We start from the raw sequence: 57,671 nt of genomic DNA on the forward strand, positions 1-57,671 counted from the left end.
CTAAAGTTGAATCAACTAAGTTAATCTTTTTAAAACTCGTTTGATTAATAGTTCTTATAATTGAAAAAGGAGTATTTAAAACCACATCAGCATGTTGAGGCTGTTTTACATGACGATTAGCATCTACTAAATTAATTGGCCTAGTACTCTTCTTAAAATCACCTCTTATTCCACCAACAGCTAAAGTTGCAATTATTAACAGTCCAATTATTGAAGATAGGAAATAACTTACTCTATTTGAAGGCAATACCTTTGTAACTTTCACTTTTTTGTATAAATAAAACCAAGAAAAAGCCATTACGAAGAATAAAAGATAAACGTGCCAATAAGTAAACATAAATCTTGTAAACATGCTTGCTTTGTTTTCTTCATGTTCTAAAACAGCTAAAACAGCAATACTTGTTCGAGAAAAAATGTACTTATAGTATATAAAATCAATGAAGTTCGTTGAGTAGGCTAATAGATTAAATATAAAATAAACATACATTAAAAATTTTTGATACTTCTTACTTGTGTTATACCAAAAAGGTAAAATTGAAAGTAAAATAAATAAACCATTTGCATATAATATTGCAGTTGTATCAAAAGTTAATCCATAAAAAGCTAATTCAAAAAATTGTCCAATTGAATCAACCTTCAATAAGTTATAATTGTATATTAAGAAAAGTAATCTTGCAAAAAAATAAAATAGATAAGCTAATAATAATCTATAAGCTAAAACTTTATATTCTTGAATTCGAAAAAAAGACTTCATAAAAACCTCAAAAATTTGTTCAAAAGTACAAAAACAAATTATTTCATCTTTTTAAATACCAACTTTTTAAGAAACTTTTAATCAATTAAAATAAATTATGCATGCATAACATTTTGCTTTTCAATCTCTTATAAATTCTTCATTAACATATTCATAAATAATTGGTTAATTTATTTTATTTTCATAATTTGCAATCATAAATTTTGATAAAACATGAATAATATTACTCGTTTATTTGATTTTCCATATTATCAGTTAGAAAAGTATAATCTTAAAGATGCTTTAGTTACAAAAATTGGAAATGAATGGGTTAAAACATCAACTCAAGAATATATCGATAAAGCAAATGCTATTTCAAGAGGTTTATTGAGACTTGGTGTTCAAAAAAACAATAAAATTGCTATTATCTCATCAAATAATAGAACTGAATGGCATATTTGTGACATTGGTATTCTTCAAACTGGAGCACAGACTGTTCCAATCTATCCAACTATTTCTGAAGACGATTACGAATATATATTAAATCATTCCGAATCAACTTATTGTATTGTTTCTGATCAAGAAGTTTATGATAAAATTAATGCAATAAAAAGCAAAGTTGGTTCTTTAAAAGAAGTCTATTCTTTTGAAAAAATTAATGGTTGTAAAAATTGGTCTGAATTATTAGAATTAGGCTCAGATACTTCAAATCAAAATGAAGTTGAAACCATAAAAGAAAGTATTGTTACAACAGATTTAGCAACTATTATATACACTTCGGGAACAACAGGAAGACCAAAAGGTGTAATGCTTACCCATCAAAATATTGTTTCTGATGTTTTAATGAGTGCTCCTAGAGTTCCTTTAAGAGCTGGTGATACAAGAGCATTGAGTTTCTTACCTATATGTCACATTTTTGAAAGAATGTTGACATATTTATATCAATACTATGGAATTTCAATCTACTTTGCTGAAAGTATTGAAAAGATATCTGACAACTTAAAAGAAGTACATCCTCATGTAATGTCTGTAGTGCCTCGTTTACTTGAAAAAGTATATGATAAGATTTATGCAAAAGGTACAGATTTAACAGGTATCAAAAAGAAACTTTTCTTTTGGGCTTTAGACCTTGGCATGGATTATAAACCATATAAAGAAAATGGCGCTTGGTATGAATTTAAATTAAAAATTGCAAGAAAGTTAATCTTCTCTAAGTGGCAAGAAGGCTTAGGAGGTGAGCTAGAATTATTAGTTTGTGGTAGTGCTGCATTACAAGCACGTCTTGCAAAAGTATTTTGTGCCGCAAATATTCCAGTTATGGAAGGTTATGGCTTAACGGAAACTTCTCCAGTAATTTCTGTAAATGACATGAGAAATAATGGTTTCAGAGTTGGGACTGTTGGTAAAGTACTTGATGGAGTTGAAGTTAAAATTGCCGAAGATGGTGAAATTCTTTGTAAAGGTCCAAATGTAATGATTGGTTACTATAAAGATGAAGAAAAAACTAATGAAGCACTACAAAATGGATATTTTCATACTGGAGATATCGGAGAAATTGACAACGACGGATTCTTAAAAATTACCGATCGTAAAAAAGAAATGTTTAAAACTTCGGGTGGAAAATATGTTGCGCCTCAAGTGCTTGAAAATGCTTTTAAACAATCTAGATTTATTGAGCAGATTATGGTTATTGGAGAAGGCCAAAAGATGCCAGCTGCATTTATTCAACCAAGTTTTGAATTCATTAACGAATGGGCTCAACGTAAAGGTATAGAATTAGGTAAATCAAACGCAGAAATCATCAGTAATGAAAGAATCATTAAACGTATTCAAAGAGAAGTTGAAGAAATCAATGAACGTTTTGGTAATTGGGAAAAAGTAAAACGTTTCGAGCTTACTCCTGATTTATGGTCTGTTGAAGGTGGTCATTTAACACCTACAATGAAATTAAAGCGTAAAATAATTCTTGAAAAATATAAAGATTTGTACGATAAAATATACAATTAAAAAAAGCACCCTTTCATGGGTGCTTTTTTTTGAAATAAAAGTTTTAAAAGATTTTCTAAAAATCTTATAACAAAATAGATAACTCGAATAACGAAATTTGTTTCATATTAATTTAAAAACAAATTTGCTATGAAAAAGTTATTTTTATTATTAGGATTAGTTTCAGTTCTTTTTATTTCATGTAGTGATGATTCAGAATCAAATGAAACATACACTTACAAAGTAAGAATGACAGATGCACCTGCACCTTACGATGCAGTATATATTGATGTACAAGGTGTTGAAGTTAAATCTTCTAATGGAGAAACATTCACATTAGATACACAAGCACAAGTTTATGATTTATTAGAATTGTCTAATGGTTTTAGTATTGAAATTGCATCTGATGTAATTACAGAAGCTAATGTTTCACAAGTTCGATTAATTTTAGGTCCGAACAATTCAGTTGTCATTGATGGGCAAACTTATCCTTTAAGTACCCCTAGTGCACAACAATCAGGTTTAAAATTAAATGTTAACCAAACGCTATCTGCAAATATCGAAAATACTTTATTAATTGATTTCGATGCTCATCAATCAATCGTTATTGAAGGAAATGGCACATATTCATTAAAACCGGTACTTAGAGTGATTAATGTTCAAATTAATGGTTCAGTATCTGGATCTATCTCACTTGTTGGTATTCCTGCAACTGTAACAGCAGTTTCGTCAAGCGGTGTAGAATATACAACAATTGTAAATGACCAAGGTGAGTTCGTAATTTCAGGTTTAAATCCCGGGACTTACACTTTTGTAATAACACCTGAAGATCCTTATTTACCAATAACAATTGAAAATGTCGAAGTAATGGCTGGTTCAAATACAGATTTAGGCGTTGTAGTGATTCCTTAATATTAAATTTAAAAAAAAATTAAAAAATACTATGCATGCATAGTATTTTTTTTTATATTTGGTACAAATTTACAAAATTATCTTATGAAAGATAAAACGATTGACTATATACTTCGCTCAACTTGGCAAGCAGTTGCAAGAATGTATAATGAAGAAGCATCAAAATATGGTGCTACTATGGCTACAGGATTTACATTGTTAAGTATTGATAGAGATAAAGGAACACCATCAACAGCATTAGGCCCTAAAATGGGGATGGAGGCAACAAGTTTAACTAGAACTTTAAAGTCGATGGAAGAAAAAGGCCTAATAATTCGTAAAAAAAATCCTGAAGATGGTCGTGGTGTATTAATTCATTTAACTAAAGAAGGACTAGAAAAAAGAGAATTATCAAAAACGACAGTTTTAAAGTTTAACGATACAATTCGAGACAATATTTCTGAAGAGAAATTACTTCATTTTATGGAAGTTGCTGATATAATTAACGATTTAATATCTGATAAAAAAATATTTACCAATTCAAAAGAATAACCAAATAATATGAAACGTAATATTAAAAAAGTTGCTGTTATAGGTTCTGGAATTATGGGAAGTGGTATTGCATGTCATTTCGCAAATGTAGGTGTAGAAGTATTACTTTTAGACATCCTTCCTAGAGAACTAACAAATGCTGAACAAAAAAAAGGTTTAACACTTGAAAGTAAAGTTGTTAGAAACAGAATTGTAAACGAACACTTAGCTAATGCTTTAAAATCAAAACCTTCACCAATTTATCATCAAAGTTTTGCCAACAGAATCACAACTGGTAATACAACTGATGACATGGCAAAAATTGCTGATGTAGATTGGATTATTGAAGTTGTTGTAGAACGATTAGACATTAAAAAAACGGTTTTTGAACAAGTTGAAAAATATAGAAAACCTGGTACTTTAATTACTTCTAACACTTCTGGTATTCCTATCCAGTTTATGAGTGAAGGAAGAAGCGAAGATTTCCAACAACATTTCTGTGGAACGCACTTCTTTAATCCAGCGCGTTACTTAAAATTATTCGAAATTATTCCTGGACCAAAAACTTCACAAGAAGTTTTAGATTTCTTAAATGGTTATGGCGAAAAATTCTTAGGCAAAACTTCAGTTGTAGCCAAAGATACTCCTGCTTTCATAGGTAATCGTATTGGTATTTTCGGAATCATGAGTTTATTCCACCAAGTAAAAGAAATGGGATTAACAATTGAAGAAGTTGATAAATTAACTGGTCCAGTAATTGGTCGACCAAAATCAGCTACTTTTAGAACAGTTGATGTTGTTGGTTTAGATACTTTAGTTCATGTTGCCAATGGTATTTATGAAAATTGCCCTAATGACGAAGCTCACGAATTGTTTAAACTTCCTGGTTTCATCAATACCATGATGGAAAACAAATGGTTAGGAAGTAAAACAGGACAAGGGTTTTATAAAAAAGAAGGAAAAGATATTCTTTCATTAGATTTAGATACTTTAGAATATCGTGCAAGTAAAAAAGCTTCTTTTGCCACTTTAGAATTAACAAAAACAATTGACAAACCAATTAATAGATTTAAAGTATTAGTTGGTGGAAAAGATAAAGCTGGAGAATTTTATCGTAAAAACTTCTCAGCAATGTTTGCTTACTGTTCAAACAGAATTCCTGAAATTACAGATGCTTTTTACAAAATTGACGACGCTATGAAAGCTGGTTTCGGTTGGGAAAATGGACCATTCGAGATTTGGGATGCTGTAGGTGTTGAAAAAGGAATTGAAATGATGAAAGCGGAAGGTTATGAACCAGCTGCTTGGGTTACCGAAATGTTAGTTTCTGGAAACAAATCTTTCTATTCCGTAAAAGATGGAGCTACTTACTTCTACTCTATTCCTTCAAAATCTGCTGAAAAAATTCCTGGGCAAGATGCATTTATCATCTTAAATAATATTCGCGAAAGCAAAAAAATTTGGAACAATAACGAATCTATCATTACTGATTTAGGAGATGGTGTTTTAAATTTAGAATTTACTTCTAAAATGAATTCAATTGGTGCTGGAGTGCTTCAAGGAATCAATAAAGCTATTGATATGGCTGAAAAAGGCTATAACGGATTAGTTATTGGTAACCAAGATGCAAACTTCTCAGTTGGAGCCAACTTAGGAATGATTTTCATGTTAGCAGTTGAGCAAGAATATGACGAAATGAACATGGCTATCAAAATGTTCCAAGACACTATGATGCGTTGTCGTTATTCAGCTATTCCTGTTATTGCTGCTCCACACGGAATGACACTTGGTGGTGGATGTGAATTAACCATGCATGCGGACAGAGCTGTAGCTGCTGCTGAAACTTACATTGGATTAGTAGAATTTGGTGTTGGATTAATACCAGGTGGTGGTGGTTCTAAAGAAATGGCATTACGTGCTGCAGATACCTTCCGTAAAAATGACGTTGAATTAAACGTTTTACAAGAGTACTTCTTAACCGTTGGTATGGCAAAAGTGGCCACTTCTGCATATGAAGGATTCGATACAGGAGTTTTACAAAAAGGTAAAGATATTGTTGTAGTAAACAAAGACCGTCAAATTGCAACAGCTAAACAAGTAGCTTTACAAATGGCTGAACAAGGGTATACACAACCTATGAGAAGAAAAGATATCAAAGTGTTAGGTAAACAAGCTCTAGGTATGTTCTTAGTTGGAACAGATAGTATGGAAGCTGGTAAATATATCTCAGAACATGATAAGAAAATTGCTAATAAACTAGCTTATGTTATGGCTGGTGGTGATTTATCTGAACCAACACTAGTAAGCGAACAATACTTATTAGATCTAGAAAGAGAAGCTTTCTTAAGTTTAACTACAGAACGTAAAACTCTAGAGAGAATTCAACACATGTTAACTAAAGGAAAACCATTAAGAAACTAAAAACATGAAAACAGCATATATAGTAAAAGCATATCGAACAGCGGTTGGAAAAGCACCAAAAGGTGTATTCCGATTTAAAAGACCTGATGAACTAGCTGCAGAAACTATCGAGCACATGATGAGTGAATTGCCAAATTTTGACAAAACACGTATCGATGATGTTATGGTTGGTAATGCCATGCCTGAAGCAGAGCAAGGATTAAATGTTGGTCGTTTAATTTCTTTAATGGGATTAAAAATTGAAGATGTTCCAGGTGTTACGGTAAATAGATATTGTGCTTCAGGTTCTGAAACCATTGCAATGGCAACCGCTAAAATTCAATCGGGAATGGCTGATTGTATTATTGCTGGAGGTGCAGAAAGCATGAGTTATATTCCTATGGGTGGTTATAAACCTACTCCTGATTATAAAGTAGCTGCTCAAGGTCATGAAGATTATTATTGGGGAATGGGATTAACTGCAGAAGCTGTAGCGCAACAATTTAATGTTTCTCGTGAGGATCAAGATGAGTTTGCTTACAATTCACACATGAAAGCATTAAAAGCTCAAGCAGAAGGTAAATTTGACAAACAAATTGTTCCTATTACTGTTGAGCACACTTTTGTAAATGAAAACGGAAAAAAAGAAACAACTTCATATACCGTAAAAAAAGATGAAGGTCCTAGAGCTGGAACTTCTGTTGAAGCCTTAGCTAAATTACGTCCTGTATTTGCTGCTGATGGAAGCGTTACTGCTGGTAACTCTTCTCAAATGAGTGATGGCGCTGCATTTGTATTGGTTATGAGCGAAGAAATGGTTAAAGAATTAAACCTTGAACCGATTGCTCGTTTAGTAAATTATGCTGCAGCTGGAGTTGAGCCAAGAATTATGGGTATAGGTCCAGTGAAGGCTATTCCAAAAGCATTAAAACAAGCTGGTTTAAAGCAATCAGATATTGATTTAATCGAATTAAATGAGGCATTTGCATCACAATCATTAGCTGTAATTCGCGAATTAGATCTAAATCCAGAAATTATTAATGTTAATGGTGGTGCAATTTCATTAGGACATCCTCTTGGATGTACCGGAGCAAAATTAGCTGTTCAATTATTTGATGAAATGCGTTTACGTAATAATAAATATGGAATGGTAACTATGTGTGTGGGTACTGGACAAGGTGCTGCTGCAATTTATGAATTCTTAAAATAATCAACTTAAAACTATAAAGACATGGCAGATATATTAAGAGGAGGACAATTCCTTGTAAAAGAAACAAAATGTGAAGATGTTTTCACTCCAGAAGATTTTTCTGAAGAGCAAATTATGATGCGTGATTCAGTCATCGAATTCGTAGACAAAGAATTATGGCCAAATAAAGAGCGTTTCGAAAAGAAAGATTATGCACTTACTGAGGAAGTAATGCGTAAAGCTGGAGAATTAGGTTATTTGAGTGTGGCAGTTCCTGAAGCTTACGGTGGAATGGAAATGGGCTTCATCAATACGGTTTTAGTATGTGATTATATTTCTGGCGCTACAGGTTCATTCTCGACAGCTTTTGGTGCACATACTGGAATCGGAACTATGCCAATTACTTTATACGGTACCGAAGAACAAAAACAAAAATATGTTCCAAAATTAGCTTCGGGAGAATGGTTTGGTGCGTACTGTTTAACTGAACCAGGTGCTGGATCTGATGCAAATTCAGGAAAAACAAAAGCCGTTTTATCTGAAGATGGTTCTCATTATAAAATTACGGGTGGAAAAATGTGGATTTCAAATGCTGGATTTTGTAATGTATTTATAGTATTTGCACGTATCGAGGATGATAAAAATATTACAGGATTCATTGTTGAAAATGATCCTTCAAACGGAATTTCTTTAGGAGATGAAGAACACAAATTAGGTATTCGCTCCTCTTCTACTCGTCAGGTTTTCTTTAATGAAACTAAAGTTCCTGTAGAAAATATGTTAGCAGGTCGTGGTGAAGGTTTTAAAATCGCTATGAATGCATTAAATGTTGGACGTATTAAATTAGCAGCTGCTTGTTTAGAAGCGCAAAGAAGAACGGTTGGAACTGCTGTAAATTATGCCAATGAAAGAGTTCAGTTTAAAACTCCTATTTCAAGTTTTGGAGCTATCCAATCTAAATTAGCTGAAATGGCAATGAATGCTTATGCTGGTGAAAGTGCTACGTATAGAGCTGCTTCAGATATTGAAAAAAGAATCAACATTCGCGTTGAAGAAGGAAATTCTCACCAAGAAGCTGAATTAAAAGGTGTTGAAGAATTTGCTATAGAGTGTTCTATATTAAAAGTTGCTGTTTCTGAAGATGTACAAAATTGTACAGACGAAGGTATCCAAATCTTTGGTGGTATGGGATTCTCTGAAGATGCACCAATGGAAAGTGCTTGGAGAGATGCTCGTATTGCTCGTATTTATGAAGGTACTAACGAAATTAACAGAATGCTTTCTGTAGGGATGTTAGTTAAAAAAGCTATGAAAGGTCATGTTGACTTATTAGGTCCGGCTATGGCTGTAGCTGAAGAATTAATGGGAATTCCTTCTTTTAATGTACCTGATTATTCAGAACTTTTTACAGAAGAAAAAGAGTTAATTGCCAAATTGAAAAAAGTTTTCTTAATGGTAGCTGGTGCTGCGGTTCAAAAATACGGACCAGAATTAGAATCTCACCAACAATTATTAATGGCAGCATCTGATATTTTAATTGAAATTTACATGGCGGAAAGTACTATTCTTAGAACTGAAAAATTAGCTAAGAAAGAAGGTGCTGATAAAGTTCAAGAACAGATTGCTATGGCTCAATTATATTTATACAAAGCGGTTGATATCGTTAACCAAAAAGGAAAAGAAGGAATTGTTTCTTTTGCTGAAGGCGACGAACAACGTATGATGTTAATGGGACTTAAACGTTTTACAAAATATACAAATATGCCAAATGTAGTGGCATTACGTGAAAAAATTGCTGCTAAATTAATTGCGGAAAATAAATACTGCTTTTAAGTAACAGCATGTTTTGGTTTAGTTTGTTTGTAAAAAAGCTGTCAATTATGACAGCTTTTTTTTATTGAACATTGTCGTCGTTTTCTAATTCATTTAAATTTAATTTCTTTTCGTCTTTGTCTTGTTTGTTAAATATTAAACCTACCATCATAATTAGAGCCGATAACACAATAACCTGTATAATTAAAGCCTTATTCACTATAGGAATTTTACTGTCTACAGGAATACTCAAAAATAAAAGAATTGTGATTAATCCTCTTGGTGCTATAAATAACAAAGGCATTAACTTAACTTTAAAAATCTTAAGTTGAATAGCTCTCACTAAATATATTACTAATAAAATACCTATTGCTATTTCAATAGTATAAGGATTCAAAACTTCTTCTGTTTCCATTAAAAAACCAAATAGCAAAAAGAATAACGAACGAACTAAAAATGCTGCTTCAATAACTAATTCTTTAAACTTGGTTACCTCTTTATCTAAAGCTCTAGGTTTTAGCTTTTGAATGAATTTAAAGCGTTCTAATTCATCAAAATTACCCATGAATAATCCTAATAGCATAATGAAAATTAATGCCGGTAAATGGTAAATTTCAGAAATCGCAAATATTAAGATAATTAGTAAAATAATAGGTGCAAACTTAACATGGTGGTCTATCCTACTTAATAAGAACGCCAAAAAGGCTGTAGCAATAAATGAAATTACCAACATTATCAAAATTTGAAGTCCAAAATGTCCTACAGTATCTAAATCAATAACTGAATTTAAAGCTAGAAAATTAAAAAATAGCACCCCAATAATATCAGACAAACTACTTTCATAAATTGCAAATTCTTTATTAAATACATTTAAGTTTCCTACACTCGATATTGCAATGGCACTACTAATTATACACAAAGGAATTGCATTTAAAAGTCCGTCTTTATAATCTGCATCAAGGAAATAATAAAAAAAATGTCCAATTGCAAATGCAGTAATAATTAAAGGTACAATTGCTGTAATGAATGTTTTACCAACAAAAGGTAACTTCCTTCTATTCAAATTCAATTCTAGTGAACCTTCTAATACAATTAAAATTAATCCTATTGTACCAAAAAAAGGTAATAACGGATTTAAGTCTGGAACAATTATATGTAAAACACCCGTTACTTGTTTAACAGCCCAGCCCAATAAAAGCAATAAAACAACCGAAGGTATCTTTGTCTTTGAAGAAGTAATTGTAAATAAATAAGCAAGTAACAATAACACACAAACTGTGATTATAATTGCAAAGTTCATAGGAAATCATTTTTCAGCAAGATATAAAAATGTTTGCATATTTACTCTCATTGGCCAAAGATTTTTATAAATTTGTTTGCACAATTTACTTATGATAAACCCTTCTATAAACGGCTGGATTGAAAAGTTTTTTCAAGAATGTGATAGTAATTTTCAAAATTATGAAAATGACTATCATTTGTTTTATGAAAAAATACGTGAATCAGGTTTTATATATGGGTATACCATTTCTGTTCCTTTAAATTTCAATTTGCCTTTAGAAGGTAATTCACAAGATGAAATTACAAAAATTGCATTACTTAATTCATTATTTTCAGTTTTTGTTATTGTAAAAAAATCTACAGATTGTGAAGAATTTATCCAACAAATTAATTCCTTTTATAAGGTAGTTCAACACGAAAACTATAACTTTTTAAATAAATTATTACCAAGCGGAAATAACAGTAGTAAGCTTGAAGCAATAATTAATAACAGAGTACAAACAAATGCAAATTTTGTAAGCAGGAACTTTTCCCATATAATTACAAATGCATTACTTTTTATAGATGTTTTGGCTTTTCATTATTTTCTTATAAAAGGTTCTATTACATCTAAATACATTAAGGAAATTGAGCAATGTTGTATCAATCTAATTATGCTTGCTTTTAAAGTTAAAATTAATAAAAGTAAATATGATGAGTTATTAATAAAGTTATTTGAAAACTCACTTCGTTACACAAAAATTAATGCTTTACAAGAAACTTCATTAGTAGATTTAAATTTAAAAAAATACATCTTTGAGATTGAAAAACTATACCTTTTAGACATAACTGAAATGGCGCTTTGGAGCGATGAAAAGCTTGATATTTCTGAAACATTTTTCTTACAAAGAGTAGCAAAAGAGCTAGATTTAGCTCAATATGATATATCAAGAAGTTGTGAAAATATTGATGATTTTATTCAGAATTACAAGGATGAAATTCCGTATTTTAATTATTCAAATCCTGTAAAACATTTTTACGACCAAACAAATAAGACTGTTACAAAACTTATTAACAGAAATAAAAAAAGACTAATTAAGGAAATAACAGAAAGTAAAGAGTTGATGGTTCTTTTAGCACAATCAACTAATAGAGAATTGGATGAAGATGAAAAAAAGAAAGTAAAAAAACAGCTACTCGACATTTGTAAAACTATTCCGTCTTTAACTATTTTTTTACTTCCAGGTGGCGGAATTTTATTACCAATTTTAATAAAATATATTCCGCAATTATTACCTTCGGCTTTTAATGAAAATTTAGAAGATTAATCTAATTTATAGATTTCCATAATATTAGATAATATTTCTTCAAAATCGACTTTAATATCAATTAATTTTCCAGTATGAATATCGAAAACCCAACCATGAACTGAAATAGGTCTTTCGTTATGTGCTTTTTGATACGCTGCAGTTTTAATTACGTTTATACATTGCTCTTCAACATTTAGTTCAACCAAACGCTTATAACGTTCTTCTTCATTTTCAATTGCATTAAGCTCTATTTTATGCAAACGATACACATCGCGAATATTACGTAACCAAGGGTTTAAAATTCCTAAATCTGCAGATTGCATAGCTGCTTTAACACCACCACAATAATAATGTCCGCATACAACAATATGATTTACTTTTAAATGAGTTACTGCATATTCGATAACCGACATAGAACTTAAATCGGTATTTGGTACAAGATTAGCAATGTTTCTGTGTACAAAAACATCTCCAGGAGCAACTCCCATTAATTCCTCAGCAGTTACACGACTATCTGCACAACCTATGTATAAAATTTCAGGGCTTTGACCTTCAGATAATTCACTAAAGTAATTTTTATCTAATTCTAATTTAGATTTTACCCATTCCTTGTTGTTCTCAAAAATTTTTTGAATGTTCATTTGTGGTTTATTTAGTTAGTTTCGTTTGTTTTAATTTTATCGAGTTTTAAAAATTCTATAAAACTTTCGGGATTATCAACATTACCTCTTTCTGAAAGCAAATGTACGTGTATATTTTTATTTCTAGCTTGTATTAAGAAATCTTCGATAATTTCTACTACATCGTAATCTAAATATCTTGTTTTTCTAATATCTAGTTCCAATGAACTATTTTCATGTAAATTAAACAATTCTTTTTGAATTGTAGCTTTATTTAGAAATGTAACTTCTTCTGCTAAAACAAGCTTAGTCGTTTTTCCAGCATCTATTTCAGATATTTTCATAAACATAGAATTCTGGTAACTTTTCACAAGAATTACAATAATTCCAATTACTAAACCAATTGAAATTCCCCAAAGCAAATCTTTAAATACAATTACTAAAATAGTAACTATAAAAGGAACAAATTGCGTCCAACCTAAGCTAAACATTTTCTTAAACAACGAAGGTTTAGCTAATTTATATCCAACTAAAATTAAAATTGCAGCCAAAACAGATTTTGGAATATGATTTAATAGCATCGGAATGGTTAAAACAGAGATCAATAATAAGAAACCATGAATAATTGCAGATAATTTAGATTTTGCATTTGACTGTATATTTGCAGAACTTCTAACTATTACTTGGGTTATAGGTAAACCACCTATTAGTCCTGATGCAATATTTCCAAATCCTTGAGCAAATAATTCTCTGTTAGTAGGTGTTACATTTTTTTCAGGATCTAATTTATCTGTAGCTTCAACACTTAAAAGAGTTTCTAAACTAGCCACTAATGCTAATGTAAAGGCTATTAAAACAACATCTTTTGAAAAAATTTGACTAAAATCAGGAAAGCTTAAATAATCAATAAAATTTGATAGTTTTTCTGGGGCAGGCACTTGTACAAGATGTAAACTTTCAATTTTCAATGCTTCATTAGAGCTAAATACAACTTGAAGAATTGTTCCTACAACTACTGCTACTAATGAGCCTTGTAAAATTTTAAAAAAGGCATGTTTTTTTGATAAAATATTATCCCAAAATAAAATAATTACAATACCAACTATACCAATAATCATGGAACCTAAAGTAATATTATCAGTAATATGAGCTAATGCAGAAAGTGTAGTCTCCCCAGATTTTTCAATAAAACTATCAGCACCTTCAGGTTCAGAATCATAACCAAAGAAATGTGGTATTTGCTTAAGAATAATTATAATTCCAATTCCAGAAAGCATTCCTTTAATAACGCTATTTGGAAAGAAATAACCAATAATTCCCATTCGGATTACTCCGAAAAAAATTTGTATTGCTCCAGCTAAAACTACTGCCGAAAGAAATAATTCAAAACTTCCTAATGTGCCAATTGCAGCAGCAACAATAGCTGCTAGTCCTGCTGCTGGACCACTAACCCCTAATCTTGAACCACTAAAAAACCCTACAACTATACCACCAATAATACCTGCAATTAATCCTGAAAGTGGTGGTGCATCACTAGCTAAAGCAATACCCAAACAAAGTGGTAGCGCTACAAAGAAAACAACAATACTCGCAGGAATATCGTTTTTTAAATATTTGAACATAAATGTATTTTTTAATTTAATAACTGTTTAACCTAAAGTTATCAAATTAATTCAGGTGGAGGTAGTAAAATTGTAGATGAATATTTACAGTTAATATTTTCATTGATAGGAATAAAGAAACTTATTAAATTTGATTCAAGAGACAAATTAAAACAAAAGTTAAATTCGTTGTTAACCATCTTAATTTCATTAAAAGATGAAATACTCTCTTCTTCTTCCTCATTTATATTATAAAAATATGAAGTATCAACTTTTTTATCAACAATTCCAACAACAGTTGGCATCGCAATAAAAACGATAAATAATACTAAAACTATATTTATAAAAAACTTCATCTGTACAAATTTACAAAAATGAAGCCTTGCTTGTTAAACAAAATAAAAAAAACCTCAAAATGAGGCTTTATTTTTTTAGACTGCTTCGTTTAACCAAGCTTTCATCATCCAAATTGTTTTCTCTTGTTCGGTAATGAAATCACTCATCATTGAATTTGTACCTTCATCGTTAATTTCTCCTGAATCTTCTAAAATTTTTCTTTCAATTTGAAGTAACTTAGCTAATGAATCAACAACAAGAGTTACCGCGACTTCATCATTGTTAATGTTTTTACCAACTTGCAACTGATTTACTTCAACATAATCTGAAAAAGTATGTAATGGAGTTCCTCCTAAAGTTAAAACTCGTTCTGCAATTAAATCTATTTTTAGTTGAGAATCATTATATAATTCTTCAAACTTTAAGTGTAATTCGAAAAACTTTCTCCCTCTAATATTCCAATGCAATCCCCTTAAATTCTGGTAATATACTTGAAAATTAGCTAGTAATATATTTAAGTCATTTATTAAGTTTTTCGTTTCTTCTAAAGGTAATCCTAGTGTGTTTGTTTTCATTTTGTATAATATTTTATATTAATTCTACTACAAATTTACTTAATCTTAAGGTTTAATGTTGATAAATCAAATTGATAGTTATTATATTTGCATCAAAATTATTTATATGACAATTACCCAACTTCATTATGTTTTAGCAGTTGCTGAACATAAAAATTTTACTTTGGCTGCCGAAAAGTGTTTTGTAACTCAACCAACTTTAAGTATGCAAATTCAAAAATTAGAAGATGAGCTTGAAATCCAAATTTTTGACAGAAGTAAAAAACCAATTTCTTTAACTGAAATTGGAGAAAAAATTGTCATTCAAGCTAAGAATATTGTTAACGAAGCTGGGCGAATTAAAGATATTGTAGACCAACAAAAAGGGTATATTGGTGGTGAATTTAGAGTTGGAATAATTCCAACGATTACGCCTACTCTTTTACCAATGTTTTTAAATAATTTCATTCATAAATATCCTAAGGTTAATCTAATAATAGAAGAACTAACTACAGAAGAAATTATTTCTAAGCTAAAAAAAGGGCATTTAGATTGTGCAATTGCAGCAACACCTTTAGAAGAAGAAAGCTTAAAAGAAATTGTTTTATACTATGAACCTTTTGTCGCTTATATTGCTGAAGATCATGCAAGCATAAACAAAAAAGAAATTGAAATAAACGATTTAGACTTAGACCACATTTTACTTCTTCAAGACGGACATTGTTTTAGAAATGGAATAATTAATCTTTGTAAAAACAATAAATATATTGCTGATAGTCATTTTCAATTAGAAAGTGGAAGTTTTGAAACTTTAGTCAAATTAGTTGATGAAGGTTTAGGTACAACTTTGTTACCTTATTTACATACGCTAGATTTAAATGATAAAAGCAAAAAACGCTTAAAATCATTTAAAGATCCTAAACCAGCAAGAGAAGTTAGTTTAATTTATCCCAAAAATGAACTTAAAATTCAAATTATTGATGCATTAAGAAATACAATTTCTGGAGTTATTAAAGGCGCAATCGCTTTTCAGGATGTAGAAATAATTAGTCCGAAAACTAAATAAAAACAAAAAAGGAGCTTGATTAGCTCCTTTTTAATTATAGGTTAGTTAATATAAATCAAACACTGTTTTAATTCTGGTTTTTCTTTAGTAAACTGAAATAGCCAGTCTCTTAGTTGGTCAACTTCATAAGGCAGTAATAATTTAATAGCCTTTTCCAATTCTTTACAGAATAGTTTGGGGTCAAAACTTACTCTTTCAAGTACAGATTTTGTGTACGAATACATCGATCTTGCCATACTTTTAGATAGAATTAATTAGATTAAACTTTATAAGAATGTATGGTAAATATATAAAAAAAATATTTACGAAAACGTTTTAGTATCTTAAATTTTGTTAAGAATTGTTAAGATATACTTTCAATATTAATTTTTTATTGCTCGTAACATTTCCCTTTTACCAGGTGCGCCCGGAAGCTTTTCAACCTGAAAACCAACACTTAACATAGCTCTTTTTATACTACTTCTACAAGCATAAGTTACTAAAATTCCGTTGGGTAAAAGTGCGTCAAACATTTTCTTAAAAATTTCTTCATTCCACAATTCGGGTTGCACATTAAATCCAAAAGCATCAAAGTAGATTAAGTTATACTTTTCTTTATCTCTTATATCTTTAAAAAATTGCTTTCTTTTTGTGAGCTTAAATGTATTATTAACTTCAAATTCTTTATCCCAATCTGCTTTATGCATCAAATTAAAAGTTAATTGAAATTCACTAGCTTTTAATTCCTCCACATAATTTAATTGGTTAACTTCTTCAGATGAAATTGGATATGCTTCTACTCCAACGTAATTTATACTTAAATTTCTTTTTTTAGCTTCTAAAAAGGTTATAAAAGCATTCAATCCTGTTCCAAAACCGATTTCAAGTATTGAAACCGAATCATTATCTCTAAAGTTATCTAAACCATTCTTTATAAATACATGATAAGCTTCTTGAATTGCTCCATGTTTAGAATGATAACTTTCATCCCATTCTTCTATATGAATGGTAACCGAACCGTCGTTTGTAACTATAATTTTTCTTTGCATATGACGTAAAAATAAAAAAGTTTAAGATTGCTCTTAAACTTTTTACTATTATTCGATGTATAATTTTTTAATCTTCGGAATGGGTCCGCCGCATTTTACTTCGTGACATTTTATACAAGCATCTATTCCATTATTAAAATGTTCTTTAGCATTTTCAGGATCTTTATATATTAATTCCTGTGCTTCAATGAATTTCTTTGCTTGCGTATTAAAAAAGTCGTCTTTATCAGTATCATCGGTTAAAACCGCTTCATGAATCCTCATAAAATGTTGTGGAAATTGACCAATGGTATCACCTTTTAAAATTCTATCTTTTAAACGCTCATTATCCACATACATTTGTTCCATTAAAGCAGCCATTTCACTCATCTCATACATTTCAAAACCATCTTCATTGGTTTTAGAATCTGCTTCACAAGCTACTTTTTCATCTGCTTTAGCTTCTTCTTTTTTATCTTGACAAGAAACTAAGATTAATGTACTTAGAAATAAATAAAGAATTCTTTTCATTATTGTATAGCAATTAAAACACCATCAGCCATAAAAGAATATGTAACTTTTGGTTCAGTAATACTATCAATTGCTTCTTGCGATTTTCCTTCGTCTTTTGCATAGTGTTTTAATTCATCTACAGAAACCACACTAACAAAGGCTTTACCATTTACAACTGCTTCTTTCTCTTGAGCATTTTTAGGAACGAAAAATCCGTAATCTTTAAACTTTACAAATGCTTGTTCTTCGTTTCCTAAATCTAAAGTCATCCAACAACCTTTTTTCTGACAAACTTCATCAATAGCAGTAGTAAATTTTACATTTAAAGTATCACCTTCTTTTAAATCTTTATATTTTGCCATCATCTCTTCAGCTGAAATAGCGCCTTCTTTTGAAATAGAATCACCAAAAACTGCATATTCAATAGTATTTTCAACAACTTCATTAATTTCTACATCTTGAGTTTTTTCATTTTTACAACTTGCTAAAACTGCAATTGTAGCCAGAGTAAGTACAATATTTTTCATAATAGTTATTTAATAATTTTCGACAAAAATAAGCTAATTCTTTAAAAATCAAGCATTGAATTGTTAATAATCTTCTAAATTAAATTTTTAATATTCTCAAAAAAATTCTGTATTTTTTGTTAGATTTGCAGAAGAAGTCCGAGAATTGGATTTTTAGTTATTAAATTCACATTTAATCAAGTAGACAACTAAGCAATCAATGGAAATTAAAACTTTAGAGAACATCGACATTACATTGTCACCTACTTCTAAAATTAATGAAGTAGATTTTGAAAATATTTCTTTTGGAAACACATTTACAGATCACATGTTAGTTTGTGATTTTGCAGATGGTAAGTGGCAACAACCTAAAATTGTTCCTTATGCGCCAATTACGTTAGATCCTTCGGCTAAAGTTTTTCATTATGGTCAAGCAATTTTTGAAGGAATGAAAGCTTACAAAGACGATCAAGATGATGTTTGGTTATTTCGCCCAGAACAAAATCACGATCGTTTTAATAAAAGTGCTGTTCGTATGTGCATGCCAGAAGTTCCAGAAGATATTTTCTTAGGCGGATTGAAAAAGCTTTTACAAATTGAAAAAGATTGGGTTAAAAAAGGTCAAGGAAACTCATTATACATAAGACCATTCATGTTTGCCTCTGGTAAAGGTGTGGTAGCTGCTCCTGCTCAGTTTTATAAATTTATGATTTTACTTTCGCCTGCAAAAGCGTATTATTCTGGCGAAGTTAAAGTTTTAATTGCAGAACATTACAGTAGAGCTGCAAATGGAGGAATTGGTGCCGCAAAAGCGGCTGGAAACTATGCTGGACAATTCTATCCAACGAAATTAGCGAACGAAAAAGGTTACCAACAAGTAATTTGGACAGATGATGCTACACATACCAAATTAGAAGAAGCAGGAACCATGAATGTTTTCTTTAGAATTAACGATATTTTATATACAGCGCCTACAAGCGAGCGTATTCTTGATGGAATTACACGTAAAAGTTTAATTGAGTTAGCAAAACGTGAAAACATTAACGTTGAAGTTCGCTCAGTATTAGTTGATGAATTAGTTACAGCTGCAAAAGATGGAAGTTTAAAAGAAATCTTTGGAGCTGGTACAGCAGCGGTTGTAAACCCTATTGTAGGTTTTGGTTACAAAGAAGAATATTACGAGTTACCAAAACTTGAAAACTCATTGGCATTAGAGTTAAAAGCAAAACTAACAAACATACAATACAAAAAAGCAGACGACACGTTTGGCTGGACGGTTAAAATATAATTTTACAGCGAACAGTCGCAGTAAAAAGATTAAAAGGTTTCCAAATTGGAAACCTTTTTATATTTCGATTAATACTAAAATTTATTTTTTTTAGTTTTAAAATATATCAATGTTAAATTATAAAATTATGATTAAATATTTTCCATTAAGCATATTACTTTTGTTAATTGTTAGCTGTAATGAAATTAAAGTTGAACAACCTATAGCACTTGAAGATGAGAGTATTTTTCCAAAAGTAAAAAAAATTACAGAACTTAAAAATACTGATTTTTCACCAACTCTTGAAAGTACATTCAATCCTAAAAAAAATTCAATATATGGAGCTACAATTCCATTTGTTTGGGAAGAAATTAGAAATGAAATTGGTCCCAACTTATCAAGTTTTACCAGTAATCAACTGAATGAGATCAATGAAAGTGAAAGTTTTAAAGATGTATTGAATAAAAACGAATATAAAACTACATTAGAAATTGAAGGTAATCTTATTAGCGCAACAGCATATTTCAGGAAATCATTACCTTTTGAAATTCCTTTAGATAAATTTGAAATACCGCTTGAATTTGAAAATACAAAAGTGGAATCTTTTGGCTTTTTCGGAGACCACTATTATTCCAAGTTAAATTATTACAATAATGAAGACGATTTTTCTTTATCGTTACTACCAAGTGATTCTGAACATGAAATTATACTCATTATGAATAAAGATATTTCAACTAATGAATCAAATTTTATTTCTTATTATACCTATTTTTTAAATCAAAAGAAAAATAACATTGAATTCAATGAAGAAGATAAGGTAGAAATACCAATTATTGAATTTAATCTAGAAAAGTATTTTAATGAAATCATTGGAAGTCAATTTCTTTCAGATAATGAATTGTATAATATAAAAGATTTTTATCAACGAAATGCCTTTATCTTAAATGAAAAAGGTGCTGAAGTTGAAAGTGAAGCTGTCGCAGCAGTTGAAGCATTAGAAGAGATGGAAATAATTGAAAAACCTGAGCCTAAAATGTTGATTTTTAACAAGCCTTTTGTTGTATTTTTAAAAAGAAAAGATGCAAATAATCCTTATTTTGGTGTCTATATTGCAAATAACGAATTATTAAAAATTGTTAAATAAAATAAATGACTAAATATATCTTTTCTCTTGTATTTCTTTGTATCGCAATTAAGGAATCAAACTCGCAAAATACCCAACAAGAAGTAATTGGCTCTAAACATTCCATACAATCCAAAATACTTAATGAAGAACGAATTTATGAAATAAGTCTGCCAGATTCTTACTATGTAAAAGAAGCTTCCCAAAAAAAATATCCGATTCTTGTTTTACTTGATGGTAATGTGTTTTTTAAATCCATTTCTGGAATGGTAAACTATATGAGTTCAGATACGTATAGAAGTTGGAAAATTCCTGAAATGATTGTTGTAGCCATTCATAATGTTGATAGACGAAGAGATTATACTCCTGACAAAATAATTACCGTTCGTGAAAACAACTCTGGTGGTGGTGACAATTTTTTAAACTTTTTAGAAAAAGAATTATTACCCGAAATTGATTCAAAGTATAGAACCACAACTAATCGCATTCTTTTCGGACATTCACTTGGCGGATTATTGGCTACTCATGCGTATATGAAAGAAAACTCATCATTTACTTCTTTTCTTGCAATTGATCCAAGTTTTGGTACTTGGGACACTGAAACTATGGATAAAAAACTTAATGCTATGACTGAGAATTCCTTTAAAAGATACATATACATAGCTTCTGCAAATTGGGGAAAACGAAATATTAACAATCGCGATCGTCATGTAAGATTTTATGAATCTTTAAATAGTAAATGCAAAGATAAGTTACCTGCAAAATTAGAATACTTTGAAAATGAAAGCCATAGTTCTGTTCCATTAATTGCTTTTTATAATGGTATTACAGCTATATTTGAAGGTTATACTAATACTAGATAACATAGATTTTAAACTACATTTAAAAATATGTTTTAGAAATTTAGTAAATTTGAAAAATTGTTCCGCATAGTAATCTAAATTAGTTGTATATGCAGAATAAAGGTAAGCATATAAACTAGTTAGCAACAATTTTATGACGAAACGGATAATTCAAGAACATATTGATAATTACAGCTCTACTTTGACAGAAATACTAAATCGAGAAGTTGAACTAGGAAACGAAATTGAGGAAACTTCAAAAGGTTGGCCAGAAGAAAATACTATAATTATTTTTCTTAAAAAACCTTTTATTGCTGAGTATAAATTTGAAAATGTTGAATACAGAAATATTGACGACCCTCATTATTGGAAAGCAGAATATGAAGACAATTTAACAAAACACCTTTTAGCTTGTAAGTTTTGAAAAATATTAGATAATGAATAAAGAATTTTACTTTTTTAAAACAACAATGCCTGAAAGCAGAAAAGCAGACTTCTATTTAGGCTGTTTAGATAGTTCTGTATTTATTGACTTCAATCTTACGTCAGAAAAACGAATAAGTTTATGTAGAATTTCCTTTGATGGATATGGCTGTTGCAATCTTGACAAAAATTCAAAAAGTTTAGGGGATAAATCATCAAAAGACTTCATTGACGAAATCGACAAAGACAATTTAAATCAAGAAAAAATCACGAGACTTGTTTTGGAACTAATCCAAATTAATAAAGACAACATTTGGACAGATGCACTTGAAGAGTATAATTTAATAGACAAACAAATATAAAAACTGTTGCTAACAGCGGTTTGCTTCAATGGCTACTTCCGGATTTTCCTACGGAAAATCCGCTGCTGAATGGAATGTTTTGTTATATTTGTAATGACTTGGTGTTGGTTCAACGCCACTGAGAGCAAGCCGCAGAACGTTAGAACACATTCAGCTAAAGCTGACTTTTGTTGCTATATTTTGCTGCGCTAAATCCCACCCCAAAAGAAATGTGTTCTAACGACCTGCTAAACCAAATTGCTTGGAATATTTGCTATAATACAGCTTTAACTGCCCATCGAGGGAAAACGTGTACTAACATAAGCTATAAGCAATTTGGTCCTATAATTTTTGCTCCCAATAACCGAAATTTGAACCAATTACGTAAACTACGTTTACTATTGGACAATCAATTATCCGATTGGTAAGCGGAAGTCCTTTAATCGGATAATTGCTCAACAAATTTCTTATATTTACGCAAAAATCATAGAACTGCGTTTAGCAGGTCGTTGGCTACAAATTGAACAAAACTAAATATGGGAATATTTGACATATTTAAAAAAGACAGAGAAAATATTGATTGTAGTTTGATTAAAAATTCGGCGGACTTATATCCGCAAAATTCGTTTTCAGTTGTTATGGTCCAAACTGAATCTGGAAAACCTGCAACTGGATGGGTTGACATGGCTTATGTGGATTACAAATACAAAAAATGCTGTCCATTTAATTTGCAATTCAATATCGAGATTTCTGATAATCAAGCTGAATCAAAGGAAATGGACTTTGCAACTATTGAGGACTACTTTATAAACGAATTGAAAAAAGGATGTATTACTCATCCTGTTGCGAGAGTTGCTACGGATTTTGGGTTCATAATGGATATGTATATTGATAATGCCGAATTTGCATCACAAAAACTTACTGAAATATATGAAGACCCGAATAAACTGGTTGAATTTGGATGCGGATTTAATAAAGACCCAAAATGGAAAGAATACAATCGAATAACTAAACTGACAAAATAAAAATGTTTGCTAACATTGGTTAGCTGGTATTATGGTTTCTCGCCTACTTCCGATTTTTTTACAAAAATCCGAAAGTAATCGTATATTTGATTTGATTAGTGTTAAACAACGCAACTACTCATAGCCTAGGCCGTTGTGGTGCATATTAAAAAACCCGACCGAAAAATAAATGAACGAATTACAATTAACAGGGGGAGCAAGAATTGGGATGGCTAATGCAACATTTCCATTTGCTACTTTGAAAGTGAATAAAGATAGATTAGAATTAAATGCTTCAATAGTTGGAAATTTGACTTTTCAACCAACCGACATAATTTCAATCGAACCTTATACAATGATTCCTATTCTTGGACAAGGAATTAAAATAAACCATAAAGTTTCGAATTATAAAGAAAGAGTGATTTTTTGGACTTTTAAAGACCCTAATTCAGTTGTTAGACAAATTGAAGAAACTGGATTTTTAAGCAAACAGAATTTGACCGAACAAAAAATTGACAGAAAAATAATTGAACAGCAAGCCAAAGGAGGATTTCCAATCAAAAAAGGTTTTGCGATTGGAGCAATAATCGTTTGGAATTTACTATTTCTAACTGACATAGTTCCTTTCTTTCTGGGAAAAAGAGAAGGGTTTCCAATCGGAAATGGAGTTTCAATTGCAATTGGACTTTTATTTCTGACTGCTCTTTTAAGTCTAATTTCTTCTGACTTTAGAAGACTGATTTTAAAAGAAGGGCGAGAATTGAATGACATAAAGAAATTCGCAATTTTCGCAATGATAATAAGCGGATTTATGTTATTGCAATTAGGATTAATGACAAAGTTTATGAACTAAAAAACACTAATGCCAACAATGGCTATAAGTAATTGCAAAGTTAAGTTTAAACCCTCGTAACTACTTAAGCTGAGGCCTTGTAGAACATAAAAAAGGTTTCCAAATGGAAACCTTTTCTTTTACTTCAAAATTTCTTCAAAATTAGGCTTAAAGTAATTTGGCCCTTTCATTACTTTCCCATCTTCACGGTAAATAGGTTTTCCGTCTTCACCAAGCTTACTCATATTGGAACGTTGTATTTCATCGAAAACTTCTTCAATTTTATATTGTAAGCCGTGTTCTAAAATGGTTCCGCATAAAATATATAGCATATCGCCCAATGCATCGGCAACTTCAACGATATCATTATTTTGTACCGCCTCTAAATATTCTTCATTTTCTTCTTTCATTAAATTAAAACGAAGCATATTAATTCGTTCTCCTAAATCGGCAGCTGGTAAGTGTTTTACACCTAAACCAAATGACTCATGAAATAATTGTACGGCTTTGATTTGTTTCTCCATAATGCAAAAATTTATTTCACTAAAAATACAGTGAATCGCATTTCAATACTTACTTTTGTATAAAATTTTATCACTATGTTTTCAACAGGCCAAATTTACTTTGCTATTTTCTTCGTTATTGCTTTTATCATTACAATGATTATTGTGTATAGAAAAGATGTAAAAGAAATGAAAACACAATACAAAGGAACGTATTGGATATTAATTAGTTTTCTGGGATTTATAGGTTTACTAGCATTAATTAAAGCTTTTTTAAAAGATTAAAATAATTTTTTGTTAGAATTTTCACATTTTATAGAAAAAAATGTAAATTTGGGAAAACCTACCCAAACCAACCTCTATTAAAATGAAAATAGCAAAATATATATTTCTGCTTTTCCTCTTATTAGCATTTGCTTTATTTGTTTTCATTTCCACCCAACCCAATAGTTTTACTTTTCAAGAATCTAAAACCATAAATTCAAATAAAGAACAAGTGTTTCTTTATGTAAACGATTTAAGTTCTTGGAAAAATTGGTGGATTCCTTTAAACGGAACACAGGAAACTATTAAGATAGATAGCGCGCACGTTAAATACAACGGAAATACTCTTCAAAAATTAGCTTCATTTGAAAACGATTCTATTCAATTTACAATTACTGATGCTAATTTTAATGGAAATAGTACAATAATAATTAAAAGTATTGATAATAGGCAATCAGAAATTAGTTGGAAGCTTAATGGAGAAGTTTCTTTTAAAACAAAATTTTTAGCCTTTTTAAAAGGTGGAATGCAAAACGTGCTTCAATCGGATATTCAGCAATCTTTTTTAAACATAGAAAACGAATTGCAAAAGAAATTTTTAGATTATTCGATTACCTTAAACGGTTTTGAAACTAAAAATGCTGTTACGTACATTGCCATTGCCGACTCCACTTCTACTACTTCTTTTGACGAAAAAAGAAAACAAAACTTGAAAAAACTTGGCGAATTTATTACAAAACGTGATTTAACGATTAATGGCGATCCATTTGTAATATTTAAATCTCGAAATAAAGAAAGTTATAAATATTTAAGTTGTATTCCTGTTACTGCAGTTTTAGATTCAATTTCTATTGACTCTACCATGACAAAAGGAAGATTTGACTCATATTTAGCGCTAAAAACGACTTTAAAAGGAAGTTTTACCAATAGAGCTAATGCTTGGGAAGAAGCTAAAAAATCTATTGAAAAGAGTAATTACAAAGAAAACAAAGACGGCTTATATATTGAAGTGTACAAAAAAGAAAGTAAGCAATCGCCTGCAACTAATGTAACTGAAATCTATATTCCGGTTCGTAAACCAATTATTGTAAATGAACCTAAAAAGGATTCGTTACAACCAACAGAAACTATTCAAGATTCTATATAAAAAAAAGCCGCTCTATCGAGCGGCTTTTTTTATTTCACTTTCTTTTCAAGAATATCTAAAACAACGGTTTCTGCTGCTTGTAAGCCAAACGCTGCTGGAATCCAACTATTGGTTCCGTAAAATGATTTTTTAAAGTTAGAACCATCCGTTAATTTCACACTTCCAGTATCTGGGCGTTCATCAGAATAAACAACCTTCACTCCTTTTGAAATCCCTTCTTTTTTAAGTCTTTTACGAACGTTTTTCGCTAACGGACAATAATCGGTTTTACTAATATCACGAACTTTAATACGAGACGCTAAAAACTTTCCTCCTGCTCCCATATTACTTATAATGCGGACTTTTTTACGTTTTGCTGCCATAATTAAGTTCAACTTTGGCGTAACGCTATCGATACAATCTAAAACGTAATCAAAATCTTGTGTAACTAATTCAAAAGCTCTTTCAGGCGATAAAAACTCTTGAATTCGTGTTAACTCTAATTCTGGATTAATATCTTGTAAACGATCACCTACAACAGTAACTTTAGGTTGGTTTACTGTAGAATGTAAAGCTGGTAATTGACGGTTTACATTCGTAATATCAACTGTATCACCATCAACTATGGTCATTTTTCCAACACCTGCACGAGCTAAAAATTCGGCTGCGAAACTACCTACACCGCCTAATCCTACAACCATCACATTTGCATTGGTTAATTTTTCTAATCCTTCTGGTCTAAACAACAACTCTGCTCTTTCTTGCCACTTTGCCATTATATAAATTGTTTATTTGTTTTTCGTTTTATTTGTTTAATTGTTCCAATTGAAAACTTCAGAAAAAGTATTAAAAACTTGCTGTTTCATTTCTTCCAAAGTCCGGTTCTTGTAATTTGCAGCTTTTTGATATACTTCCGCTATACTTTCTTCAATTGTATCCGTTTCTAAAAACAGTAAATCATTGGGTACAAATTTAAAAACCTTTTCTAAATCTGGATTACGCAATAAGTATTTTCCGAAAGAAAGATAAAATCCGTTATCCAAAAGGCTTTTAGCAACTTGCTCATTTTTAGAAAATCCGTGAATAATCATAGGATTTTCAATGTCCATTTCTTTTTTTATTCCAATAACTTCTTGATACGCTGCTACACAATGCAAAATAATTGGTTTAGTAGTTTGTTGTACCAATTCTAACTGCTGCTGAAAAACTTCGGTTTGCATTTGCAATGGCATTTCAATTCGCTTATCTAATCCGCATTCGCCCAAAGCCAAACATTTTTCAGAAATCATTTTTTCAGAAATCATTTTTAAATCATCCAATAATCTTTCTTGGCTAATATACCAAGGATGAATGCCAATAGAATACTGCGGAATCTCATATGAAAACTCCCAAGGATATTGGTTTACGACTTCTATAACTTCCTCAGAATTTGAAAAATGATGTGTATGTAAATTGATAAATTGCATTAATCGTGAAACTTTTTAACTCCTGCTTGAATCTCAATATCTAAATCATTCTCTAACGGAACAATCGGACACGAATATTTGTAATTGTAAGCACAATATGGATTATAGGCTTTATTGAAATTGATAATTACCGTTTTCGTTTTCGGTATTCTCATATCAAGATATCGTCCACCAATATACGTTTCGTTTCCATTCGTTTGATCAGAAAAAGGCAAAAACAAATAATCTTTAAATCCTGGTTTTTGAATTAACTCTAAATTTTGATATACATTTAGTTTGAATGACTTTTCATCAATTTTAAAATGTAATTCACCATATTTCTTATACATTGGCGTTCTCTCAGTTGAAGTTTTCATTTTAAAAACCTTTTCTTTCTTCGTTCTAATGAAAGTCGCTTCCACAATAAATTTCTCAGAAATCGGATAAAAATCTAAAGCTTCAAAATGTGCTAAATCCTCGTCCATCAAAGGCGAATGTAACGAATCTTTAAATTCAGTATTTAATTGCTTTTGAAAATCTTCGGCTAATTGTACTTGATTTTCTTGCCCAAATGCAAAAAAGGAAAACAATAAAACAAATAGAAATTTATACATTTTATTTTTTTAGCAAAAATAAGCTTTTAAAACAATTTAATTTGTTTGTATCTTTATTCAATAAAGAAAACTAAAGATTTAAGTTTCACTTAACGTTTCATTTCAATTAGCTTTCTTAATTTTGAAATCAAACTAACCAACCTCAATGCTTAAACAAGCTTTTAATAAATACATCGATAATTTTAGAGGCTTTTCTAGAGAAATTTGGATTCTTACGCTCATTACTTTTATTAATAGAGCCGGAACCATGGTGCTTCCTTTTTTGTCGAAATATTTAAAAGAAGACTTAAATTTTGATATTTATCAAGTTACATGGATTTTAACAAGTTTTGGATGTGGTTCCATGTTAGGTTCTTGGCTTGGTGGAAAGTTATCTGATAAAATAGGCTTTTATAAAGTCATGATTTTTAGTTTATTCACGAGTGGTTTGATGTTTTTTGGATTACAACACATAACTACTTTCGTTGGATTGTTAGTTGCTATATTTTTAATCATGGTTGTTGCCGATATGTTTCGACCAGCTATGTTCGTGTCGCTTGCAGCTTATGCAAAACCTGAAAATAGAACTCGAGCTTTAACCTTAGTTCGACTTGCCATAAACTTAGGGTTTGCTGCAGGACCTGCACTTGGTGGATTAATCATTATGAATATTGGTTACAAAGGATTATTTTGGGTAGACGGAACAACTTGTGTGTTAGCTATTTTAATTTTTTGGTACAAAGTAAAAGAAAAAGAAAAATCTAAATATCAAGACACTAAGCATCCTGGGGAAGTTTTAACTGCATCGGTTTTTAGAGATTTACCGTTTTGGATTTTCTTATTCACTTGTTTGATTACTGGAATTATATTTTTCCAATTGTTTACTACACTTCCTCTATATCATAAAGATCAATTTGATATGACTGAGTTGAAAACTGGTCTTCTTTTAACTTTTAATGGTATTTTAATCTTTATAATGGAAATGCCTTTGGTCAGTTTCATTGAAAAAAAAGGTTTCAATAAAGTAAAAGTAGTTGCGTTAGGAACATTAATCATGTCGGTTTGTATGTATATGCTATTACTTAATCGATGGGAAATAATATTATGGATAATGATGTTTTTTATGACTTTTGGAGAAATGCTTGCCTTCCCTTTTTCGAATTCGCTTGCTATGAGCCGAGCGCCTAAAGGACACGAAGGTCGCTATATGGCCATTTTTACAATGAGCTATAGTTTTGCGCATATACTTTCACCTCAATTAGGATTAGGAATAGTTGCTTACTACAAAAGTTACCAACATAACTGGTTCTTTATGGGAACATTAGGAGTGATTGGTTCACTTCTCGCTTATTGGGTTTTTCTTCTAATTAAAAAGGAAAACTTAAAAAATAGTTAAATAACTATTTTTATAGTTGCATAACTAAAAATATAGTTGTAAGTTTGGTTTATCAATCAAATAAACAATTATAAAAATGCAAAAGCTAACCAACAAAGAAGAAGAAATAATGCACATTTTATGGACGCTTAAAAAAGCTTTCGTAAAAGATGTTTTAGCTGAAATTACAGAAGAAAAGCCTCACTACAATACACTTTCTACTATTATTCGAAATTTAGAAGACAAAGGTTATGTTAGTCATACTGCATATGGAAATACTCATCAATATTTTCCAATAATAAGTAAAGAAGACTATCGTAAAACTTTTATGAATACGGCAATTTCGAATTACTTTAATAATTCGTATAAAAATTTAGTTTCATTTTTTGCAGAAGAAGAAAAAATTTCGGCAGATGAACTACGTGAAATTTTAGATATAATCGAAAAGAAAAAGTAATATGGAAAATCTACTATTTTACTTCTTAAAAGTTAATATAATCCTGGTTTTATTCTATGGAGTATATTATTTGCTATTACGTAAAGAAACTTTTTTTCAAGCAAATAGAATGTTTTTATTAGGAGGAATTGTTTCAGCTTTTATTATTCCGCTTCTTTCCTATTCTAAAATAGTATTTATTGAACCTGTTGAACTAAACTATGATGATTTATTAGCAAATGCAACCTATTCGGAAGAGTTTGTTCCAATAGTTGAGCCTTCATCTTTTGACTGGAATTACTTTGTAATCGTTTTATATAGTTTAATTGTGACTATTTTACTTGCGAAATTAACTTTAGAGCTTTATTCTTTTTTCAACGCAATTAAGTCGGGAAATAAGAATAAGGTTAATAAAATAGTTCTAGTTGAAACCACTCAATTTGAAAGTCCATTTTCATTTTTTAATTATTTAGTATACAACAAAGCGGCATTTACCGATGAAGAATTAGAATTTATATTAACGCACGAAAATGTACATATAAAGCAATTTCACTCGTTAGACGTATTAGTTGGTAAATTAGTTTCATTAGTTCTTTGGATAAATCCTATCGCTTGGCTGTACAGAAAAGCTATGCTTCAAAATTTAGAGTTTATTGCCGATGCTGAAACCACAAAAGAATTACAAAATTCATACGGCTATCAAAAAACTTTACTGAAAGCTGTAAATAATCATAATCAATTATCAATCACAAATCAATTTTATCAATCATTAATCAAAAAACGAATCGTTATGTTAAACACAAACCCTTCAAACAAAAGAAATGTATGGAAGTATTCGGTAGTTCTTCCAATGTTAGTAGCTTTCTTTTTACTGTATCAAGTAAAAACAATTGCACAAGTGAAAGAGACAAAGGTAATTACGGAAATACAGGATGTTAATCGAGTTGAATTTATTATAGACAAAAACACAACCGATAGCCAAATTAAAGAGGAAACTGATTTATTAAAGAAAGAGCACGATGTTACGGTAAAAGTTTCTAAAATAAAAAGAAACTCAAAAAATGAAATTAAAGCTCTTGAAATTAAATTTAAAGACAAAGATGGAAAAACTGGAAAAATGTCGGCAAATGGTGACGATCCAATTCAGCCTATCGTTTTTTACAAAGAAATAGATACAAATGGAAAAGTAAATATTGGTTTTGGACATCCAAACAACAACGTAATTTCAACTTTTTCAGAATCGATGACTTGGAATAGCAATTCGCCAGAAATTGAGACCATTGAAATTAAAAAAACAGAAAATGGTAAAAACGTTTATATAATTAATGGAGAAGAATACTCTGATAAAGATCTAAAAGATAAAATGGTAACTGTTGATGGATTTATTGATGAAAGTGAAGATGCAGAAACTAAAAAAAGAATTATAGTTTTTAATGGTGATTCAAAAATTACTACTAAAGAACCAAAAACAATGATATTTTTAGATGAAAAAGAAATCTCTGAAGACGAGATGAATGCTTTGGATACTAAAATTATTAAAACTGTTAATGTTATTAAAAACGGTGATAATGACGAAATCAAAATCATTACTAAAAACTCAAATGGAATTCCTGAAGATACCGAAATCTATATTAATGGCGTTAAATCTACAAAAGCTGATTTGGACGCAATAGAGAAAGAACATATTGAAATGGTCAATATCAAAAAATTAAATGATCAAAATGTAATTGAGATCAAAGCCACCAAGGAAAAGATATATGATCAAAAAATGCCTAGGGAAATTGAAAAAATAGTTTCTAATCAATTAATTGAAATGAAGGAAACTAAGCTCGATTTAGAAAAAAGAAAAGCTGAGCTTGAAAAGCGCAAAGAAGAAATGGAAAAGAGAAAAGCTGAAATGAATGAACGAAAAATTGAAATGGAGAAAATGAAAGCCGAACTTGCAAAAACTAGAGCGGAGTTAGAAAAGCTTAAAGAAGAATTAAAGAAAAAGAAATAAAACAATAAATCCCGAATTTAGATTCGGGATTTATTTTTTCTACATTTGCCAAAAAAAGAAAATGTATAAATTTTTAGCTCAACTAAACAAAGTCTTGTTACCTAGCTATTCTAAAAAACGATTGGATTTATCTAAAGCAACAAAATTTCAAAAAGCAATAATCGCTTGGCGTTACTTTGTTACAACAAGGTCGTTAGATAATTAATCTTGCGTTTCGTCTTTTAAATGTTGTATGTATTTAGCTTTTGAAACCTCTTCTCTTCTAGCAACCGATTTTTTTGTGAAATGTTGATTTTCTCTCAATTGCTGTACTTGTTTCACTTTTCTTACTTTGTTTTTGAACTTTTTTAAAGCTCTTTCAATATTTTCTCCAGATTTTACTTCTACTATTAGCATAAAATATTTTTTTTATATCAGCATATTGCTGAAGCGATTAATAAATATGTCAATTTAACTTTACCATTTTCTAAATGTTTAATGCATGTACTAAACTTTTATCAAATTTACATTTGACAAAACCATATTGATGCTGAGAAATTACATTCTCAAAATCAAATCAAATAAACTGCTTTAAAACACAGATGCTTTTATTTCAGAATAGATAAAAAGCGAATAGGTTAGATAAAAATATTAGGAAGGAATTAAGCTGTAAAGAAAAATACCGATAAATAATAAACTGACTAACTTTTGCAAAGATACAAATTTTAAACGGGAAAAGCTAATTGAATATAATTTGCATTTAAAACTTATTGATTTTCAAAACAATACTAAATATAAACCATTTTTTTACTGCTTTTTTCAAATTAGTGTTTGTGTATTACGCAATTCTTCATATATTTGCACCCGCAAACAAGGTAATAATTCCTGAATGCAAACGGCCTCGTGGCGCAACTGAATAGCGCATCTGATTACGGCTCAGAAGGTTACAGGTTTGAATCCTGTCGAGGTCACACATGAATCCCTAACGTCTTATATATCAAGATTTTAGGGATTTTTTCTTTCATTTTTGTGCCAAGCGTGTGCCAAAATCTAATTTTTTTCTAAGTTAATTTTAATTTTTTAGATTACAAAAACTCCTACTCTTTTCTTCTTCAATTCGCGGAAATCATCTCAATATGTTACAAATATTTAGTAGATTTGAGAAAATTAATTGACCTACATTTAAACAATGATTGAAAAATTATTATTAGTTGTAATATTATCATTTTTGATTTCTTGTAACCATAAAGATTCAAAAAAAGTAATAATTGAAAATGAAAAGAAAATTGTATTATCACATAATGATTTAGAAATCAAATACGATTTAAAAGATTCAAATAATGATACATTAATTGAAGTTGAAATTGGAGAAATTAATTTACCAAGTGGTAAAATTATTGTTGGTGATCCTTTTTTTACATTTTCAGTAAAACCTTTAACAAAAACTGTTGCACCAGGTAAATATCCCGTAAAAATCTACCTTAGAAAAATTAATACTAATCATTATCGCATAGCATTTAGCAAAATAAAATTTAAAGAAGAAAAAGCCAATAATTGGTCTCTAGCAATTTCTGACGATATGAATTTACAAGAATTGAACAATTTGAAAGAAGATGAATATTTTGGATTTCTTGTGGATTCTGGGCTTGGATGTTTTTTGGACTCATTAACAAATGAAATTTATAATAAAAAACTAGATGAGTTTGAAAAGAAAAAAGGGTTTAACTATTATAATAATATTCTTGCAAAGGAATTTAAAGAATATTCTGCAAGTAATAAGTATTCAAGTGAAATTGGTGATTGGAACAATCATATTGTAGATAAAACTAAGAATTTAAACATTATTATGTTTCAATCTGGTTGGGGAGATGGTTATTATCCGACCTATTGGGGATATAATAATAAAAATGAAATTGTAGAATTAACTATAGATTTCATGCTTAATTTTGAATAATATTTCTAAAAATGAAACATCTCAAAATATTTATATTAATAATTTGTTTTACAACTTTTTCTTATTCTCAAGAAAAAACTATGTATAAAGAAGAATATAAAGATCTTACAATAAGATGTGCTCTTATTGCAAATTCGATTATAAATAAAAATGAGCAATCCAATATTAAAGAATGGTTTGAAGGGGAAAACTTAAAAGATAAGAAAAAGGAATTCAATAAATTTGAGAAGTACATTGATCAATCATCTCTCGATATAACATATTATGTTCAAATGATTCATAACGAAGATATAATTTATATTATTAGCTTTTACGATAAGAATTCTTCCGAAGATTTTGGAATCATCTATTTTAAATTTGATGACAACAGCAACAATCTAGTTGACGATTTAAAATGCATTGATAAGAGTATCGTTGATAAAAATAAGGAAGAAAATAAAATCGATTCCTTTCAAAATATTCCTCCACCTCCACCACCATCTCCGTCAATGTTTAAAGTTGATTAATTAAAATTATGCAAAAAGAAATTTTTGAATATGTAGACAAATCTCTTTTAAGTTTAAAAGACGCTAGTTTAATGTTTATCCCACATTCGGATATGCCAATTGAAATGATTGACGAGAATGTTATTAAAAAAAATGATTGGATTCCATGGAAAGCAATACCAAGTAAAGTAACTGATGATGATATAACCGGCTTGGAAAATAAAATAAATTTAAAGTACCCAGAATTATATAAAGATTTTCTGAAATACAAACATTTCTATGATTTAGAAAACATTAATGATATTATTTTTTTTAAACATTGTGTAAGAGATTGGAAATGTGATCTTTTAGAAAATTATTTTGAGTATTGGGAACCTGATGAAATAATAAAAAAAGGATTTATTCCATTTGCAAATTACAGTGACTGGGGTGTTGTTTGTTTTGATACAAATCGGATGAATAATAATGATTGTCCAATTATTATGTTTGACCATGAAAACTTTTATAATGAAGAAGTATATTTTGAAGAATTGTATTCAAGTTTCGAAGTAATGGCAATTGAATTAGTAAATGGAATTTAATATTTATGTTAAGTAAAATAAAAACTATCATAAAAAACTTAAGTGGTTTCTGTAAAATTGAAAATAATACTAAAAGTAGTATTTATTTCCATGAAGATTTTTTTAGTCAAGTTGAATTTTGTCCTTATGAAAATTTAGAATATTTAAGAGCCGAAAATTTTAAAATCAAAGAATTTTCTGAAGAGTATTCTGATGGTAATGGATTATTTACAAGTGTTTATGTTAGAGAAGAAAATATTCCAAAATTAATTTATGAAAAACAAATACTTAGTTCTGAACTTGAACTTTTTTTAATAGATTTAGGATTGTTTAAAATTGAAAATGTTTTCACTGGTTATGGCTCTCACAAAGAAAAATGTAAAAATACTGTTGCATACAAATTTGAAAGAATTGAAATATTTGTCACTTCAAAAAATGATTATGTAAATGATTTTTTTATTACAGGAAACAGATTTCAAAACGATGATGTAATAAAAAATAAACTTGAAGATATTTTATTCAAAATTGGTATAAAATATAATTTAGTTTTAAATGATTGGGACATTACAGAAGTAATTAATCTGAGTGATAAACACGAGATTAAGAAATATATAAATGAAGAGTTTTAGAATTAAAAAATAAAATGGATTTTATAGCTGAACTTAAATATAAAACAAGTGAAGATGGTGGAAGAAAAACTCCAGCATTTTCTGGTTATCGTCCACAGCTTAAATTTGTTTTTACAGATTTACAGTCTTCAGGTTCACAATTTTTTATAGACAAAAATATTGTGAAACCAGGTGAAACAGTTATAGCCCAAATAAAAATTACATCTCCTCAATTTTACACAAATCAATTAGAAACTGAAATGGAATTTGAATTTAGGGAAGGTGAAATAATTATTGGTACAGGAAAAATAATTGAAATTATTAATAAGACGTTAGAAAAATAAACTTGATAACCTACAAAAAATGAAAAAAGTAATTCTTATTATTTTATTATCAATCTCAACTTCGATATACTCTCAAATAAATGAAGGACAAAATTTTTGTACTCCAACTAAAGATGGAGATTATTTTCCTTTATCCATTAATAAAAAACGTATTCTTTGGCAAGATAGATCCTATTTTGAAACAATAAATGACACTGTCGTTATTAATGAAAATAAATATATTGAATACTTACAAGACTGGGGCGAAAACAACGTATCTAAAATGTATTTAAGAGAAGAAAATGGAGTTGTTTATGAATTTAAAGAAGACGATGGAAAAGAAACAATCCGTTATGATAAAAACTTCAAAAAAGGACATACTTGGAAAACTGCTAAAGGTGATTGTGTTTATAAAATTATTTCCTTTAAAGGAAAGTTAAAAACACCCTTTTGTGAATATGAAAACTTACTAGTTATTGAGGCAAAATTTAAAGATGTAACTTTTGATTTTTATTATTTACAAGGTCATGGTTATGTGGGCGCAACAGTTAAAGACAAAATAATGTCTTGTGTCTCCCCTGTTTGGAATGATTAAATTTCAATCTAATTTACTATTAAATTACTCTATATTTGTGTTCATTAAATAATTAAACAAAAAGTATATGTTTGGAATAAAACACATCAAATTTGATTCAATGACTTACGTTCTACATTTTATGAACGGAAAAGTAAAAAGAGAAGGTCGTGGTCTATCATTTTTCTACTTTGCTCCTAATAGCTCAATTGTAGCAATTCCTATGGGAAGTAATGATTTACCTTTTATTTTTAACGAATCAACTAACGATTACCAAACTGTTACTATTCAAGGACAAATAAGCTATAAAATTAGCAATCCAAAAACTCTAGCTGACGTTTTAGATTTTACAGTCAATGATAATGGATTATACAAAAAGAACGATATAGAAAAATTAAATCAAAGAATAATCAATGAAGCTCAAACTGCGACTTCTTCATTTATTCATGAGATTAAATTAAAAGATGCTATTCGTTCTGCTAAAACAATTGAAGAACGAATTTTAAGCGGACTTAAATCTTCTGAGGCAATTGGAATGTTAGGAATTGAGATTTTAGGCGCTAATATTTTAGGTATTCAAGCAACACCAGAAATGGCAAGAGCTTTAGAAACTGAAACGAGAGAGAAACTTCAGCAAGAAGCCGATCAAGCGATTTATGAGAGAAGAAATTTTGCTGTAGAACAAGAAAGAAAAATCAAAGAATCTGAGTTGAATACGGAAATTGCGGTTGAAGAAAAACAAAAGCAAATAGCGGAAAAGAAAATGGAGTCTGAAGTTCAAAAAGCGGAGAATGATAGAAAGCTTCGCGAAATGAAATTAACGGCTGATATTGCTGTTGAAAATCAGAGAAAAGAACTTATTGAGCAAAAAACTTCTAATGATAAAAAAGAAGCAGAAACTCAAGGTTATGTTTTAGAAACTACTTTAAAACCATATAAAGATTTAGATTGGAAAATTTTAACTGCTCTAAACGATAATCAAGATCCTAGATTTAATATTTCACTTGCTTTTAGAGAGCTTGCGGAAAATGCAGGTAAAATTGGCAACTTAAATATTAGTCCTGAACTTCTTGATACATTATTAAACGAAAAAGAGCGCTACTAAAAATGAAAATCGAGTACGCAATAATTGTTAAAAATAAAACTCGACTTGAATCTTTAATTGAGCGTTTTAATACAAAAGCACAGGCAAAATTTTATATTGAAAATCTTGGTGGAAATTTTGAGGATTATGTTTTAGAACATGAAATATTTCATCATTCTTTAAACTCTTTACAAACCCAACTTTCTAAAATTGTAAAAAATAAAACAGTTGAGCGCTTATACTTGCCATCATTTATTTTTTCAGATAATCAATTAATTATTGTAATTGGTCAAGATGGACTTGTTGCTAATACCGCAAAATACTCAAAAGGTTGTCCTATAATTGCTGTAAATCCAGATAAAGATAGGTACGATGGTGTACTTTTACCCTTCGATACTTCTGACTTTGTTTTAGGAGTTGAAAATGTATTGAGTGAAAAATTAAAATCTAAAACTATGCGTTTTGCTGAAGCTCGACTTAACGATGGGCAACGATTGTTAGCCTTTAATGATCTTTTCATTGGAGCTGCGTCACATGTTTCAGCTCGATATAAAATATCCTTTAACCAAAATACTGAAGAACATTCTTCAAGTGGATTAATAGTCTCTACTCCTGCTGGTTCCACTGGTTGGCTTAGTTCAATTTTCAACATGGCGTATGGAGTAACAGGAATGTTTGAAAAAAACTTAAAACCTAAACGTCCAAAGTTAAAGGACAGTGAATTACTTTTTGCAGTTAGAGAACCTTTTCAAAGTATACGAACGCAAACTGGAATAACAGCAGGTATCATTAAAAATCAGAATCACTTAACTATCGAATCGTTAATGCCGTCAAACGGAATTATCTTTAGCGATGGTATTGAAAAAGATTTTCTTCAATTTAATAGTGGCGCCATTGCAAAAATTGGAATTGCTCCTGAAACTGCTGAATTGGTAATTAAGTAATTAAAGTTTTCTTTCATATTGCTCTTTTACTTGTTTTTACGTATAATTTAATTAAAACTAATATTAGAGATTAATCTCAGAATTTAAAAAATCGAAATAAAATGGCTAAAAATAAAAATGAATAAATTTTTCATAAACAAAAACTACATTTTAATTTTTGAAACCAAACAGATAATAATATATCTTGAGATACTTACCATTTTAGCAAAGAGTTTCCTTTTTGAAATAAAAAGTTGGTTTTCTTCAACTAGCTCCAAAATTGCTAATAACCCGTAAAACTTATAGATTGTAGAGGTACTATTTAATACAGAAGCTAGTCTTTGAATGGGGAGATTTTGTGAATGTGGAAGATTCATTTAAATATTTTTAATTGTATCAACATAATATGATGCATAATAAATTTGTTTAACACTAGGTGATTCGCCTGATTTTAATTTTTTACCAATTTCACCGAATATAGATTCATACTTAATACCTTTTGATTTAGCTAAAAAGCCTATTTTTTCAAAAAATGATACTACATCTTGATTTGTTTCTATACAAGAATTATATTTTTTAATAATATAATATAACGTATTTTTTAATAGATTATCATTTTCAATTTCGAGTTGATCAAAAACTTCTGGATGATTACTTCTAATTTTTTGAATAAAATTATTTTCAAATCTTATTAATTCCTCAGATAAATCCTCAAATTGCTTTATCGAAGCACTTAGTTTTGAAAGTCTTATTTTATCATTATCAGATATTTGATTCCATAAAATGGAATTTATCTTTTTGTAGAATAAATCAGTATTACAAAATATATTAATGGTATCACTAATGTGTTTAAAATTAACTTCTTTATTTTTAGAATTAGCTTTTAATTTTTTCTCCAAATCTTTTTTAGAGATAGAATATTTATTGAATATTTTAGAAGAATTTTCGCTGTTTAAAAAATCTTTTATTTCATATGAATTATATATGTCATCCCACATTTCTTTCTTTTTACTATATTCTCCTAAATCATCGCTTTTTGCATATTTTTTTATCAATTCATTTACTAGTATCATTAAATCTTTTAGATATACTTTCATATCATCTTCAAGACCTTCTTTTGACCATAATCTTGCTAAATCAAAAGTGTTTGGATTTTTTTTATCGCCTTGAGTTTTTGAAAATAAAATTGACATTGTATATGGAACAACAGCTGAACGTAATTGACCAATTGCATTATTTCTTACTCCATGAATTTCTTCTAATGATTTAAATAATATTATTCTTGAGATTAAAAGCTCATAAAAGTTTCTATCAATATTTAATTTTTTTTCATTTTCCTCAGAACTAATCTCTTCAAGGAATTTTCTAAAAATTGCTTCTCCACCTTTTTTAACTTTGTATGGCTCGTCACCCCATGAAGAATAATATTTACCTAATTGTTCTTTTGTAAACCTATATTCTTTCGGATATTCTTTTTCTATTCTATTCTTACCTGATTGTCCAGCTATTCTCAGTTTAGTATTGAATTCACCTTTTGACTTTTCAAAGAACCATTTACGACCTGATGGTGTAATTATACTTTCTGATAGTGCTTTTATTTTATTTAATTGAGGATTTCTTGAGCGTAAATCAACGGTAGTAACTTTTGATTGAGAATTTGAAAATTCACTGATACTAGAAATTAAGTCGTTTAAATCTTCTTCGGAAACATCTTTGGCAACATTAATTTTTGCCATAACTTTTACTTTACTTACGTCAATTCCATCTTTTTGACTAAAATAAATGCTGGCTGTAGTTTGTCCACCATTTACAATTTGAAAATCTGAAAGCGACTTTAAAAAATATTTACCACCAACTTCCTCAATTTCTTTGTCACTAGCCGTTATTGTTAATCCATTGTTGAAAGCTATAAATTTTTCAGGATCTTTTGTTAATGTTCTTCTCATTCCGAGATTTACACCTCTAAACTGAAGGAAAGAGCGAACATTTTTCTCTAGTAATCTTGAGCTATGTTTAAGATATAATTTAGAAAGAATTGTTGCTGGCAATACACATAAATAAGATTCAAAATTAACTTCGTCAGCTGCTTTTATGGCTTCAATCTTATAATTAAATTGCTCTTCAAAATCTATCTTAAGAGGTAATCTATTTCCTTGAGAAATTAAAATGCTATATAGAAAATTTAAATCTATCAATTTCTTTATTACAAGAATTTCTTTTTCAATTGATTCTCTGTTTTTAGTAAACTTTATTTTTATGTTTTCATCTTTAAAATCTAACCTTTTTGGTTGAGGTACTTGACCTCTATTTTCTACTGTAGCTGTTGCAGAAATTAAAAATATTTCCACAACATCAAATTGGTCAGCACCAAGGGAAGAAGAAATTTGGTTTATTAAAGCGTTTATTGCTCCAATATCTTGTATTTCATTCAAATGCCCTTTTATTGCTTTATTTGTGAAATTTGTACCTTTTTTAAATATGCCATCATAATATTCTTTTAATGAAATTTCTAAATTTTTTGAATCTAATGAGATTGACTCCTCATTTAAAATAAATAATTGTAATCTTTCTCCAGAGTCATTAATGATATAACCATTAATTTTAATTGGTGTGCCATCAATTTCGGTCGAATAATAAGTCTCAGTAAAATCTTCTGTGTCTATTAGTTTAGCGTCTAGCATTGAAGGAATGATATTATTAATAAAATTACTTTCATTAATAAATCCATCTTCATCTTTCGATTCATTAAGTAAGTCAACTCTATATTTTAAATATTCTTGAATTTCCATTTAGAATTGTTTTTTATTTATAATAAATTCCTCTATTAGGTTTAAACTTATGCTGTAATTTAGTTTATTGATTTCTTCGGGTATTGAAGAGCGAATTAGTTTTGGGAAATTTTCACTAGTACTATCATATGAAATTTCTCCAATAGGTGTGTAACGATAAATTTCATATTGATCTAAATCCCCAATAGTCAAGCCTTTTTGAGCTAACGCATTTATAAAAATTGAGTTGTCTCCTAATTTATCAAGAACAATTGTTTTAATATCATTGATTAATGATTTTAGGCTTAATCCATTTTCATTATCTGGATTTACAAAAATTACCACTAATTCTAACTCTTTACCTTTTTCAGATTCTAATTGAAATTCACTTGAGATACGAACACTATTTTTTGAACTTTCAATTGTTTTGATTTCATAATCTCTAAATTCAAAAATAAAATCATGTCCTTCATCGTATGGTCCTCTCCATGAAATTAAAACATCATCAACACTTATTTCTGAGCTATGTAGTAAATTCTTCAAATAAAAGAGTTCACCAATAAATCCTTTTACTTGTTCTCTTGTGAGACCATCTGTTTTTTTGTTTTCAAAAAAAGCACTCCATTTAAAAAAATGTCTTGTAAATAATTCTGAATACTCTTCAGTATTAGAGATGTTGTAAATTTTACTGTAAATAGACAATATTAAATCATCGAACAAGTCATTAAAAAAATCATCATTTAGGATAATACACAAGCATTTTTCTTTTTTAAAATATTTTAATGACAAATTTTCTTTTTCAAATTGTTGAAAAGTTTTATCAAAATCAAAAGGCAATTCAAGAATTAAACATCGTTGACTTTTTTTATTAAAACCAATGTTTAATTGTGGAATTGACTCTTTTGAAAGTAATTTATATTCAAACTCTCCTTCACCAGATGGAATAATTTTCTTCCAAATATTTTCAATGATTTCTTTATTCATTTTCTAATGATTCAATTTCGTCACTTTCATCCTCCTCTTCTAGACTATTATTTTCATTTTCTCTTATATGAACATTAATTAAATAATCTTCACCAAGACCAGCATCGATTGGAGGAATACCAATTGCATAACCAATTAAAGGTATAGTTAAATCTATATTTTCATTATCTGCTTTTTCTACAAGGGCATCATCTCTAAAAACTTCAGTCAAATCCATTAAGAAAACAACTAATAATCCATCTGTTGGTTTCATTTTTTCACGAAATGCCTTTTCAGGAGTATTTTTATTATATTTTGCTTTGAATTCTTGTTCAATTAATGCGATTTTTTCTTCTTCTAAAGTCATACTCATATCACGACCACCAGATAAAATATTTGAAGATCCACCAGATACTTTAAATATATTCTTATCAAGAAGTTTAGTGTAATACTTTGTTCCCTTTTTTGAACTACTTCTTTTTATTAATTCAATATTATTAGCAAAATTTGTCTCATTTTTTTGCAAATACTTATCTGTAGATCCTGTTGTTTTTATTGCAATTGTCCAATTAGTTAATTTTTCAAACTCGTTACACTTTCTTACGAATCTTACAATTGCCTCAGTTGGGAAATCAACAAAAGTTGTTTGCGATATAAGAAAATCCTCTAATCCATTTACATCTGTTTTTAATAATATTGCCTTTCTAAAATCATCATAAAAGAAATTTTCTTTGTGTTTACTATAAATAGATTTGAAATTATTCCAAGAAGATTCTATTGTACTTTTATTAATTAATAAATCGGTAGTTTGCAATAGTTTATCTTCAAAAGACCATTTTTCAGTAATTGTGTTTTTTAGAATTGCAGGTCTAGTAATTTGTAAAGCGCCTGGATGAGTTAGAACTTTAGTTGCATAATCTCTAGGTTTCTTTTTTGCTTTTGACAACATTCTGAACTCTTCCTCTAATTCTTCTATTGTCCATGTACATTGGTCAAATTTTTCAAATGAATCGGCAGTTGTAAATAATTTACAACAGTCTAAATATCCTGGTCTGTAACCAAACCATCTACCCATTTGTAAAAGCGTGTCTGCATAATTTGTGTTTCTAATGAAGTAATTAATTGTCAGTCCTTCAAGTGTAAATCCCCTTGAGAGTTTATTCCCTCCTATTACAATATATTTTTTTTCACCACTTTCGTAATCCAGAATATCTTTTTCAACAGTATTCACTGCTTTTACTTCAATTCCATTAATTGCAGAAACTAATAAATCTCTAACTTCAAGGAATGTTTTCCTTGTCAAATATTCATCTTCATAGTTTTCAGGCAAATATTCTCTAATGTTATTTATTGCTTCTGCATAATATTTAATCCAAATCCTTTCAAACTCTATAAAAATTGAGTCACTAGCAGATAATGTGTCGTTATTTAATCTAGTCTTTAAGTAATCTATTTTTTCTATTATAAGTTTTTTAGTTTTACATTGCCAATCTGAAAATCTTGAGATATGAATTAGCATTGTATTATGAGGATGAAATAACTTTGATTGAATTAATTCAGGTCTTCTTGATAATCTAATAGCAATTGAAACTATAAAACATTTTATCGCTTCATCTAAAGATTTTGGTATTTCAATAGGAAAGTTATCATATTTTGTTGTAGCCCTTGTAGCTTCTTTATAATCTTTAAAAGTACCGAATCTAGTTCTAGCATTTAAATCACAATCAAACTCTCTTTGATTATTGTATTTTTTCACACCAAGTAAACTATCATCTGATAGAATTTCAACTCTTTCAGGAAAGTATTCAATATAGTCATTTAAAGGTTCAGCTAATAAAGGTTCAATTTTCTTTATATCTTCAATCCTTGTTTCAAAAAAGTTTTTTGGTCCAATATAGTTTGATGGTGGAATTAATAATTCAATAAAATCATCTGGAAATAAATTACCCTCTTGGTCAAATTCAAGTTCAAAATTGTTTCTGGAGTCTTTTACTTTCCATTTTGTTTCTGGCTTTTTATTCCAGTCTTGAAGAATATTAGCAAAAGGCGTTGCTGTATAACCTATATAGGTTTTACGATTGAACAAGGCAAGTAAAGCTCTAATATGACCGTTTATTTTGTTTGCATATTCGCTTCCTTTGTGACCTAAATTATTGATAGATGCATTATCAGCTTCATCATCAATAATAAGAAAAGGAATATTGTGCTTGTCATTATTTTCCAATAAATATTCATTTAGCCATAACAACAAATTTTGTAATACACTAGTGTTTTTTTTACATATTAATATGTTAGTATTATTTAGACTAAAATGTGCTTGTTGCATTGTTCTATTAAAGTCATTTTGAGTAGATGTTGGAAGAATTACTTGATTTACATCTGCAAACTGTCCTAATTGACCAAAAGATGCAATTTCACCAACACCAATAAATTTGTCTTGAGCAATCATTTTACCCTCAACTTCCTTTTCAGTTCTGATTTGAGTTTGTCTTCTCAAATCTTCCATAATACCTGATAAAACAATTATAAGTTTATATCCAACATCAATAGAGCTATTTACAACAGCATTGAAATTTGATGTTTTACCTGATTGAACACTACCTACAACCAAACCTTTTACAAAGAAATTATTTGTATTTTTGGGATCCCCAATTTTTTTTATAATTTCTAAACTTGATCTTTCAGTTTCATTTATCATTGATTTAGATCGACCAAGCTTTTTTTCTAAATAAAGCAGGTATCTTCCTCTATATGTTTTAGCTTTTGTTTCGTCATTATACCAACCAATTTCTTTAATTCTCTCATCATTTAGCCAAGTATCTTTATATTCATTTTGAATTGAAAGACTTGGGTTCATAATAGTTTTGTAATTGTATCTAACATCTCTTAATGCGATGGAATACTTTTCATCAAAATCATTATCAGATAAGTTGTAAGTTTTTCCACTAAATAATATTGGAAATATAATTATTAACGATGATTTACATTTATTTTTTAAATCATCACCTTCAAAAAAATCTCTATCTACATAACCATTAGCTTCAAAAAATTGATTGTAGTTAGACACTATCAAACTTTTTATTTGATCAATAATTTCATTCATGAATGTTTTAATTTAATAGGTTTGATATTTCTTCGTGAGCATTAGAATTGACGCCAAGGTTTGGCAAAATATCTTTCTTAATTTGTTGTTTAGACATTCCAAGTTTTAAAAGCTCATTAATTGATTTTACGATTTCATCAATTGATATACCATCCTTTTCTACATTTCCTGTAATTTCAACATTATCTACTTGACGTACTTTATTAATTAAGTTAGAACTCATTTTTAGTATAAAATTTAGTTCTGCTTTTTGCTTATTATTAAGCGATGATTTAAGTGATTTTAATAATGGAAAATCATCATTAATTCTAAGTAAAACTCCTTTATTTGAAGCAGTTTTATAAAATAATTGACTACTCTGCTCAGAAGGTTTTTGAGTAAAGGTTTTTAATCCGTGATTAAAATATTCTTTTTGTGCTTCCATTTTTAAGTCAACTATTGCTCTTAAAAAAGAATTTTTTAAATCATGTGGGATATTAATCTGAGATTTTGCTACATTTAGATGAAACAAATGATCCACTTTATTACCAATATCTATTTTTAATCTTCCTAATTGAAGTCTAGGCATTTTTTTTATTAATCCATTCCAGCCACCAAATAAAATTAATCTATCAGCTCTGTAAATATATAAACCTTCCATATCCATAAGACTTTTATTTTGAGGAGTCCATGGGTTAGAATTTTCTTTAGTTTCTTTAATACTAGTATTAGGTAATACAAAACCTTGAATTTTTACAATGTCCTCTCCAAATTCTTTTTGTAGAGGTTCTAATGCTCTTAAGTTTGAATTTTCAATAGGAAAAGGGTTAAAAGGTTTAACCATTGTATTATTAATTCTAATATCTAATCGATTTGTTTCCCTTTCTATAAATTTATGAAAGACTATCGACAGATATTCACTTGTTGTATTTGTAATTTCTTCTTTGAGTGCGTTTTGCTTGTTTTTTACATCTAAAAAATTTTCAAATTTGTATAAACCCCTCCAAACGATAATAGTATTTGGTATAAAATCGTTTGAACTATTAAGATGTGAATTTGAAATATTATTGTATTTATCTATAATATCAGAAATTTCATCTTCGGAATTAATTATTATTTCCCATTTTCCGGTATCTTTTAGATGTTTTACATCCCAAGTTAATCCAGAAAAAATGCTAGTTCCTTTCTTTCTTGATAAAACAGTAAAAGCTCTCGTTTGAGAAAATGAAGCCGTTTTTAGTCCTAAACCAAATCTTCCCAAATCATTTGATTCTCTTGAATCTTCGGGTGACTTACTAGGGAAATGCATATTTCTTTTTAAAGTTTCTTTACTCATTCCGTCTCCATTATCACTTAAAAAAAGGGTAAACGGTTCTTCTTCTATATTAGTTAATACTTCAATTCTTGATGCATTAGCTGTAATGGAATTATCCATTAAATCAGCTAAAGCAGTTTCTAAACTATAACCTTGTTCAGCAATAGATTTAATTAGAAATTCAGGATTAGGATTTGCTAATTCAAAATTCTGATTTCTTTCATTCATAACATTTCCTTTATTTTATTTGCAATACCTTCAGCCATGAGAACAGGTACCGCATTTCCAATTTGTTTGAATGCTGCTGTTCTACTAGATTCAAAAAAGTAATCATCTGGAAAAGATTGTATTCTGGCTGCTTCTCTTACAGTAATTGATCTATTTTGTTCAATATCAGGATGAATATAATAATGTCCATCAGCACAAATATGTGCAACAACAGTATGAGATATTCCTTTATGATTTACAACTTGAAATCGATTTGAAAATGTTTTTGTATTACTATGTTTAATTAATCTCGCAGGCAATTCACCGTAATTTAATCTTTTATTTTCTTTAATCCATTTTTCAACAGCTATTCTGTAAATTTCTAAATCATTTTCATTATTAAATCTTGCTATATGTTGCGTTGTAAAATCTATACCGTTCCTTATTCTTGTTGAATCTAAGTAAACATTTGTTTTTTTTGTATATTTAGAAACATTCCATTCACCTTGTCCACTTTTTAGTTTTGGTAAGTCCGAAAAAAGATGTTTCAAAACTTCAAATTGCACTTCTTTTTCCTCAAATTTTGGATACTGTAATTTTAAGTCTTTTCGCCAGCCAATTATTATTACTCTTTTTCTATCTTGTAAAACATTAAAATTTTTAGCATTCAAAACTTGCTTTTCAAGTTCATAGCCTTCTTTTTTTACTGCCTTAAATATTTTCTCTAAGTACTCCCCATTACTAGCAGAGAGAATACCCGGTACATTCTCAAAAACAAACATCTTTGGTTTATATCGGCTTAGAAATTTGACATAATGTTTGTAAAGATGATTTCTTGGATCATCTTCCATGTTTTTTCTAGCTCTTCCAGCTACAGAATAAGCTTGACATGGAGGACCTCCAATAACTAAATCTACATCTTGTCCGTTCAATTCATTGTCAATAATATTAAATATATCAGGAAGTGTTTTGGGAGAAATTTCTTTATTAATTACAGATTTGATTAAATGAGTTGGAATTTTACTCCATAACTCTTCTCTTGAAATATTTCCTTTCAAATATTTGTAGTATTCATCAATTCTATTATTCTCTTTTAGAAAATGAAAAGCAGTTCTAGTTCGTAAAGTATCACATGCATCTTTATTCATTTCAACATGAGCAATAGGAGTAAAACCAGTCCTAATAAAGCCTTCAGATAATCCACCAGCTCCAGCAAATAAATCAATAAAATTTAGTTTTCTCATTTATGATAATATGATTATTATAATTGTAAAAATAACAAATATCAAAATTTAAAATATTTTATAATAAAATAGTAATTCAAAACTTATGAACGATTTTGAATAGCTAAAATAAAAAACATAAGTTAAAAACGATTACGAAAAACCACATTCCAGGTTAAAATTATTAACATAAAATGTGAATAAGTCAATATAAGTTATTTTTTGAATTATAATTTCTAAAGTAAGAATTAATTTGGCGTTTGAAACTTATTAAGTTTGCTAAAATCACCTTTTATTCCTAGATTATTTTAATACTGCTCTAATAAATATAAGCAAACATTCATTATATTTCACATGCTAATAAATGATTTTCATATTATTATTTCTCAATCTCTACAGATAATTATATGTTTAACTATATAAATACTATTTTTTCATTTTATTCGTTTTTATTGAAATCTCGTGTTTATGAAAAAATCAATTTTATTTCCAGCATTCCTTCTGTCAATGTTATCAATAACAAGCTGCAAGCAAGAAGAGAATAAAAATATTCAAAACAATGCTGAAGAAGAATTTATTTCTTTAGTTCCTCCTATTAAAGAAGCTGATATTAAATTCGAAGAATTTAAAATTGATCCGTCAAATGACACTATAATCTATCATAGTAGTGGAACCGAAATTAATATACCTAAAAATGCTTTTCTTAATGCAAAAGGAGAAGTGATTAAAGAAAAAGTTGACTTAAAATTTAGAACTTTTTCGAACCCATTGGAAACTTATTTAGCAGGAATACCAATGACCTACAGCATGGAAAATGGAGAAGAAATGGTATTTGAATCGGCTGGTATGTTTGAGATAGATGCTTATTTACCGGAGGAAAAGGTTTATGTAAACCCCAATAACAAAATAAGTGTTTCAATGGTAAGCTTTACCAAAGAAGATAATTTTAAAACCTATGATTTAGATCCAAATTCACAAAAATGGGTAGAAACAGGGAAAGATAAAATTACTGAGACTTCTAAAGAAGATGCATTGAAAAATGCTCCAAAAATGCCTGAGCCACCAAGAAAAGCTGGAAAATTTGCCTTTCAAATTGAAGATGTTTACAACACGGAAAATAGCTTAAAAGATTATAAAAATGTTTGGTTTGAACCAATTGATGGAAAAGAAGTTGGTTTCGATAGTAAAGATATATTAGTCAAAGATTTAAAAAATGGCACTTATGAAATAACTTTTGTTCCATGGACTACTACATCTGAAAAACTTCGAAATAAAACGGTTTGTGTTTTAGCATTTAAAGATGATGAAAGTTACAGTAATGCTATGAATGCTTATCAAAAGAAATATGAAAATCAAATTAAAATTGCCCAAAAAGAGCGTGACAAGATAGAGAGAGAATGGAATGCTTATGAGAAAGAATTGAGAGTATACAATACTTTTATGGCAAAAAAATCGGTAGAAGGTTTAAGTTTTGAAAGAAGAATTACTCGCACAATGCAAATAAATAATTTTGGTTTTGTGAATTGTGATTATCCTTCTAGTTATCCTTCTGGTGCTAAAATTCATGCAATTTATGTAGATTCTAACAACAAGGAAATAAAACTACATGACATTGTAATGATTGAAAAAGGAAGGAATGCATTATATCGATATATGTCTAAAATCCGTTTTAATCCTAAAAAAGAAAATCTTCTTTGGGGCATTACAAATGATGGAAAACTTGCCTATTTCACAACTGAAGATTTTAATAAAATAGATTTATCAAAAAAAGAAGCAATTTTCAAAATGAGAATTCATCCAACGGAATTAAAAACTTATGATGAAATCATGAGCGTTTTGTTTCCAAATAAATAATAAAAATCAATTTCATCATTTAACTAAAAAATGCATGCTTAGCAATGCGTTTTGCGTTTTCAATTTTATCTACTTTTACATAACTTAGAAAAAACTTTCTTATTTAAGGTCACTAATAATCAAAAAGCCCTTCAATTGAAGGGCTTTTTGATTATTACATAACTTCAATTAATTTTGAGTGTAATTCATTTACATTTTCTTCTATAATTACTAATTGATTAATTTTTGAATCGAATTCTTCTTGGTATTTTGAATTAGAAAATTCTACAAAATTTAAATCACTTGACTTCCATTTTTTATCCTTAGTAAATTCTAAAATTTCAACCATCTTTTCACCATACTTAATATGATTATCAATGTATGGTATAAACACAATACCTTGTTTTTTTATTTTTTTTCTAAGTGATGTTGTCATTTTATTTGCAAAATCATCATTAATCCCGTTATTCTCAATAATCGCGTTTAACCTATTCATTCTTTGCTGAAAGAAATCTTTATACCTATTTGATGCTTTAATATAATCCTGAGCAATTTCTATTTGTGATTCAAATTCTCCTTCATTTTTCAAAACATTAAAATTAAAAAAAGCATCATCATTAATTTTATAATAAGCATCATTCCATAAGTTAGCTTCATCAATAGATTCATTTAAAAAAGCTTTTAAACTGATATAAAGTTTCTTTTCATTTCCACTTGAATCATCAATTAACTCATCAATTCCTTTTTCTAAAGAAACGGCAAAAGAATCTAAAGCTTCATTCCCTTGAAGTGAATCATTCTTAATATCATCTTTATATTTTTCAATAGCTTGTCTAATATCAACTTTATTTTCTTTTCTGGAATTTATAGTTCTGCTAAATTCACCTAATTGTCCAAATAACATTAATAGTATTAAAACATTAAAAGTATAACTTCCTCCATTTTCTTTTCTACCTAAAATAAACCAAAATATAACTCCAAATAGAGATGCAAAAATTAAGAATCCGATACTTAAACCAATACAATTTCCAATAAATTCAGGAAAATTCTCAAAAGTTAGTAACCTTAACAATGAAGCTAATATTATGGCTATTATGTAAAATATCCAATTAAATTTAGTAATCTTATATGGAAACTTTTTTCTTTGTATTTCTTCAAATTCACTCATAATAATTTATTAATCTATCAAAAATATAGTTAATTAATTTTTAACAATAAAAATTCAGATTAAGTTAAAGATCCTATTTTAAACTATATCAGTTCAAATATATCTAAAAAAATGAGTCGATTATAATGTTTAATCGGCTCAAAGTATTTTAAAACAGAATAAATTAGTAATTATTTTACTTAATTAGAACATTAAGAATTTGATGTTCAGTAGCTAAAATTTTTATTTGTATACTATTTATATTTTGCTTTTAGTTGCACAAAAACATCTTGATTACCGTGATATTTTTCTCCAAATTTAATATCAATTTGATAATCGATTTTATAGAGTTGAAGTACCTCATCTAAATTAATTTTCTTTTTTTGAGCTAATTTAAATTCTTGTAAGTGATTATTTAAAGTTCCGAAAGCTAATCCTAAAGGAGCAATCCCCACACCCATAATTATTAATGGAACTGTAGATATTACACCTTTATCTAAAATAAATTTTCCTAATAAATACCCTCCAATGATAACAGTTAACCCTATAATTAAAAAGACAACAAAATAAATATAGGTTAAAAGTTTCTCGCTTTTAATTTTTTCATATTTGACATTTATCTCTTTTAACTTATTTTCAAATTTATCATTTAGTTCAATTTTAATACACGTTTTATTAAAGCTAGGTTTTTTATCTGTTAAACTACAAGTAGTCCCAGTTTTAATATTGTATTTTTGAAGATCACATAGCTCGCAATGTTTTGTTAGATTCATTAGCTAAATAATTATACGTTTTCAAAAAATTGAACCGCAAATGAACAAAAATCAACAATTACTTCTTTGTCTAAATCAAATTCTTTACGATTTCCAAGATAGTTTTTTGAAGTTGGAGAAATTTCTTTACCATCGAGTAATTCAGTTACAGTAATACATTTAATATGTTTTTTAGATACTAATATTATAAAAGCATTCTCATAAGGATAATCTTTTGGCAAGTCCTTTTGTTTAAATTCTCCACTTGCTCTAAATTTAACTTCAATAAAATAAACAGATTTAGTTTTTGGATCTTGGATTACAAAATCAGGCATTCTCCTGATTTCTTGAGCAACATCGGAACGAACTCCTTTTAATAGTTCCATTATACCAGGAATTGTGTTTTCCATTCCGTATCTAAAAACATTATAGCCTAAACTCAAAAAAAGCTCTTGGATTAAAGTCTCAGCAATTCTTCCTTTAATCATTCCAAAACGATAATTAAAATCCTTATCATTTAATCCTTTAGGCTGATCTTTTTCAGGAATATCATCAACTATATTATTTTGACTTTTGTAACAACTAAAACATAAACCACCATTAAATTTTGTATAACTTCCACATTCGATACATTCTGCCATTTAAATTATTTTTAATTAAATATTTACTTACAATTAATATTTTTTGAAAATAAAAAATTCATTTTAAAAAATACTGTTTAAAAATAAAAATTATGAGGTAAATAAAAAATGGTTAGAGGTAATACAAGTTTTATGGTTAAGTTTTTCATCGGATTAACCTACAATTTCATTTATTAATTCTTCAAATCTATAAATATCGTTTTTTGTCATTTCCTTTTTGGTTTTGAAAAATAAATTCCCTTCGAAATATTCAATATCTAAACCTGCTATTTCTGAAACTTTTTCAAATAATTGAAATAATTGAATTTCATGAAAAGTTTTCTTTATCGATTCACAATGATAGGAACCAAATGCTTTCAATTCAATTGAATTTAACTTAAGTAAATTTTCTTCAACTTTTGTTTTTTCTGTTAAAATATAATGACCTGAAAAATCTAGATTTTTTATCCAACAGAACAATTGATTAGTCCTACTAAATTGCATATCTCCTAAAGAAACTGCAATAAAACCAATAGTAACATTTTTCTCATATTTTGTTATAGATTCAAAAAAATACCATTCTTTGTATTTGGTAAACATATTTATGCTTTCAAACAATTCAATGTCTGAATCAACTAATTCAATGTTTTTGTAATTTAGTTCTTCTTTGTAATACTCACCTATTTCTTTAAAAGCTCTATATTCATCTGTTATAAAAGGGTCTTCTTCTTCATTATAATATTCTACTTCCTCAGGATTCCAAATTCCTGACTCAGCTTGCTCTAAAGTTAATTTAGCTCCTGTTTCTGGATCAATTATAAATTCATCCTCTAAACTTTTTTTCAAATTTTTAAAATATTGCTTTTCAGATTCTGAGCTTTTAAATAAAAAATAAAAACCAATTACTAATACAATTGCTACAATTATTATGAGAACAAATGATGAATTCATATTATAAACTTTTAGATATATAATTTATTCTTCAATAATAGTAAAACAAATCCAAAAAAATAAGAGCCGATTCAAAAATAAATCGGCTCTCTTCTACTTCACAAAAATCTCACGTAACTGTTCAATGACGTTTCCACTTCCTGAAATGGTAATTTCTCCAATTCGATCTGCGATTTTCTCTACATATTCCATTTCTTTCAATTTCCACAACATTTCGTTTTCTTCCATCAATTTAGCCGTATTTAACATGCTACGCATAGCTGCTGTTTCTTCACGACGCATAATGCTATTGGCTTGTGCTTTTTTCTCAGCAACCAAAACTTGGTTCATGATTTCTTTCATATCACCTGGCAAAATAACATCACGAATACCTGCTTCATTAATTTTTACTCCTAAAGCAGCAGCTTTTACACGAGTATCTTCTAAGATAATTTCGGCAATGCTTTCTTTTTTACTCAATAATTCATCTAATGTGAATCCGCCAACAAAAGCACGCAACGCTAACTGCATTAAAACATACAATTGTTTTTCATAGTCTTTGTTATCAACAACTGCTTTGATAATATCCGTTACTTTGTAGTTTACAAAGAAATTGATACGCAATGCAGCTTTATCTTTAGTCAACAATTCTTGACCTGAAATTTCCATTTGTTTTTGACGCATATCTACATTGATTACATCAATTGGAATGGCGTTATTCCAGAAGTAGTAAGTTCCAGCTGTTAATTCTTTAACGAATTTACCGTTCACGAACAACAAACCTTTTTCATAGTTAAAAACTTGAAATTTACGTGTGTACATTCGCAATTTGATGTTCTCTAATAAAGCGGTAGCAATGCTTTCAGTAATTTCAACTTTTGTTAAATCTACTTTTACGAATTCATTTTTCAAATAACCTTTCCAGAAAGCGTAACGCCCTGTTTGCAATACTTCTTTAAACATTCCGTTTGTGTAGTACAACGCAATTTCGTTATCACCTACTTCTACTACTTCTAACATTGAAGCCAATTCTTCATTTTCCAATAAAATATTCAATTCTATTGGCGCAACAAATGATTGCTTCATTTCAAAGATTTTAACTTCTTTATTTCCAAAAATCCAGTATTCTCCTTCTCGTAATACTTTTACCAACTTACCACGTTCAAATACCAAACCTACTTGGTAAGCGTTAATAGTAATTAATTTAATCATCTCTTTATATTTTTAAAATTTTAATATTTTTTTAAAAGAAAACTTTCGGTTTTTATCCTTAACCCAAAACGGAAAAAGGTTAGTTAACAGAAGCATTCGAATGGTTAACTGTTTTGTTTTATTCTTTCACGGAGAACTAATAATCACACAGAAAAGCAAAAGAACGGTTTTGAAAACGAAGCCCTTTTCAGGTTTCTTCGTAAGTGTTTCGCTATTTCGAAAAATGTTGAAACTGATAAAAACCAAAATGTTTTCATTTTTTTAGGTACTATTTTTAAGAGTTGTACTTCTCTGTTTGAACAGATTTTGAGTCTGTTGGTGACAACCACTGTCAAATGCAAACCAAAATTGCATGTAGGATTCGAACCTACGCTTTCTATTGTTCTAACCGGACTGAACTATCTCGTTATAGCGAGAGTGGGACTCGAACCCACGACCCATAGAGTGTAGATCGTTTTTTGGAAAACAACCTCAAACCTCCAAGCCAAGTTGCATACTACTACTTCATACGCTTTTGCGCAAAGAGTAACACATTAGTGCTATACAGAAACACCCAACAGGACTTGCTTGATATTTTTATTTTAGAGTAAAGTATTTAAACTTCATCTCTTCAAATATTCCTTTATCATTTATTTGTTTAACAATCGTATTTTTTAAACTAATTTCTATGTAATACGATGTGTAACAATCTGAAAACTCTGTAGCTACTTCATGATTATTTGAACAAACTTTATTGTACCCATATGAACCATCACTTCCACAACATCCATAAAACCTACTTGAATCTGCGTGATCTTTTAATAATGATTGTTTTCTATTAACTAGAATTGACAACATCGAATTGTTTTTAAAAAACACAAACTTACCTTCAGGTATAGCTTCAGCTTCATCTGGAAAATAAATTTTATCCTGAGGAATTTCTAGTAAATCTTCAGTTAGTCTTATCTTACATTTTCTACAATAAATTCTAATTGTTTTCATTTTGAATTTTCATTTTTCAAAGATTCAAAACATACTACGCAATTATTTTGCGTAGTATAAAAAAAATTATAATCCCATATTTTTTTGATGTTCTTTATCTCGTACATCTATGGCTCCAAAAGGACTTCCTTTGAAATAACCAATATTTACAAATCCGTTTTCTTCTGTAATTAAGGATTCTTTTTTGGTGATTGCTCCCGTATACTTTGAACCATATTGACCTGTAATTTTTTTCGTTGCAGGATCAACATCACCCCATTGTGGTGTCTTACCATTGTAAAGTGGTTCTACAAAATAGATGATTCCAGTAATTCTCGACTTCATCAAAAATCTACCTGTTTCATCCGTATTGGTTAGAAATCGTTTTAAAATGTCTTGTCTCATCTTCTTTTGATTTAAATTAAACTTCATTTTAGTGGAACAGATTCGAATCGAACGAATACCTTATGTGCTTCAAACATACGTGCAACACCAAGTACACCAATGTTCCATTTTGTACAGGAAGAGAGAGTCGAACTCTCAAAATTCAGATTCTAAGTCTGACGCGTCTACCAGTTTCGCCATTCCTGCAATTTGTGGAAGTAGTAGGATTATTCATGAGTTATTATTTTTAAATTGAATTCATGAATGTTTCACATTTCGAACCTACTCAGTCTTAAGACAACGGTGTTTAGCTCGTTGTTTATAATATTTATTGACTCGCTGAATGAGTGAACTCATTTCAGCCGCTTCAGCTCTCCTACTCTGACGTACTTCCAAATTTGTCTGGGAAACAGGACTGTTCACTTATACTATTTTTTTAAGTGTTCACGAATGCTTCGCATTTCGACCTGTAACCTTCCCGCTTAAGCGGGACAAACAGCCAATCGTTATCTTCCCAGTTTTGGGTGTTTTCGGGAATCGAACCCTGTTCTTTGAATTCACAGTTCAATGCTTTACCAAATAAGCTAAAAACACCATTTGCGGCTTATACGGGATTACTCAGTTTACTATTTAGCCTAAGGATTTCGTGAATGCTAAAGCATTTCGAACCCGTTTCTCCCGAGAGACAGTCGGGAAGGTTAGCCAGTAGCCCAATAAGCCAGTCCCTTTCTAAAGACTCGTGTAATTCCGTCAGGATTCGAACCTGAGACCCATCGCTTAAAAGGCGATTGCTCTAACCAACTGAGCTACGAAATTATTTGTGATTCTGTTAGGATTCGAACCTAAAACCCTTCGCTTCGTAGGCGAACACTCTTTCCAGTTGAGCTACAGAATCTTGCGGAGAGCAAGGGAATTGAACCCTCATTACTTTTTGAGTAAACCGTTTAGCAGACGGACGTAACAAACCAATATTTACCTACTCTCCAAAATGTTGTGCATAAAAAAAGCACCTCTTTTGAAGGTGCTCCATAACAATACAATAGTATATAACTATCTATTCCCTAAATGGAGGCACCAATTTATAATAACTATAAAAACTCGGACGATTAAGTCTTACTAAAGCTGGTTTTGCTTTCATATCTACTAGTGTTATATGTTTAAAATCTCGTTTCATTTTATTTTTATTAAAAGAATTTTTTATTTCTGTCAACTGATCACTAAAAACTGTCAACTGATTTCTGGGGCAAAGATAAAGTCAAAAAAAACTAACTTCCAAATATTTTTTAAATTTATTTTATTGATTTTCAGATAGTTATATTAAAATTTAAACAATAGAATTCCTGTCCGTTTTTCAACAGATACTCTAAAATTTGCAAATGACTGTCTCTCATTTGGTTACTCATTTTCGATTATTTCAGCTCGGGTTTACTTCGCATCCAATATTTTTTTAATTATTTTCATTTTTTTTCATTTTTGTCACACTGTAAGTGTCCCATTTTTATAATTATTACTGTTTTCACTTCGTTTTTGAACATAAAAAAAGCGTCCTTTTGGAAAAAAGGACGCTTTGAAATATAATATAATCGTTTACTTTAACGCATACGTAATGATACAAAACACCCTTTTCGTTTACGAGGAAAATCTCCTCCTAAGCGATAAACTGACTTTATAAGTGCAATACTATGTGTGTTTTGTGTTCTCATTTCGAGGGCAAATATACTAGAAATACTGAATTTTTAAATAATGAAGTGCTACTTTTTCAATATCATCATATAATTTAAAAACAATATAGTACCAATTTTTATCTGGAACATCAACAGTAAAAACATCTCCTTTTTTATGCTTTTTAACTGCTTCACGAAAAGTTGACTCTACTCCTAGTTCATCAATCCAGCCA

General features: G+C 29.1%; 57 protein-coding genes and 7 tRNA genes (2 of these 64 only partly in view). 30 read left to right on the forward strand and 34 right to left on the reverse strand.

Features of this window, described 5'->3' with window-relative positions:
- On the reverse strand, positions 1-754 hold the beginning of the coding sequence (locus tag KK2020170_RS11015) for an LTA synthase family protein (protein ID WP_221258381.1). It extends 1,172 nt beyond the left edge of the window; only the first 754 of its 1,926 coding nucleotides appear in the window; it begins with the start codon at positions 752-754; its stop codon lies beyond the left edge, outside the window.
- Positions 755-967: 213 nt separating this feature from the next.
- On the opposite strand from KK2020170_RS11015, the gene KK2020170_RS11020 reads away from it, so the two are divergent.
- The 6 genes from KK2020170_RS11020 to KK2020170_RS11045 all read left to right on the forward strand — a co-directional run bounded on the left by KK2020170_RS11020 (position 968) and on the right by KK2020170_RS11045 (position 9,563).
- Positions 968-2,740 carry an AMP-dependent synthetase/ligase gene (locus KK2020170_RS11020; RefSeq protein WP_221258382.1) on the forward strand — a complete coding sequence of 591 codons (1,773 nt, stop codon included), beginning with the start codon at positions 968-970 and terminating at the stop codon, positions 2,738-2,740.
- 129 nt (positions 2,741-2,869) lie between these two features.
- Entirely contained in the window at positions 2,870-3,631 is a 762-nt protein-coding gene (locus tag KK2020170_RS11025) for a DUF4382 domain-containing protein (RefSeq protein WP_221258383.1), read from the forward strand.
- Positions 3,632-3,715: 84 nt separating this feature from the next.
- Positions 3,716-4,162 carry a MarR family winged helix-turn-helix transcriptional regulator gene (locus KK2020170_RS11030; protein WP_221258384.1) on the forward strand — a complete coding sequence of 149 codons (447 nt, stop codon included), beginning with the start codon at positions 3,716-3,718 and terminating at the stop codon, positions 4,160-4,162.
- Between the two features lie 9 nt (positions 4,163-4,171).
- Entirely contained in the window at positions 4,172-6,562 is a 2,391-nt protein-coding gene (locus tag KK2020170_RS11035; RefSeq protein WP_221258385.1) for a 3-hydroxyacyl-CoA dehydrogenase/enoyl-CoA hydratase family protein, read from the forward strand.
- A 4-nt stretch (positions 6,563-6,566) separates the two neighbouring features.
- Positions 6,567-7,751, forward strand: coding sequence for an acetyl-CoA C-acyltransferase (locus KK2020170_RS11040; protein ID WP_221258386.1), 1,185 nt, complete (start codon positions 6,567-6,569; stop codon positions 7,749-7,751).
- A gap of 21 nt (positions 7,752-7,772) precedes the next feature.
- On the forward strand, positions 7,773-9,563 hold the full coding sequence (locus KK2020170_RS11045; RefSeq protein ID WP_221258387.1) for an acyl-CoA dehydrogenase family protein: 1,791 nt from the start codon (positions 7,773-7,775) through the stop codon (positions 9,561-9,563).
- A gap of 61 nt (positions 9,564-9,624) precedes the next feature.
- Here KK2020170_RS11045 and KK2020170_RS11050 read toward each other — a convergent pair whose 3' ends face one another.
- Entirely contained in the window at positions 9,625-10,842 is a 1,218-nt protein-coding gene (locus tag KK2020170_RS11050) for a cation:proton antiporter (RefSeq protein ID WP_221258388.1), read from the reverse strand.
- Between the two features lie 91 nt (positions 10,843-10,933).
- On the opposite strand from KK2020170_RS11050, the gene KK2020170_RS11055 reads away from it, so the two are divergent.
- Positions 10,934-12,130 carry an LETM1-related biofilm-associated protein gene (locus tag KK2020170_RS11055; RefSeq protein ID WP_221258389.1) on the forward strand — a complete coding sequence of 399 codons (1,197 nt, stop codon included), beginning with the start codon at positions 10,934-10,936 and terminating at the stop codon, positions 12,128-12,130.
- Here the strand turns inward: KK2020170_RS11055 and KK2020170_RS11060 are convergent.
- From KK2020170_RS11060 to KK2020170_RS11075, 4 genes are all read right to left on the reverse strand, one after another.
- Positions 12,127-12,753 (reverse strand): carbonic anhydrase, encoded by a 627-nt coding sequence (locus KK2020170_RS11060; RefSeq protein WP_221258390.1) that lies wholly within the window; start codon positions 12,751-12,753, stop codon positions 12,127-12,129. The genes KK2020170_RS11055 and KK2020170_RS11060 overlap by 4 nt on opposite strands.
- Positions 12,754-12,764: 11 nt before the next feature.
- Positions 12,765-14,354, reverse strand: coding sequence for a SulP family inorganic anion transporter (locus tag KK2020170_RS11065; RefSeq protein ID WP_221258391.1), 1,590 nt, complete (start codon positions 14,352-14,354; stop codon positions 12,765-12,767).
- 41 nt (positions 14,355-14,395) lie between these two features.
- On the reverse strand, positions 14,396-14,689 hold the full coding sequence (locus KK2020170_RS11070) for a hypothetical protein (protein ID WP_221258392.1): 294 nt from the start codon (positions 14,687-14,689) through the stop codon (positions 14,396-14,398).
- Between the two features lie 75 nt (positions 14,690-14,764).
- A complete protein-coding gene (locus tag KK2020170_RS11075; protein ID WP_221258393.1) occupies positions 14,765-15,244 on the reverse strand; it encodes a Dps family protein in 480 nt (159 codons plus the stop codon).
- Between the two features lie 106 nt (positions 15,245-15,350).
- Here KK2020170_RS11075 and KK2020170_RS11080 point away from each other — a divergent pair, with 106 nt between their 5' ends.
- Positions 15,351-16,289 carry a LysR substrate-binding domain-containing protein gene (locus KK2020170_RS11080; RefSeq protein WP_221258394.1) on the forward strand — a complete coding sequence of 313 codons (939 nt, stop codon included), beginning with the start codon at positions 15,351-15,353 and terminating at the stop codon, positions 16,287-16,289.
- A 41-nt stretch (positions 16,290-16,330) separates the two neighbouring features.
- On the opposite strand, the gene KK2020170_RS11085 is transcribed toward KK2020170_RS11080, so the two are convergent.
- The 4 genes from KK2020170_RS11085 to KK2020170_RS11100 all read right to left on the reverse strand — a co-directional run bounded on the left by KK2020170_RS11085 (position 16,331) and on the right by KK2020170_RS11100 (position 18,336).
- Positions 16,331-16,525 (reverse strand): hypothetical protein, encoded by a 195-nt coding sequence (locus KK2020170_RS11085; protein WP_221258395.1) that lies wholly within the window; start codon positions 16,523-16,525, stop codon positions 16,331-16,333.
- A 126-nt stretch (positions 16,526-16,651) separates the two neighbouring features.
- Positions 16,652-17,317: a tRNA (5-methylaminomethyl-2-thiouridine)(34)-methyltransferase MnmC2 gene (gene mnmC2, locus KK2020170_RS11090; protein ID WP_221258396.1), complete on the reverse strand. Its 666-nt coding sequence runs from the start codon at positions 17,315-17,317 to the stop codon at positions 16,652-16,654.
- Positions 17,318-17,365: 48 nt separating this feature from the next.
- On the reverse strand, positions 17,366-17,827 hold the full coding sequence (locus tag KK2020170_RS11095) for a hypothetical protein (protein ID WP_221258397.1): 462 nt from the start codon (positions 17,825-17,827) through the stop codon (positions 17,366-17,368).
- A complete protein-coding gene (locus tag KK2020170_RS11100; RefSeq protein ID WP_221258398.1) occupies positions 17,827-18,336 on the reverse strand; it encodes a DUF4920 domain-containing protein in 510 nt (169 codons plus the stop codon). Before KK2020170_RS11100 ends, KK2020170_RS11095 begins: the two co-directional genes overlap by 1 nt.
- 199 nt (positions 18,337-18,535) lie before the next feature.
- Between KK2020170_RS11100 and KK2020170_RS11105 the strand changes: the two genes are divergently transcribed.
- The 7 genes from KK2020170_RS11105 (at position 18,536) to KK2020170_RS11135 (ending at position 24,168) form a co-directional block, all read left to right on the forward strand.
- Positions 18,536-19,603, forward strand: a complete 1,068-nt coding sequence (locus KK2020170_RS11105) for a branched-chain amino acid aminotransferase (protein WP_221258399.1) — start codon at positions 18,536-18,538, stop codon at positions 19,601-19,603.
- 127 nt (positions 19,604-19,730) lie between these two features.
- Positions 19,731-20,726 (forward strand): serpin family protein, encoded by a 996-nt coding sequence (locus tag KK2020170_RS11110; RefSeq protein ID WP_221258400.1) that lies wholly within the window; start codon positions 19,731-19,733, stop codon positions 20,724-20,726.
- Positions 20,727-20,731: 5 nt separating this feature from the next.
- On the forward strand, positions 20,732-21,568 hold the full coding sequence (locus KK2020170_RS11115) for an alpha/beta hydrolase (protein WP_221258401.1): 837 nt from the start codon (positions 20,732-20,734) through the stop codon (positions 21,566-21,568).
- Positions 21,569-21,701: 133 nt separating this feature from the next.
- Positions 21,702-21,971, forward strand: coding sequence for a hypothetical protein (locus KK2020170_RS11120; RefSeq protein ID WP_221258402.1), 270 nt, complete (start codon positions 21,702-21,704; stop codon positions 21,969-21,971).
- A gap of 13 nt (positions 21,972-21,984) precedes the next feature.
- On the forward strand, positions 21,985-22,332 hold the full coding sequence (locus KK2020170_RS11125; protein WP_221258403.1) for a hypothetical protein: 348 nt from the start codon (positions 21,985-21,987) through the stop codon (positions 22,330-22,332).
- 515 nt (positions 22,333-22,847) lie between these two features.
- On the forward strand, positions 22,848-23,336 hold the full coding sequence (locus KK2020170_RS11130) for a DUF695 domain-containing protein (RefSeq protein WP_221258404.1): 489 nt from the start codon (positions 22,848-22,850) through the stop codon (positions 23,334-23,336).
- Positions 23,337-23,505: 169 nt separating this feature from the next.
- Positions 23,506-24,168: a hypothetical protein gene (locus tag KK2020170_RS11135; RefSeq protein WP_221258405.1), complete on the forward strand. Its 663-nt coding sequence runs from the start codon at positions 23,506-23,508 to the stop codon at positions 24,166-24,168.
- Positions 24,169-24,287: 119 nt separating this feature from the next.
- On the opposite strand, the gene KK2020170_RS11140 is transcribed toward KK2020170_RS11135, so the two are convergent.
- Complete coding sequence (locus KK2020170_RS11140; RefSeq protein WP_221258406.1) at positions 24,288-24,671, reverse strand: pyrophosphohydrolase domain-containing protein; 384 nt, start codon at positions 24,669-24,671, stop codon at positions 24,288-24,290.
- A 75-nt stretch (positions 24,672-24,746) separates the two neighbouring features.
- On the opposite strand from KK2020170_RS11140, the gene KK2020170_RS11145 reads away from it, so the two are divergent.
- On the forward strand, positions 24,747-24,935 hold the full coding sequence (locus tag KK2020170_RS11145; protein WP_221258407.1) for a hypothetical protein: 189 nt from the start codon (positions 24,747-24,749) through the stop codon (positions 24,933-24,935).
- 82 nt (positions 24,936-25,017) lie between these two features.
- On the forward strand, positions 25,018-26,061 hold the full coding sequence (locus KK2020170_RS11150; protein ID WP_221258408.1) for an effector binding domain-containing protein: 1,044 nt from the start codon (positions 25,018-25,020) through the stop codon (positions 26,059-26,061).
- 29 nt (positions 26,062-26,090) lie between these two features.
- On the opposite strand, the gene KK2020170_RS11155 is transcribed toward KK2020170_RS11150, so the two are convergent.
- From KK2020170_RS11155 to KK2020170_RS11165, 3 genes are read right to left on the reverse strand one after another with little or no spacing between them, the layout of a single operon-like run.
- Positions 26,091-26,816: a tRNA threonylcarbamoyladenosine dehydratase gene (locus tag KK2020170_RS11155; protein ID WP_221258409.1), complete on the reverse strand. Its 726-nt coding sequence runs from the start codon at positions 26,814-26,816 to the stop codon at positions 26,091-26,093.
- Positions 26,817-26,852: 36 nt separating this feature from the next.
- Entirely contained in the window at positions 26,853-27,506 is a 654-nt protein-coding gene (locus KK2020170_RS11160; RefSeq protein WP_221258410.1) for a TatD family hydrolase, read from the reverse strand.
- Complete coding sequence (locus KK2020170_RS11165; RefSeq protein ID WP_221258411.1) at positions 27,506-28,099, reverse strand: DUF1684 domain-containing protein; 594 nt, start codon at positions 28,097-28,099, stop codon at positions 27,506-27,508. The genes KK2020170_RS11160 and KK2020170_RS11165 overlap by 1 nt, the downstream gene beginning before the upstream one ends.
- 145 nt (positions 28,100-28,244) lie before the next feature.
- On the opposite strand from KK2020170_RS11165, the gene KK2020170_RS11170 reads away from it, so the two are divergent.
- The 3 genes from KK2020170_RS11170 (at position 28,245) to KK2020170_RS11180 (ending at position 31,888) form a co-directional block, all read left to right on the forward strand.
- Complete coding sequence (locus KK2020170_RS11170; RefSeq protein ID WP_221258412.1) at positions 28,245-29,474, forward strand: MDR family MFS transporter; 1,230 nt, start codon at positions 28,245-28,247, stop codon at positions 29,472-29,474.
- Between the two features lie 76 nt (positions 29,475-29,550).
- Entirely contained in the window at positions 29,551-29,910 is a 360-nt protein-coding gene (locus KK2020170_RS11175) for a BlaI/MecI/CopY family transcriptional regulator (protein ID WP_221258413.1), read from the forward strand.
- A gap of 1 nt (position 29,911) precedes the next feature.
- Positions 29,912-31,888, forward strand: a complete 1,977-nt coding sequence (locus KK2020170_RS11180; RefSeq protein ID WP_221258414.1) for a M56 family metallopeptidase — start codon at positions 29,912-29,914, stop codon at positions 31,886-31,888.
- A 201-nt stretch (positions 31,889-32,089) separates the two neighbouring features.
- Here the strand turns inward: KK2020170_RS11180 and rpsU are convergent, their stop codons facing one another.
- Positions 32,090-32,284 (reverse strand): 30S ribosomal protein S21, encoded by a 195-nt coding sequence (gene rpsU / locus KK2020170_RS11185; RefSeq protein WP_221258415.1) that lies wholly within the window; start codon positions 32,282-32,284, stop codon positions 32,090-32,092.
- A 480-nt stretch (positions 32,285-32,764) separates the two neighbouring features.
- On the opposite strand from rpsU, the gene KK2020170_RS11190 reads away from it, so the two are divergent.
- The 9 genes from KK2020170_RS11190 to KK2020170_RS11230 all read left to right on the forward strand — a co-directional run bounded on the left by KK2020170_RS11190 (position 32,765) and on the right by KK2020170_RS11230 (position 38,399).
- Positions 32,765-32,838, forward strand: a tRNA-Arg gene (locus KK2020170_RS11190).
- Positions 32,839-33,056: 218 nt separating this feature from the next.
- Positions 33,057-33,821: a DUF4241 domain-containing protein gene (locus KK2020170_RS11195; RefSeq protein ID WP_221258416.1), complete on the forward strand. Its 765-nt coding sequence runs from the start codon at positions 33,057-33,059 to the stop codon at positions 33,819-33,821.
- Positions 33,822-33,901: 80 nt separating this feature from the next.
- Positions 33,902-34,327: a hypothetical protein gene (locus KK2020170_RS11200; RefSeq protein ID WP_221258417.1), complete on the forward strand. Its 426-nt coding sequence runs from the start codon at positions 33,902-33,904 to the stop codon at positions 34,325-34,327.
- An 8-nt stretch (positions 34,328-34,335) separates the two neighbouring features.
- Positions 34,336-34,887: an SMI1/KNR4 family protein gene (locus KK2020170_RS11205; RefSeq protein ID WP_221258418.1), complete on the forward strand. Its 552-nt coding sequence runs from the start codon at positions 34,336-34,338 to the stop codon at positions 34,885-34,887.
- A 5-nt stretch (positions 34,888-34,892) separates the two neighbouring features.
- On the forward strand, positions 34,893-35,495 hold the full coding sequence (locus KK2020170_RS11210) for a hypothetical protein (RefSeq protein ID WP_221258419.1): 603 nt from the start codon (positions 34,893-34,895) through the stop codon (positions 35,493-35,495).
- A gap of 14 nt (positions 35,496-35,509) precedes the next feature.
- On the forward strand, positions 35,510-35,818 hold the full coding sequence (locus KK2020170_RS11215) for an EF-Tu C-terminal domain-related protein (RefSeq protein ID WP_221258420.1): 309 nt from the start codon (positions 35,510-35,512) through the stop codon (positions 35,816-35,818).
- Positions 35,819-35,837: 19 nt separating this feature from the next.
- A complete protein-coding gene (locus KK2020170_RS11220) occupies positions 35,838-36,392 on the forward strand; it encodes a hypothetical protein (protein ID WP_221258421.1) in 555 nt (184 codons plus the stop codon).
- Positions 36,393-36,459: 67 nt separating this feature from the next.
- The gene (locus KK2020170_RS11225; RefSeq protein WP_221258422.1) at positions 36,460-37,476 is read left to right on the forward strand and encodes an SPFH domain-containing protein; all 1,017 of its coding nucleotides are present in this window, start codon (positions 36,460-36,462) and stop codon (positions 37,474-37,476) included.
- A gap of 2 nt (positions 37,477-37,478) precedes the next feature.
- On the forward strand, positions 37,479-38,399 hold the full coding sequence (locus tag KK2020170_RS11230; protein ID WP_221258423.1) for an NAD(+)/NADH kinase: 921 nt from the start codon (positions 37,479-37,481) through the stop codon (positions 38,397-38,399).
- A 356-nt stretch (positions 38,400-38,755) separates the two neighbouring features.
- On the opposite strand, the gene KK2020170_RS11235 is transcribed toward KK2020170_RS11230, so the two are convergent.
- Genes KK2020170_RS11235 through KK2020170_RS11255 form a run of 5 tightly spaced genes read right to left on the reverse strand, consistent with a single transcriptional unit; the run spans position 38,756 to position 47,957 of the window.
- Complete coding sequence (locus tag KK2020170_RS11235) at positions 38,756-41,167, reverse strand: AIPR family protein (protein ID WP_221258424.1); 2,412 nt, start codon at positions 41,165-41,167, stop codon at positions 38,756-38,758.
- Complete coding sequence (locus KK2020170_RS11240) at positions 41,168-42,130, reverse strand: PD-(D/E)XK motif protein (protein ID WP_221258425.1); 963 nt, start codon at positions 42,128-42,130, stop codon at positions 41,168-41,170.
- Positions 42,123-45,212, reverse strand: a complete 3,090-nt coding sequence (locus KK2020170_RS11245) for a Z1 domain-containing protein (RefSeq protein ID WP_221258426.1) — start codon at positions 45,210-45,212, stop codon at positions 42,123-42,125. The genes KK2020170_RS11240 and KK2020170_RS11245 overlap by 8 nt, the downstream gene beginning before the upstream one ends.
- Positions 45,213-45,219: 7 nt before the next feature.
- Complete coding sequence (locus tag KK2020170_RS11250; protein WP_221258427.1) at positions 45,220-46,734, reverse strand: ATP-binding protein; 1,515 nt, start codon at positions 46,732-46,734, stop codon at positions 45,220-45,222.
- On the reverse strand, positions 46,731-47,957 hold the full coding sequence (locus tag KK2020170_RS11255; RefSeq protein WP_221258428.1) for a DNA cytosine methyltransferase: 1,227 nt from the start codon (positions 47,955-47,957) through the stop codon (positions 46,731-46,733). The genes KK2020170_RS11250 and KK2020170_RS11255 overlap by 4 nt, the downstream gene beginning before the upstream one ends.
- Before the next feature lie 447 nt (positions 47,958-48,404).
- Between KK2020170_RS11255 and KK2020170_RS11260 the strand changes: the two genes are divergently transcribed.
- Positions 48,405-49,790 carry a hypothetical protein gene (locus KK2020170_RS11260; RefSeq protein ID WP_221258429.1) on the forward strand — a complete coding sequence of 462 codons (1,386 nt, stop codon included), beginning with the start codon at positions 48,405-48,407 and terminating at the stop codon, positions 49,788-49,790.
- Positions 49,791-49,944: 154 nt separating this feature from the next.
- Here the strand turns inward: KK2020170_RS11260 and KK2020170_RS11265 are convergent, their stop codons facing one another.
- The 14 genes from KK2020170_RS11265 to KK2020170_RS11330 form a co-directional block, all read right to left on the reverse strand.
- Positions 49,945-50,937, reverse strand: coding sequence for a hypothetical protein (locus tag KK2020170_RS11265; protein WP_221258430.1), 993 nt, complete (start codon positions 50,935-50,937; stop codon positions 49,945-49,947).
- A gap of 233 nt (positions 50,938-51,170) precedes the next feature.
- Complete coding sequence (locus KK2020170_RS11270) at positions 51,171-51,689, reverse strand: hypothetical protein (RefSeq protein WP_221258431.1); 519 nt, start codon at positions 51,687-51,689, stop codon at positions 51,171-51,173.
- Positions 51,690-51,700: 11 nt separating this feature from the next.
- Complete coding sequence (locus KK2020170_RS11275; protein WP_221258432.1) at positions 51,701-52,309, reverse strand: hypothetical protein; 609 nt, start codon at positions 52,307-52,309, stop codon at positions 51,701-51,703.
- A gap of 153 nt (positions 52,310-52,462) precedes the next feature.
- Positions 52,463-53,239 (reverse strand): hypothetical protein, encoded by a 777-nt coding sequence (locus KK2020170_RS11280; RefSeq protein WP_221258433.1) that lies wholly within the window; start codon positions 53,237-53,239, stop codon positions 52,463-52,465.
- A 93-nt stretch (positions 53,240-53,332) separates the two neighbouring features.
- On the reverse strand, positions 53,333-54,430 hold the full coding sequence (locus KK2020170_RS11285; RefSeq protein WP_221258434.1) for a slipin family protein: 1,098 nt from the start codon (positions 54,428-54,430) through the stop codon (positions 53,333-53,335).
- A gap of 576 nt (positions 54,431-55,006) precedes the next feature.
- Positions 55,007-55,411 (reverse strand): hypothetical protein, encoded by a 405-nt coding sequence (locus tag KK2020170_RS11290; protein WP_221258435.1) that lies wholly within the window; start codon positions 55,409-55,411, stop codon positions 55,007-55,009.
- A 66-nt stretch (positions 55,412-55,477) separates the two neighbouring features.
- Entirely contained in the window at positions 55,478-55,795 is a 318-nt protein-coding gene (locus KK2020170_RS11295) for a hypothetical protein (RefSeq protein WP_221258436.1), read from the reverse strand.
- A 32-nt stretch (positions 55,796-55,827) separates the two neighbouring features.
- Positions 55,828-55,901 (reverse strand) — tRNA-Phe (locus tag KK2020170_RS11300).
- Between the two features lie 6 nt (positions 55,902-55,907).
- Positions 55,908-55,981, reverse strand: a tRNA-Leu gene (locus KK2020170_RS11305).
- A 316-nt stretch (positions 55,982-56,297) separates the two neighbouring features.
- Positions 56,298-56,368: transfer RNA gene (locus KK2020170_RS11310), tRNA-His, on the reverse strand.
- Positions 56,369-56,516: 148 nt separating this feature from the next.
- Positions 56,517-56,590: transfer RNA gene (locus KK2020170_RS11315), tRNA-Lys, on the reverse strand.
- 5 nt (positions 56,591-56,595) lie between these two features.
- Positions 56,596-56,669: transfer RNA gene (locus KK2020170_RS11320), tRNA-Arg, on the reverse strand.
- Positions 56,670-56,672: 3 nt separating this feature from the next.
- Positions 56,673-56,759, reverse strand: a tRNA-Ser gene (locus KK2020170_RS11325).
- Between the two features lie 734 nt (positions 56,760-57,493).
- Positions 57,494-57,671 carry the 3' end of a peptidylprolyl isomerase gene (locus tag KK2020170_RS11330; protein ID WP_221258437.1) on the reverse strand. It continues 407 nt past the right edge of the window, so only the last 178 of its 585 coding nucleotides appear in the window; its start codon lies beyond the right edge, outside the window; it ends in the stop codon at positions 57,494-57,496.

Origin of the sequence: Flavobacterium okayamense, assembly GCF_019702945.1 — a bacterium.
In the GTDB taxonomy this organism is placed as follows: Bacteria; Bacteroidota; Bacteroidia; order Flavobacteriales; family Flavobacteriaceae; genus Flavobacterium; species Flavobacterium okayamense.

Coding starts and splice junctions, on each gene's coding strand:
- KK2020170_RS11020 (WP_221258382.1), top strand. CDS start 968: ATGAATAATATTACTCGTTTATTTGATTTTCCATATTATCAGTTAGAA.
- KK2020170_RS11120 (WP_221258402.1), top strand. CDS start 21,702: ATGACGAAACGGATAATTCAAGAACATATTGATAATTACAGCTCTACT.
- KK2020170_RS11150 (WP_221258408.1), top strand. CDS start 25,018: ATGAAAATAGCAAAATATATATTTCTGCTTTTCCTCTTATTAGCATTT.
- KK2020170_RS11215 (WP_221258420.1), top strand. CDS start 35,510: ATGGATTTTATAGCTGAACTTAAATATAAAACAAGTGAAGATGGTGGA.
- rpsU (WP_221258415.1), bottom strand. CDS start 32,284: ATGCTAATAGTAGAAGTAAAATCTGGAGAAAATATTGAAAGAGCTTTA.
- KK2020170_RS11070 (WP_221258392.1), bottom strand. CDS start 14,689: ATGAAGTTTTTTATAAATATAGTTTTAGTATTATTTATCGTTTTTATT.
- KK2020170_RS11145 (WP_221258407.1), top strand. CDS start 24,747: ATGTTTTCAACAGGCCAAATTTACTTTGCTATTTTCTTCGTTATTGCT.
- KK2020170_RS11250 (WP_221258427.1), bottom strand. CDS start 46,734: ATGAATGAAAGAAATCAGAATTTTGAATTAGCAAATCCTAATCCTGAA.
- KK2020170_RS11195 (WP_221258416.1), top strand. CDS start 33,057: ATGATTGAAAAATTATTATTAGTTGTAATATTATCATTTTTGATTTCT.
- KK2020170_RS11100 (WP_221258398.1), bottom strand. CDS start 18,336: ATGAAAAATATTGTACTTACTCTGGCTACAATTGCAGTTTTAGCAAGT.
- KK2020170_RS11035 (WP_221258385.1), top strand. CDS start 4,172: ATGAAACGTAATATTAAAAAAGTTGCTGTTATAGGTTCTGGAATTATG.
- KK2020170_RS11260 (WP_221258429.1), top strand. CDS start 48,405: ATGAAAAAATCAATTTTATTTCCAGCATTCCTTCTGTCAATGTTATCA.
- KK2020170_RS11040 (WP_221258386.1), top strand. CDS start 6,567: ATGAAAACAGCATATATAGTAAAAGCATATCGAACAGCGGTTGGAAAA.
- KK2020170_RS11050 (WP_221258388.1), bottom strand. CDS start 10,842: ATGAACTTTGCAATTATAATCACAGTTTGTGTGTTATTGTTACTTGCT.
- KK2020170_RS11085 (WP_221258395.1), bottom strand. CDS start 16,525: ATGGCAAGATCGATGTATTCGTACACAAAATCTGTACTTGAAAGAGTA.
- KK2020170_RS11095 (WP_221258397.1), bottom strand. CDS start 17,827: ATGAAAAGAATTCTTTATTTATTTCTAAGTACATTAATCTTAGTTTCT.
- KK2020170_RS11230 (WP_221258423.1), top strand. CDS start 37,479: ATGAAAATCGAGTACGCAATAATTGTTAAAAATAAAACTCGACTTGAA.
- KK2020170_RS11180 (WP_221258414.1), top strand. CDS start 29,912: ATGGAAAATCTACTATTTTACTTCTTAAAAGTTAATATAATCCTGGTT.
- KK2020170_RS11175 (WP_221258413.1), top strand. CDS start 29,551: ATGCAAAAGCTAACCAACAAAGAAGAAGAAATAATGCACATTTTATGG.
- KK2020170_RS11220 (WP_221258421.1), top strand. CDS start 35,838: ATGAAAAAAGTAATTCTTATTATTTTATTATCAATCTCAACTTCGATA.
- KK2020170_RS11200 (WP_221258417.1), top strand. CDS start 33,902: ATGTATAAAGAAGAATATAAAGATCTTACAATAAGATGTGCTCTTATT.
- KK2020170_RS11240 (WP_221258425.1), bottom strand. CDS start 42,130: ATGAATAAAGAAATCATTGAAAATATTTGGAAGAAAATTATTCCATCT.
- KK2020170_RS11295 (WP_221258436.1), bottom strand. CDS start 55,795: ATGAGACAAGACATTTTAAAACGATTTCTAACCAATACGGATGAAACA.
- KK2020170_RS11025 (WP_221258383.1), top strand. CDS start 2,870: ATGAAAAAGTTATTTTTATTATTAGGATTAGTTTCAGTTCTTTTTATT.
- KK2020170_RS11140 (WP_221258406.1), bottom strand. CDS start 24,671: ATGGAGAAACAAATCAAAGCCGTACAATTATTTCATGAGTCATTTGGT.
- KK2020170_RS11115 (WP_221258401.1), top strand. CDS start 20,732: ATGACTAAATATATCTTTTCTCTTGTATTTCTTTGTATCGCAATTAAG.
- KK2020170_RS11245 (WP_221258426.1), bottom strand. CDS start 45,212: ATGAATGAAATTATTGATCAAATAAAAAGTTTGATAGTGTCTAACTAC.
- KK2020170_RS11125 (WP_221258403.1), top strand. CDS start 21,985: ATGAATAAAGAATTTTACTTTTTTAAAACAACAATGCCTGAAAGCAGA.
- KK2020170_RS11235 (WP_221258424.1), bottom strand. CDS start 41,167: ATGGAAATTCAAGAATATTTAAAATATAGAGTTGACTTACTTAATGAA.
- KK2020170_RS11130 (WP_221258404.1), top strand. CDS start 22,848: ATGGGAATATTTGACATATTTAAAAAAGACAGAGAAAATATTGATTGT.
- KK2020170_RS11280 (WP_221258433.1), bottom strand. CDS start 53,239: ATGAATTCATCATTTGTTCTCATAATAATTGTAGCAATTGTATTAGTA.
- KK2020170_RS11055 (WP_221258389.1), top strand. CDS start 10,934: ATGATAAACCCTTCTATAAACGGCTGGATTGAAAAGTTTTTTCAAGAA.
- KK2020170_RS11210 (WP_221258419.1), top strand. CDS start 34,893: ATGTTAAGTAAAATAAAAACTATCATAAAAAACTTAAGTGGTTTCTGT.
- KK2020170_RS11165 (WP_221258411.1), bottom strand. CDS start 28,099: ATGTATAAATTTCTATTTGTTTTATTGTTTTCCTTTTTTGCATTTGGG.
- KK2020170_RS11285 (WP_221258434.1), bottom strand. CDS start 54,430: ATGATTAAATTAATTACTATTAACGCTTACCAAGTAGGTTTGGTATTT.
- KK2020170_RS11060 (WP_221258390.1), bottom strand. CDS start 12,753: ATGAACATTCAAAAAATTTTTGAGAACAACAAGGAATGGGTAAAATCT.
- KK2020170_RS11135 (WP_221258405.1), top strand. CDS start 23,506: ATGAACGAATTACAATTAACAGGGGGAGCAAGAATTGGGATGGCTAAT.
- KK2020170_RS11255 (WP_221258428.1), bottom strand. CDS start 47,957: ATGAGAAAACTAAATTTTATTGATTTATTTGCTGGAGCTGGTGGATTA.
- KK2020170_RS11110 (WP_221258400.1), top strand. CDS start 19,731: ATGATTAAATATTTTCCATTAAGCATATTACTTTTGTTAATTGTTAGC.
- KK2020170_RS11105 (WP_221258399.1), top strand. CDS start 18,536: ATGGAAATTAAAACTTTAGAGAACATCGACATTACATTGTCACCTACT.
- KK2020170_RS11275 (WP_221258432.1), bottom strand. CDS start 52,309: ATGGCAGAATGTATCGAATGTGGAAGTTATACAAAATTTAATGGTGGT.
- KK2020170_RS11075 (WP_221258393.1), bottom strand. CDS start 15,244: ATGAAAACAAACACACTAGGATTACCTTTAGAAGAAACGAAAAACTTA.
- KK2020170_RS11270 (WP_221258431.1), bottom strand. CDS start 51,689: ATGAATCTAACAAAACATTGCGAGCTATGTGATCTTCAAAAATACAAT.
- KK2020170_RS11290 (WP_221258435.1), bottom strand. CDS start 55,411: ATGAAAACAATTAGAATTTATTGTAGAAAATGTAAGATAAGACTAACT.
- KK2020170_RS11265 (WP_221258430.1), bottom strand. CDS start 50,937: ATGAGTGAATTTGAAGAAATACAAAGAAAAAAGTTTCCATATAAGATT.
- KK2020170_RS11030 (WP_221258384.1), top strand. CDS start 3,716: ATGAAAGATAAAACGATTGACTATATACTTCGCTCAACTTGGCAAGCA.
- KK2020170_RS11205 (WP_221258418.1), top strand. CDS start 34,336: ATGCAAAAAGAAATTTTTGAATATGTAGACAAATCTCTTTTAAGTTTA.
- KK2020170_RS11080 (WP_221258394.1), top strand. CDS start 15,351: ATGACAATTACCCAACTTCATTATGTTTTAGCAGTTGCTGAACATAAA.
- KK2020170_RS11065 (WP_221258391.1), bottom strand. CDS start 14,354: ATGTTCAAATATTTAAAAAACGATATTCCTGCGAGTATTGTTGTTTTC.
- KK2020170_RS11160 (WP_221258410.1), bottom strand. CDS start 27,506: ATGCAATTTATCAATTTACATACACATCATTTTTCAAATTCTGAGGAA.
- KK2020170_RS11045 (WP_221258387.1), top strand. CDS start 7,773: ATGGCAGATATATTAAGAGGAGGACAATTCCTTGTAAAAGAAACAAAA.
- KK2020170_RS11225 (WP_221258422.1), top strand. CDS start 36,460: ATGTTTGGAATAAAACACATCAAATTTGATTCAATGACTTACGTTCTA.
- KK2020170_RS11170 (WP_221258412.1), top strand. CDS start 28,245: ATGCTTAAACAAGCTTTTAATAAATACATCGATAATTTTAGAGGCTTT.
- mnmC2 (WP_221258396.1), bottom strand. CDS start 17,317: ATGCAAAGAAAAATTATAGTTACAAACGACGGTTCGGTTACCATTCAT.
- KK2020170_RS11155 (WP_221258409.1), bottom strand. CDS start 26,816: ATGGCAAAGTGGCAAGAAAGAGCAGAGTTGTTGTTTAGACCAGAAGGA.